The 57,104-nt window shown below is 47.5% G+C and carries 66 protein-coding genes and 2 other annotated features (2 of these 68 only partly in view); of the genes, 65 read left to right on the top strand and 1 reads right to left on the bottom strand.

What is annotated here, in order from left to right:
- From clpC to ABR335_RS16435, 63 genes are all read left to right on the top strand, one after another.
- Positions 1–2,396, top strand: partial view of an ATP-dependent protease ATP-binding subunit ClpC gene (gene clpC / locus ABR335_RS16745; protein ID WP_014096528.1) — the 3' portion only. 55 nt of this gene lie to the left of the window's left edge; only the last 2,396 of its 2,451 coding nucleotides appear in the window; its start codon lies beyond the left edge, outside the window; it ends in the stop codon at positions 2,394–2,396.
- A gap of 232 nt (positions 2,397–2,628) precedes the next feature.
- Positions 2,629–3,999, top strand: coding sequence for a DNA repair protein RadA (radA, locus tag ABR335_RS16740; protein ID WP_014096526.1), 1,371 nt, complete (start codon positions 2,629–2,631; stop codon positions 3,997–3,999).
- A gap of 346 nt (positions 4,000–4,345) precedes the next feature.
- On the top strand, positions 4,346–5,431 hold the full coding sequence (locus ABR335_RS16735; RefSeq protein ID WP_014096525.1) for a PIN/TRAM domain-containing protein: 1,086 nt from the start codon (positions 4,346–4,348) through the stop codon (positions 5,429–5,431).
- 66 nt (positions 5,432–5,497) lie between these two features.
- Positions 5,498–6,178 carry a 2-C-methyl-D-erythritol 4-phosphate cytidylyltransferase gene (gene ispD, locus ABR335_RS16730; protein ID WP_014096524.1) on the top strand — a complete coding sequence of 227 codons (681 nt, stop codon included), beginning with the start codon at positions 5,498–5,500 and terminating at the stop codon, positions 6,176–6,178.
- A gap of 2 nt (positions 6,179–6,180) precedes the next feature.
- Positions 6,181–6,657 carry a 2-C-methyl-D-erythritol 2,4-cyclodiphosphate synthase gene (ispF, locus tag ABR335_RS16725; RefSeq protein WP_014096523.1) on the top strand — a complete coding sequence of 159 codons (477 nt, stop codon included), beginning with the start codon at positions 6,181–6,183 and terminating at the stop codon, positions 6,655–6,657.
- A gap of 552 nt (positions 6,658–7,209) precedes the next feature.
- A complete protein-coding gene (gene gltX, locus ABR335_RS16720) occupies positions 7,210–8,670 on the top strand; it encodes a glutamate--tRNA ligase (protein WP_061086775.1) in 1,461 nt (486 codons plus the stop codon).
- 44 nt (positions 8,671–8,714) lie between these two features.
- Positions 8,715–8,943, top strand: a binding site (T-box leader).
- A 128-nt stretch (positions 8,944–9,071) separates the two neighbouring features.
- On the top strand, positions 9,072–9,740 hold the full coding sequence (gene cysE / locus ABR335_RS16715; RefSeq protein WP_035182969.1) for a serine O-acetyltransferase: 669 nt from the start codon (positions 9,072–9,074) through the stop codon (positions 9,738–9,740).
- The gene (cysS, locus tag ABR335_RS16710; protein ID WP_104851068.1) at positions 9,721–11,118 is read left to right on the top strand and encodes a cysteine--tRNA ligase; all 1,398 of its coding nucleotides are present in this window, start codon (positions 9,721–9,723) and stop codon (positions 11,116–11,118) included. Before cysE ends, cysS begins: the two co-directional genes overlap by 20 nt.
- Positions 11,115–11,528 carry a Mini-ribonuclease 3 gene (locus tag ABR335_RS16705; protein WP_026684124.1) on the top strand — a complete coding sequence of 138 codons (414 nt, stop codon included), beginning with the start codon at positions 11,115–11,117 and terminating at the stop codon, positions 11,526–11,528. Before cysS ends, ABR335_RS16705 begins: the two co-directional genes overlap by 4 nt.
- Complete coding sequence (gene rlmB / locus ABR335_RS16700) at positions 11,528–12,271, top strand: 23S rRNA (guanosine(2251)-2'-O)-methyltransferase RlmB (protein ID WP_026684123.1); 744 nt, start codon at positions 11,528–11,530, stop codon at positions 12,269–12,271. Before ABR335_RS16705 ends, rlmB begins: the two co-directional genes overlap by 1 nt.
- A gap of 1 nt (position 12,272) precedes the next feature.
- Entirely contained in the window at positions 12,273–12,782 is a 510-nt protein-coding gene (locus tag ABR335_RS16695; RefSeq protein WP_026684122.1) for an NYN domain-containing protein, read from the top strand.
- Positions 12,783–12,893: 111 nt separating this feature from the next.
- The gene (gene sigH / locus ABR335_RS16690; RefSeq protein WP_043052606.1) at positions 12,894–13,499 is read left to right on the top strand and encodes an RNA polymerase sporulation sigma factor SigH; all 606 of its coding nucleotides are present in this window, start codon (positions 12,894–12,896) and stop codon (positions 13,497–13,499) included.
- A 308-nt stretch (positions 13,500–13,807) separates the two neighbouring features.
- Entirely contained in the window at positions 13,808–13,954 is a 147-nt protein-coding gene (gene rpmG, locus ABR335_RS16685) for a 50S ribosomal protein L33 (protein WP_017551231.1), read from the top strand.
- A gap of 35 nt (positions 13,955–13,989) precedes the next feature.
- Positions 13,990–14,175 carry a preprotein translocase subunit SecE gene (gene secE, locus ABR335_RS16680; protein ID WP_014096515.1) on the top strand — a complete coding sequence of 62 codons (186 nt, stop codon included), beginning with the start codon at positions 13,990–13,992 and terminating at the stop codon, positions 14,173–14,175.
- A gap of 149 nt (positions 14,176–14,324) precedes the next feature.
- Entirely contained in the window at positions 14,325–14,858 is a 534-nt protein-coding gene (gene nusG / locus ABR335_RS16675; protein WP_014096514.1) for a transcription termination/antitermination protein NusG, read from the top strand.
- 359 nt (positions 14,859–15,217) lie between these two features.
- Positions 15,218–15,643, top strand: coding sequence for a 50S ribosomal protein L11 (gene rplK, locus ABR335_RS16670; protein ID WP_014096513.1), 426 nt, complete (start codon positions 15,218–15,220; stop codon positions 15,641–15,643).
- 107 nt (positions 15,644–15,750) lie between these two features.
- Positions 15,751–16,452, top strand: coding sequence for a 50S ribosomal protein L1 (gene rplA / locus ABR335_RS16665; protein WP_014096512.1), 702 nt, complete (start codon positions 15,751–15,753; stop codon positions 16,450–16,452).
- Positions 16,453–16,498: 46 nt separating this feature from the next.
- Positions 16,499–16,645: a sequence feature (ribosomal protein L10 leader region), on the top strand.
- Between the two features lie 35 nt (positions 16,646–16,680).
- Positions 16,681–17,181 (top strand): 50S ribosomal protein L10, encoded by a 501-nt coding sequence (rplJ, locus tag ABR335_RS16660; protein WP_014096510.1) that lies wholly within the window; start codon positions 16,681–16,683, stop codon positions 17,179–17,181.
- A gap of 48 nt (positions 17,182–17,229) precedes the next feature.
- A complete protein-coding gene (rplL, locus tag ABR335_RS16655) occupies positions 17,230–17,595 on the top strand; it encodes a 50S ribosomal protein L7/L12 (protein WP_014096509.1) in 366 nt (121 codons plus the stop codon).
- Between the two features lie 88 nt (positions 17,596–17,683).
- Positions 17,684–18,286 (top strand): class I SAM-dependent methyltransferase, encoded by a 603-nt coding sequence (locus tag ABR335_RS16650; protein WP_014096508.1) that lies wholly within the window; start codon positions 17,684–17,686, stop codon positions 18,284–18,286.
- 236 nt (positions 18,287–18,522) lie between these two features.
- Positions 18,523–22,083: a DNA-directed RNA polymerase subunit beta gene (gene rpoB / locus ABR335_RS16645; protein ID WP_014096507.1), complete on the top strand. Its 3,561-nt coding sequence runs from the start codon at positions 18,523–18,525 to the stop codon at positions 22,081–22,083.
- Between the two features lie 132 nt (positions 22,084–22,215).
- Complete coding sequence (gene rpoC / locus ABR335_RS16640) at positions 22,216–25,809, top strand: DNA-directed RNA polymerase subunit beta' (protein WP_035182958.1); 3,594 nt, start codon at positions 22,216–22,218, stop codon at positions 25,807–25,809.
- Between the two features lie 158 nt (positions 25,810–25,967).
- Positions 25,968–26,216, top strand: coding sequence for a 50S ribosomal protein L7ae-like protein (locus ABR335_RS16635; protein ID WP_014096505.1), 249 nt, complete (start codon positions 25,968–25,970; stop codon positions 26,214–26,216).
- Positions 26,217–26,312: 96 nt separating this feature from the next.
- A complete protein-coding gene (gene rpsL / locus ABR335_RS16630) occupies positions 26,313–26,732 on the top strand; it encodes a 30S ribosomal protein S12 (RefSeq protein WP_014096504.1) in 420 nt (139 codons plus the stop codon).
- 36 nt (positions 26,733–26,768) lie between these two features.
- On the top strand, positions 26,769–27,239 hold the full coding sequence (gene rpsG, locus ABR335_RS16625) for a 30S ribosomal protein S7 (RefSeq protein WP_013858074.1): 471 nt from the start codon (positions 26,769–26,771) through the stop codon (positions 27,237–27,239).
- A gap of 49 nt (positions 27,240–27,288) precedes the next feature.
- Positions 27,289–29,367, top strand: a complete 2,079-nt coding sequence (gene fusA / locus ABR335_RS16620; RefSeq protein WP_014096503.1) for an elongation factor G — start codon at positions 27,289–27,291, stop codon at positions 29,365–29,367.
- Between the two features lie 124 nt (positions 29,368–29,491).
- Positions 29,492–30,679, top strand: a complete 1,188-nt coding sequence (gene tuf / locus ABR335_RS16615) for an elongation factor Tu (protein ID WP_014096502.1) — start codon at positions 29,492–29,494, stop codon at positions 30,677–30,679.
- Positions 30,680–30,999: 320 nt separating this feature from the next.
- On the top strand, positions 31,000–31,308 hold the full coding sequence (gene rpsJ / locus ABR335_RS16610) for a 30S ribosomal protein S10 (RefSeq protein ID WP_013858078.1): 309 nt from the start codon (positions 31,000–31,002) through the stop codon (positions 31,306–31,308).
- Between the two features lie 37 nt (positions 31,309–31,345).
- Positions 31,346–31,975, top strand: a complete 630-nt coding sequence (gene rplC / locus ABR335_RS16605; RefSeq protein WP_104851071.1) for a 50S ribosomal protein L3 — start codon at positions 31,346–31,348, stop codon at positions 31,973–31,975.
- Positions 31,976–31,999: 24 nt separating this feature from the next.
- Positions 32,000–32,623, top strand: coding sequence for a 50S ribosomal protein L4 (gene rplD / locus ABR335_RS16600; RefSeq protein ID WP_014096499.1), 624 nt, complete (start codon positions 32,000–32,002; stop codon positions 32,621–32,623).
- Positions 32,623–32,907: a 50S ribosomal protein L23 gene (gene rplW, locus ABR335_RS16595; protein ID WP_104851073.1), complete on the top strand. Its 285-nt coding sequence runs from the start codon at positions 32,623–32,625 to the stop codon at positions 32,905–32,907. The genes rplD and rplW overlap by 1 nt, the downstream gene beginning before the upstream one ends.
- A gap of 35 nt (positions 32,908–32,942) precedes the next feature.
- A complete protein-coding gene (rplB, locus tag ABR335_RS16590; RefSeq protein WP_014096497.1) occupies positions 32,943–33,773 on the top strand; it encodes a 50S ribosomal protein L2 in 831 nt (276 codons plus the stop codon).
- A gap of 60 nt (positions 33,774–33,833) precedes the next feature.
- Positions 33,834–34,112 (top strand): 30S ribosomal protein S19, encoded by a 279-nt coding sequence (rpsS, locus tag ABR335_RS16585; RefSeq protein WP_013858083.1) that lies wholly within the window; start codon positions 33,834–33,836, stop codon positions 34,110–34,112.
- Between the two features lie 17 nt (positions 34,113–34,129).
- Positions 34,130–34,471, top strand: coding sequence for a 50S ribosomal protein L22 (gene rplV / locus ABR335_RS16580; protein WP_071452228.1), 342 nt, complete (start codon positions 34,130–34,132; stop codon positions 34,469–34,471).
- A gap of 3 nt (positions 34,472–34,474) precedes the next feature.
- Positions 34,475–35,131 carry a 30S ribosomal protein S3 gene (gene rpsC / locus ABR335_RS16575; protein ID WP_026104594.1) on the top strand — a complete coding sequence of 219 codons (657 nt, stop codon included), beginning with the start codon at positions 34,475–34,477 and terminating at the stop codon, positions 35,129–35,131.
- 2 nt (positions 35,132–35,133) lie between these two features.
- Positions 35,134–35,568 (top strand): 50S ribosomal protein L16, encoded by a 435-nt coding sequence (rplP, locus tag ABR335_RS16570; protein ID WP_013858086.1) that lies wholly within the window; start codon positions 35,134–35,136, stop codon positions 35,566–35,568.
- Complete coding sequence (gene rpmC / locus ABR335_RS16565) at positions 35,558–35,761, top strand: 50S ribosomal protein L29 (protein ID WP_013858087.1); 204 nt, start codon at positions 35,558–35,560, stop codon at positions 35,759–35,761. Before rplP ends, rpmC begins: the two co-directional genes overlap by 11 nt.
- Positions 35,762–35,781: 20 nt before the next feature.
- Positions 35,782–36,045 (top strand): 30S ribosomal protein S17, encoded by a 264-nt coding sequence (gene rpsQ / locus ABR335_RS16560; protein WP_013858088.1) that lies wholly within the window; start codon positions 35,782–35,784, stop codon positions 36,043–36,045.
- Between the two features lie 47 nt (positions 36,046–36,092).
- On the top strand, positions 36,093–36,461 hold the full coding sequence (rplN, locus tag ABR335_RS16555) for a 50S ribosomal protein L14 (protein ID WP_013858089.1): 369 nt from the start codon (positions 36,093–36,095) through the stop codon (positions 36,459–36,461).
- A 38-nt stretch (positions 36,462–36,499) separates the two neighbouring features.
- Positions 36,500–36,850, top strand: coding sequence for a 50S ribosomal protein L24 (gene rplX / locus ABR335_RS16550; RefSeq protein ID WP_014096496.1), 351 nt, complete (start codon positions 36,500–36,502; stop codon positions 36,848–36,850).
- 5 nt (positions 36,851–36,855) lie between these two features.
- Complete coding sequence (rplE, locus tag ABR335_RS16545; protein WP_014096495.1) at positions 36,856–37,395, top strand: 50S ribosomal protein L5; 540 nt, start codon at positions 36,856–36,858, stop codon at positions 37,393–37,395.
- A gap of 28 nt (positions 37,396–37,423) precedes the next feature.
- Positions 37,424–37,609 carry a type Z 30S ribosomal protein S14 gene (locus ABR335_RS16540; RefSeq protein WP_014096494.1) on the top strand — a complete coding sequence of 62 codons (186 nt, stop codon included), beginning with the start codon at positions 37,424–37,426 and terminating at the stop codon, positions 37,607–37,609.
- Positions 37,610–37,638: 29 nt separating this feature from the next.
- The gene (rpsH, locus tag ABR335_RS16535) at positions 37,639–38,037 is read left to right on the top strand and encodes a 30S ribosomal protein S8 (protein ID WP_013858092.1); all 399 of its coding nucleotides are present in this window, start codon (positions 37,639–37,641) and stop codon (positions 38,035–38,037) included.
- Positions 38,038–38,066: 29 nt separating this feature from the next.
- Positions 38,067–38,603, top strand: a complete 537-nt coding sequence (gene rplF, locus ABR335_RS16530) for a 50S ribosomal protein L6 (protein ID WP_014096493.1) — start codon at positions 38,067–38,069, stop codon at positions 38,601–38,603.
- A 31-nt stretch (positions 38,604–38,634) separates the two neighbouring features.
- Positions 38,635–38,997, top strand: coding sequence for a 50S ribosomal protein L18 (rplR, locus tag ABR335_RS16525; RefSeq protein WP_014096492.1), 363 nt, complete (start codon positions 38,635–38,637; stop codon positions 38,995–38,997).
- Between the two features lie 23 nt (positions 38,998–39,020).
- A complete protein-coding gene (gene rpsE / locus ABR335_RS16520; RefSeq protein ID WP_014096491.1) occupies positions 39,021–39,521 on the top strand; it encodes a 30S ribosomal protein S5 in 501 nt (166 codons plus the stop codon).
- A gap of 13 nt (positions 39,522–39,534) precedes the next feature.
- Positions 39,535–39,714, top strand: coding sequence for a 50S ribosomal protein L30 (gene rpmD, locus ABR335_RS16515; RefSeq protein WP_014096490.1), 180 nt, complete (start codon positions 39,535–39,537; stop codon positions 39,712–39,714).
- A 30-nt stretch (positions 39,715–39,744) separates the two neighbouring features.
- Positions 39,745–40,185: a 50S ribosomal protein L15 gene (gene rplO / locus ABR335_RS16510; RefSeq protein ID WP_013858097.1), complete on the top strand. Its 441-nt coding sequence runs from the start codon at positions 39,745–39,747 to the stop codon at positions 40,183–40,185.
- A complete protein-coding gene (secY, locus tag ABR335_RS16505) occupies positions 40,185–41,477 on the top strand; it encodes a preprotein translocase subunit SecY (RefSeq protein ID WP_014096489.1) in 1,293 nt (430 codons plus the stop codon). Before rplO ends, secY begins: the two co-directional genes overlap by 1 nt.
- Before the next feature lie 49 nt (positions 41,478–41,526).
- The gene (locus tag ABR335_RS16500) at positions 41,527–42,177 is read left to right on the top strand and encodes an adenylate kinase (protein WP_014096488.1); all 651 of its coding nucleotides are present in this window, start codon (positions 41,527–41,529) and stop codon (positions 42,175–42,177) included.
- 567 nt (positions 42,178–42,744) lie between these two features.
- A complete protein-coding gene (gene infA / locus ABR335_RS16495) occupies positions 42,745–42,963 on the top strand; it encodes a translation initiation factor IF-1 (RefSeq protein WP_013858101.1) in 219 nt (72 codons plus the stop codon).
- Positions 42,964–43,065: 102 nt separating this feature from the next.
- Positions 43,066–43,179, top strand: coding sequence for a 50S ribosomal protein L36 (gene rpmJ / locus ABR335_RS16490; protein ID WP_003156543.1), 114 nt, complete (start codon positions 43,066–43,068; stop codon positions 43,177–43,179).
- A gap of 21 nt (positions 43,180–43,200) precedes the next feature.
- Positions 43,201–43,566 (top strand): 30S ribosomal protein S13, encoded by a 366-nt coding sequence (rpsM, locus tag ABR335_RS16485; protein WP_013858102.1) that lies wholly within the window; start codon positions 43,201–43,203, stop codon positions 43,564–43,566.
- A 21-nt stretch (positions 43,567–43,587) separates the two neighbouring features.
- Positions 43,588–43,977: a 30S ribosomal protein S11 gene (gene rpsK, locus ABR335_RS16480; protein ID WP_013858103.1), complete on the top strand. Its 390-nt coding sequence runs from the start codon at positions 43,588–43,590 to the stop codon at positions 43,975–43,977.
- A gap of 182 nt (positions 43,978–44,159) precedes the next feature.
- On the top strand, positions 44,160–45,104 hold the full coding sequence (locus ABR335_RS16475) for a DNA-directed RNA polymerase subunit alpha (RefSeq protein WP_014096487.1): 945 nt from the start codon (positions 44,160–44,162) through the stop codon (positions 45,102–45,104).
- A gap of 48 nt (positions 45,105–45,152) precedes the next feature.
- Entirely contained in the window at positions 45,153–45,569 is a 417-nt protein-coding gene (gene rplQ / locus ABR335_RS16470) for a 50S ribosomal protein L17 (protein ID WP_014096486.1), read from the top strand.
- 531 nt (positions 45,570–46,100) lie between these two features.
- Positions 46,101–46,949, top strand: coding sequence for an energy-coupling factor ABC transporter ATP-binding protein (locus tag ABR335_RS16465; RefSeq protein WP_014096484.1), 849 nt, complete (start codon positions 46,101–46,103; stop codon positions 46,947–46,949).
- The gene (locus ABR335_RS16460; protein WP_014096483.1) at positions 46,925–47,794 is read left to right on the top strand and encodes an energy-coupling factor ABC transporter ATP-binding protein; all 870 of its coding nucleotides are present in this window, start codon (positions 46,925–46,927) and stop codon (positions 47,792–47,794) included. Before ABR335_RS16465 ends, ABR335_RS16460 begins: the two co-directional genes overlap by 25 nt.
- Positions 47,791–48,600, top strand: coding sequence for an energy-coupling factor transporter transmembrane component T family protein (locus ABR335_RS16455; protein ID WP_014096482.1), 810 nt, complete (start codon positions 47,791–47,793; stop codon positions 48,598–48,600). The genes ABR335_RS16460 and ABR335_RS16455 overlap by 4 nt, the downstream gene beginning before the upstream one ends.
- Entirely contained in the window at positions 48,597–49,334 is a 738-nt protein-coding gene (gene truA, locus ABR335_RS16450; protein ID WP_014096481.1) for a tRNA pseudouridine(38-40) synthase TruA, read from the top strand. The genes ABR335_RS16455 and truA overlap by 4 nt, the downstream gene beginning before the upstream one ends.
- A gap of 200 nt (positions 49,335–49,534) precedes the next feature.
- A complete protein-coding gene (gene rplM / locus ABR335_RS16445) occupies positions 49,535–49,972 on the top strand; it encodes a 50S ribosomal protein L13 (RefSeq protein ID WP_014096480.1) in 438 nt (145 codons plus the stop codon).
- A gap of 21 nt (positions 49,973–49,993) precedes the next feature.
- Complete coding sequence (rpsI, locus tag ABR335_RS16440) at positions 49,994–50,386, top strand: 30S ribosomal protein S9 (protein WP_013858111.1); 393 nt, start codon at positions 49,994–49,996, stop codon at positions 50,384–50,386.
- A gap of 281 nt (positions 50,387–50,667) precedes the next feature.
- Positions 50,668–52,725: a catalase gene (locus tag ABR335_RS16435; protein ID WP_350346389.1), complete on the top strand. Its 2,058-nt coding sequence runs from the start codon at positions 50,668–50,670 to the stop codon at positions 52,723–52,725.
- Between the two features lie 173 nt (positions 52,726–52,898).
- Here the strand turns inward: ABR335_RS16435 and ABR335_RS16430 are convergent, their stop codons facing one another.
- Positions 52,899–54,851, bottom strand: a complete 1,953-nt coding sequence (locus ABR335_RS16430) for an alkaline phosphatase family protein (RefSeq protein WP_014096478.1) — start codon at positions 54,849–54,851, stop codon at positions 52,899–52,901.
- Positions 54,852–55,463: 612 nt separating this feature from the next.
- On the opposite strand from ABR335_RS16430, the gene sat reads away from it, so the two are divergent.
- Both sat and cysC read left to right on the top strand, forming a co-directional pair.
- Positions 55,464–56,618: a sulfate adenylyltransferase gene (gene sat, locus ABR335_RS16425; RefSeq protein ID WP_014096476.1), complete on the top strand. Its 1,155-nt coding sequence runs from the start codon at positions 55,464–55,466 to the stop codon at positions 56,616–56,618.
- A gap of 33 nt (positions 56,619–56,651) precedes the next feature.
- Positions 56,652–57,104 carry the 5' portion of an adenylyl-sulfate kinase gene (gene cysC, locus ABR335_RS16420; RefSeq protein WP_014096475.1) on the top strand. The gene runs 153 nt beyond the window's last position, so only the first 453 of its 606 coding nucleotides appear in the window; the start codon lies at positions 56,652–56,654; its stop codon lies off the right edge, out of view.

The following is a 57,104-nucleotide window of genomic DNA, read 5'->3' as shown; positions in this document are numbered from 1 at the left end:
AAGAAGCAATCCGCCTGAAACATAACAATATCGGAACGGAACATATTTTGCTCGGACTTGTCCGCGAAGGGGAAGGCATCGCGGCAAAAGCGCTGTACGGCCTGGGTTTAAGCGCCGAAAAAATCCAGGAAGAAGTGGAAACCCTGATCGGGAACGGCCAGGAAATTTCCCAAACGATCCACTACACGCCAAGGGCCAAAAAAGTGATTGAACTGTCAATGGATGAAGCGAGAAAACTCGGGCACTCCTATGTTGGAACGGAACATATCCTCCTCGGGCTGATCCGTGAAGGTGAAGGCGTGGCGGCACGCGTGCTGACAAATCTCGGCGTTAGCTTAAATAAAGCAAGGCAACAGGTGCTCCAATTATTGGGCAACAGTGAAGCGTCCGTACAGGGCGGTTCGGCGGCCAGCGTCAGCACACCGACACTGGACAGTCTGGCCCGCGATTTAACAGCGATCGCACGGGAAGATTCCCTTGATCCTGTAATCGGGCGCAGCAAAGAAATTCAACGCGTCATTGAAGTACTGAGCCGGAGGACAAAAAACAACCCTGTCCTTATCGGGGAACCGGGCGTTGGGAAAACGGCCATTGCAGAAGGCCTTGCCCAGCAAATTGTGCATAATGAAGTGCCGGAAACGCTGCGTGACAAACGGGTTATGACGCTTGATATGGGTACGGTTGTGGCCGGTACAAAATACCGTGGCGAATTTGAAGACCGCCTGAAAAAAGTCATGGATGAAATCCGCCAGGCCGGTAATATCATTCTTTTCATCGATGAATTGCATACCTTAATTGGGGCCGGCGGTGCGGAAGGAGCCATTGATGCTTCCAATATTTTAAAACCGTCGCTTGCCCGCGGCGAACTGCAGTGCATCGGGGCAACAACACTGGATGAATACCGGAAATATATTGAAAAAGATGCTGCACTGGAAAGAAGGTTCCAGCCGATCCAGGTCGATGAGCCGACGATTGATGAGTCGATCCAGATTTTAAAAGGGCTGCGCGATCGCTATGAAGCACACCATCGCGTCTCGATTACCGATGAGGCGATCGAAGCCGCTGTAAAACTTTCGGACCGCTATATCGCAGACCGGTTCCTGCCGGATAAAGCGATTGACTTAATCGATGAAGCCGGATCGAAAGTGCGTCTTCGTTCCTTTACAACGCCGCCGAATTTGAAAGAACTGGAATTGAAACTGGAAGAGGTACGCAAGGAAAAAGATGCGGCCGTCCAGAGCCAGGAATTTGAAAAAGCGGCTGCGTTAAGGGATACCGAACAGAAACTGCGCGAACAGCTGGAGGAAACGAAGAAAAACTGGAAGGCAAAACAAGGACAGGAAAACAGTGAAGTCACAGTCGATGATATTGCGCTTGTTGTTTCGAGCTGGACGGGAGTTCCGGTGACGAAACTGGCACAAACCGAAACGGAAAGGCTTCTGCACCTTGAAGAGATCCTTCACTCCCGAGTGATCGGGCAGGAAGAAGCGGTACTTGCAGTGGCGAAAGCAGTCCGCCGTGCACGGGCAGGGTTAAAAGATCCGAAACGCCCGATCGGTTCCTTCATTTTCCTCGGGCCGACAGGGGTCGGAAAAACAGAACTGGCGCGGGCGCTTGCGGAAGCGATGTTCGGCGATGAGGATGCCATGATCCGGATCGACATGTCCGAATACATGGAGAAACATTCGACTTCCCGCCTCGTAGGTTCGCCGCCTGGATATGTCGGTTTTGAAGAAGGCGGGCAGCTGACGGAAAAGGTACGGAGAAAACCGTATTCGGTTGTGCTGCTTGATGAAATTGAAAAAGCGCACCCGGATGTGTTCAACATTTTGCTCCAGGTACTGGATGACGGCCGGCTGACCGATTCCAAGGGCCGCACGGTTGATTTTAGCAATACGATTGTCATCATGACATCGAATGTCGGCGCAGATGCTTTAAAACGCAACAAGAGCGTCGGCTTCACCATTCAGGATACCGTCGAGGCCGATTATAAAGACATGAAGGACAAAGTGCTCGAGGAACTGAAAAAAGCGTTCCGGCCTGAGTTTTTGAACCGTGTTGATGAAACCATTGTGTTCCATTCGCTCGAGAAGAAACAGTTGAACGAAATTGTCACGTTGATGGCGAAAGAATTGTCGGACCGGTTAAAAGAGCATCATATCGAACTTGTGCTGACGGATGCCGCAAAAGAAAAAGTGGCGGAAAAAGGCTACGATCCGGAATACGGCGCGCGGCCGCTGCGCAGATCGATTCAGAAAAACATCGAAGACCGCCTTTCGGAAGAAATGCTGAAAGGCAATATAAAAGAAGGGCAAAAGGTATTGGTCGATGTAAAAGACGGCGAATTTACTTTTGCCAGTGTGGCAGAGTCGGAAGCTGTATCGTCCAATTCTTAATGCCGAAAGCAGGAAAGGGTACAATGGTTTTGGCGATTGTACCCTTTTTTTCACATATATAAAATTTCGCGCCAAAATCAATGGCGATTAGGATAACATTGCTTCTGGCAACACATAAAGAAGGAGTACTGTTTCGTTCAACCTATGTGGCGGTTTCTTATACGATTTTAATTCAATTTCAAGATACTTTGTATACACTTATACACATAGATATGAGGGAAAGGGGTTTAAGATGGCAAAAAAAACCGTAAAGTTTGTTTGCCAGAACTGCGGCTACGAGTCGCCAAAATGGATGGGAAAGTGCCCGCAATGCAGCCAGTGGAACCAGATGGTGGAGGAAGCGGAGACGCCAAAACGGAGGGGCTTTTTTTTACATCCGGAGCCTGGAAATGAAACCAAAGCGGCACCTATTACGTCTATAGAGTCTAAAGAAGAAAAAAGGACAAAGGTGGATTTTGGAGAGCTGAACCGTGTCCTCGGCGGCGGCATTGTTGCCGGATCACTTGTTTTGATCGGCGGGGATCCCGGGATCGGCAAATCAACGCTGCTTTTGCAAGTGTCATCACAACTGGCAAAGCACGGGTTAAATGTACTGTATATTTCCGGGGAGGAATCGGCGAAACAGACGAAGTTAAGGGCGGACCGGTTAAACATCCATACCGACCATCTTTATGTGCTGCCGGAAACGGACCTTTCCGTGATCCAGCAGGCGATAGATGAACTGAATCCCGGCTTTGTGGTCATTGATTCCATCCAGACGATTTACCATCCGGAAATCCAGTCTGCGCCGGGCAGTGTGTCGCAAGTGAGGGAAACGACTGCACAGCTGATGCGGACGGCAAAAACAAAAAACGTGGCCATCTTTATTGTCGGCCACGTGACAAAAGAAGGCTCCATTGCCGGCCCACGTGTGCTTGAACATATGGTGGATACGGTCCTGTATTTTGAAGGTGAACGCCATAACGCCTACCGGATATTAAGGGCGGTCAAAAACCGCTTTGGTTCGACGAATGAAATTGCGATTTTGGAAATGAAAGAATCCGGTTTGGAAGAAGTCCAGAACCCTTCCGAAATTTTTCTGGAAGAACGGACAAAAGGTGCAGCCGGTTCTACCGTGGTGGCTTCCATTGAGGGGACGCGCCCGGTCCTTGTCGAGATCCAGGCGCTGTTGGCCCCGACGTTTTTCAATATGCCGCGGCGGATGGCATCCGGGATTGACTATAACCGTGTCACGCTGATTATGGCGGTGCTTGAAAAACGGGCCGGTCTTTTGATTCAGAACCAGGATGCTTATTTAAAAGTCGCCGGCGGCCTGAAAGTGGATGAACCGGCAGTGGATTTGGCAGTTGCTGTCAGCGTGGCATCCAGTTTTCGCGACAAGCCGACAAATGCGGATGACTGCATTATCGGAGAGGTCGGGCTGACGGGGGAAGTCAGGCGGGTGTCCAGGATTGAGCAGCGCGTCCAGGAAGCGGCAAAACTTGGTTTCCGGCGGGCGATCATCCCGAAAAATAATATGGGCGGGTGGACGCCGCCAAAAGAGATTCAAGTGATCGGCGTCTCCACAATCCAGGAAGCTTTGGAAGCGGCACTCGGCGGATGAGAAAGGGAACAAATTTCCGTGCCTTCTATGTGTTCTTTGGATCAGTGCGTGAGGGTACCGGAGGAAGCGGAAGGCACTGGGAAGTGAAGGAAAGCGTGGAAAAAAACGGAACCCACTTGATAAGCAAATAACTGCCGCAAATCTGCGTTTACAGGATCCGTTATGATGTAAAGACAGAAAAGACAGCGGCTGGCAGGATACAAATTTTAAAAGAAAGCAGGGGATGTGCATGAAGCCTGAAAATGCCCGGAGAAAACCGCGGCGATTAACTGGCTCGGTAGGGAAAAATACGAAGGCAAACGTTTTAAACCCTATTTTTTGTTTATAATGTATAAAGGAGGTGAACATGTTGTTAAGACGGCTTATACAAATTTGTTTGGTACTGATTGGCGGCACGCTCGGTGTTTTCCTGCTGCCTGATTTTTACAAGCTTGTGAAAGTGGATTATGTGTTAATCAACAACCCGTATGTTTCAGCGCTGTTGGGGGCTATTATCTTTTATCTTATTACTTTCTGGTCCATTCATTATATCGTTGATTTTGTCGATTGGTTTGAGGATTCACTGGTAAAAGTCCCGATGACGGAAATTTTTTCCGGCACCTTTGGCCTTGTGCTCGGCCTGATTATTGCTTATCTGGCAAGCATTCCGGTGCGGGGAATTCCGATTGTCAATACAATTGTGTCGATTACACTTACAGTATTGCTCGGTTATATCGGATTTCAGGTCGGTTTTAAGAAAAGAGAGGAAATTTTCAATTTGTTTTTCAACCGGCAGCATAGACGGAAAGGCGGGACAGAGCAAGAAGGGCATCCGCAGCCTGGAAAACAGGTGAAGATTCTTGATACAAGCGTTGTCATCGACGGACGGATTGCGGATATTTGCCAGACCGGTTTTCTTGACGGGCCGATTGTGATTCCGCTCTTTGTGCTTGAAGAATTGCAGCATATTGCCGATTCTTCGGATGCTTTGAAAAGAAACCGGGGCCGGCGTGGGCTTGATATCTTGAACCGGATACAGAATGAACTGCCGATCGAAGTGCAAATGTATGAAGGCGATTTTGAAGATATCCAGGAAGTTGACAGCAAGCTCATTAAACTGGCAAAATTGATGAACGGGATTGTCGTGACGAATGATTATAATTTAAATAAAGTATGTGAATTCCAGAAAGTCAAGGTGCTCAATATCAATGACCTTGCCAACGCCGTAAAACCGGTTGTGCTCCCCGGCGAAGAGCTCAATGTGCAACTCATTAAAGACGGGAAAGAGCATCACCAGGGGATTGCCTATTTGGATGACGGCACGATGATTGTTGTCGAAGAAGGCAAAAATTACATTGGCAAACGCATTGATGTGCTCGTGACAAGCGTCCTGCAGACTTCGGCGGGCCGGATGATTTTTGCCAAGCCGAAACTGCTTGAAAAAGCGTTATAATGCAGCCTGGAACACCCGCGGCGCCGGACGCGGGAAGTTCATACAGGATGCCGGGGGAGATTGGATTTGACAGATTATGAGGTGATTATACCGGCAGCCGGATCGGGGAAGCGGATGGGCGCAGGGTTCAACAAATTATTTCTTGAACTGAACAAGCGCCCGGTCATTGCGGTTACAGCAGAAGTTTTTTTGGCCGATCCGTCCTGCAAAAAGTTGATACTTCCCGTGCAGCCGCATGATAGGGAAGAGATGAAGCGTATTTTGCCCCGCTCGGAAAAAATAGTATTTGCCCGCGGCGGTTCTGAACGGCAATATAGCGTACGGAACGGGCTGGAACTTGCCGGAAGCTGCAGTGTCATTCTTGTGCATGACGGTGCAAGGCCGTTTATCAGCGCCGGATCCATTGCAGCGCTGGCGGCAATGGCCGGGGAAAAAGGGGCGGCGATAGCGGCTGTTCCGGTAAAAGACACGATCAAAAGAGCAAAAGACCAGATTGTAACCGAGACGATTGAGCGGAGCAGCTTGTGGCAGATCCAAACGCCACAAGCTTTTCGCACGTCTGTCTTGAAAAAAGCGCATGAAGCGGCGGAACGGGACGGCTTTCTCGGAACGGATGAAGCCTCACTGGTCGAACGGATCGGCCATCCTGTACATATTGTGCCGGGAAGTTATGATAATATTAAAATTACGACACCGGAAGATCTTTATTTCGCAGAAGCGATTTTAAAAAAGCAGGGGGGAGGATGAAGATGTTCAGGATCGGACAAGGCTTTGACGTGCACCGGTTCGGGGAGGGACGTCCCTTGATGATCGGGGGAGTTGAAATTCCATATGAAAAAGGTTTGCTCGGCCACTCCGACGCGGATGTGTTGCTTCATGCCGTAGCGGATGCCTGTCTCGGGGCCATTGGGGAAGGGGATATCGGCCGGCATTTTCCGGATACAGATGCGGCATTTAAAGATGCGGATTCTGCGGCGCTTTTGGCGCATGTTTTTCAGCTTGTGAAACAAAAAGGATACAAGCTCGGCAATCTTGATTGCACGATTATTGCCCAAAAGCCGAAAATGGCGCCCTATATCGGGAAAATGCGGGAAACGATCGCGCGCATTTTGGAAGCGGAGATCGGGCAGGTCAATGTCAAGGCGACCACGACGGAAAAACTCGGCTTTGCCGGGCGCGAAGAGGGCATTGCGGCGCAGGCGGCGGTACTGCTGGAGCAGGCTTAACCGGCGTGGCTGCAAGGGTGCTGAAACAACGGGCAGTTTAAGGCACGTACTGCCTGCTGGACATTTTAACGGTGTATGGCAACAGAAGTTTCGTCAAAAATGGTGCAACGGAGCCGGGCAGCTGTTAACGGAAACCTTTCTTTTGCTGGAACAAACATAACCGGTGTATCGCTGCAAAATCGGGACAAGCCGTGCGGTTTAGGACCCGCACTGCTGCTGGAACCATTTTAACCGGTGTATGGCCTGGAGATGTTTTGCCGAAAATGGTGTAATGGAGCAGTGCGCCCGGTTATCGGAAACCCGTCTTTTGCTGGAACAAGCATAGCCTGGCGGGGGCACTCGTGGTACAGTGGCAATTCCATTATCCCGTCTTTTGCTGGAACAAGCATAATAGCAGATATTTTACCTGCAAGATGTGCGATGGCATCCATCCGCCGGTTCACGTCAATCCATCTTTCGTCCGCCGAACCGGACACACCACCGGTTTACGGCTTTTTCAGACGGTGATACAATAAAACAAGACAAAAAGCGACAGTTTAAAGGAGAATCGACATGGCAAACGAAATCAGAGTACGGTACGCTCCGAGCCCGACCGGTTTTTTGCATATCGGGAATGCCCGTACCGCATTATTCAATTATTTATTTGCACGCAGCAAGGGTGGAAAGTTCATTATCCGGATTGAAGATACTGACCAGAAGCGGAATGTGGAAGGCGGTGTGGAAAGCCAGCTGAAATATTTGAAATGGCTCGGCATCGACTGGGACGAAAGCATTGATGTCGGCGGCGAATACGGCCCTTACCGCCAGTCGGAACGCCTTGATATCTATAAAAAATATTATGAAGACCTGCTTGACCGTGGGCTGGCTTATAAATGCTATTGTACGGAAGAAGAACTGGAAGCAGAACGCGAAGCCCAGCTTGCACGCGGGGAAATGCCGCGTTATTCCGGGAAATGCCGCCATCTGACAGAAGAAGACAGGAAACGGCTTGAAGCGGAAGGGCGGAAACCGAGCCTCCGTTTCCATGTTCCGGAAGGCAAAGTGTATACGTTCAACGATATCGTAAAAGGCGAAGTGTCTTTTGAATCGGACGGGATCGGCGACTTTGTCATCGTTAAAAAAGACGGCATGCCGACTTACAATTTTGCGGTTACGATCGATGATCATTTAATGAAAATTTCCCACGTGCTCCGGGGGGACGACCATATTTCCAACACGCCGAAACAGCTGATGATTTATGAAGCATTCGGGTTTGAACCGCCGGTATTCGGCCATATGACGCTGATTGTCAATGAACACCGGAAAAAATTGAGCAAACGCGACGGTAGCATTATCCAGTTTATTGAGCAGTATGCGGAACTCGGTTATTTGCCGGAAGCACTATTTAATTTTATTGCCATGCTCGGCTGGTCACCGAAGGGCGAGGAAGAAATTTTTTCGCGGGAAGAATTTATCCAAATTTTTGACCCGGAACGGCTGTCGAAATCGCCCGCTTTGTTTGACCGCCAAAAACTGGCATGGATGAACAACCAGTATATGAAAAAGCTCGATTTGGATAAAGTTGTGGAGCTTGCGTTGCCGCATCTTGTAAAAGCAGGGCTCGTTCCGGAAAACCGGACACCTGAAGAAGAACAATGGGTGCGCAAACTCATCTCTCTCTATCAGGAACAAATGAGCTACGGCGCGGAAATTGTCGAATTGTCGAAACCGCTCTTCTTTACGGATGAAATCACATATGACGAAGAAGCAAAGGAGATTTTGTCGGGAGAGCACGTTCCGGAAGTGCTCCGTGCATTCCTTGAAGAACTGGACAGAATCGAACCATTTGAAGCAGGCGAAATCAAAAAAGCGATCAAAGCAGTGCAAAAAGCAACCGGACAAAAGGGGAAAAAGCTGTTTATGCCGATCCGTGTTGCCGTTAGCGGCCAGACACACGGCCCGGAACTGCAAAGCCTGATCGAACTGCTCGGCAGGGAAAAAGTAAAGAAACGCCTTGAAAGAATCACGGGTTAACATTTTTTCGAAAATAGGATATGATATGGTTAAAATAGATGTATGAAAAAGCGTTGAGAAGGAGAAGTAGGAAGAGGACGCTTCAAAGAGAGAACCATCGCCGGCTGAAAGTGGTTTAAGCCCCTCCTTTTCTGAAATGCACCTTCGAGCCTGTATCTGAACGCGTTTGCCAGTAGGATGCAGCGGGGCCGCCCGTTAACAGGGAAAGTTGGGCAGCGGGCAAGGCCTGCCGCCAAACAGAGTGGAACCGCGCGATCAAGAAGCGTCTCTGTCCGTTGCAGAGGCGCTTCTTTTTTAAATTGCAGGTCCGATGACAAATCCGGCTGATGGAAATGCAAAGCGGAAGAAATTTTATAAACGGACGGGGAATGGGAAAAAAACAAGCGAAAGGGGAGTAGCACATGTTTAAGCGGTTGAAGGAAGACATTGAAGTGGTTTTTGATCAGGATCCGGCAGCACGGACGTATTTTGAAGTGATCTTGACTTACTCCGGTCTTCATGCCATCTGGGCACACCGGATTGCGCACTTTTTTTATAAAAAGAAAATGTTTTTTATCGCCCGGGTGATTTCGCAGCTCAGCCGCTTCTTTACCGGAATTGAAATCCACCCCGGTGCACAAATCGGCAGGCGGTTTTTCATCGACCACGGCATGGGGGTTGTGATCGGGGAAACGTGCGAAATCGGCGATAACGTGACGGTTTACCAAGGCGTTACGCTCGGCGGCACCGGGAAGGAAAAGGGCAAGCGCCATCCGACAATTAAAGACAATGCGTTAATCGCAAGCGGAGCGAAAGTTTTAGGTTCGATTACGATTGGGGAAAATGCAAAAATAGGGGCAGGTTCTGTCGTATTAAAGGATGTCCCCCCCAATTCGACAGTGGTCGGCATTCCTGGCAGGGTCGTCGTCCAGGACGGCGTCAAAATCAAAAAAGATTTAAAACATAATGAGCTGCCTGACCCTGTTGCGGACCGCCTGAACAGCATGCAGCAGGAAATCGATGCTTTGCGGTCGGAAGTGGAACAACTGAGAAAGGAAGGGGCAAGAATGTATGAGCATTCAGATATATAATACATTAACAAGAAAGAAGGAGCCGTTTATCCCGCTTGAAGAGGGGAAAGTGAAAATGTATGTATGCGGCCCAACTGTCTATAACTATATCCATATCGGAAATGCACGGCCAGCGATCGTGTTTGACACGGTCCGGCGCTATTTGGCGTTTCGGGGTTATGATGTAAACTATGTGTCGAATTTCACCGACGTGGACGATAAACTCATTAAAGCCGCGAAAGAACTTGGAGAAGAAGTGCCGGCTTTAAGCGACCGGTTTATCAAGTCTTATTTTGAAGATATTGATGCGCTCGGTTGCTGCCATGCAGACGCCCATCCGCGTGTGACGGAAAATATGGATGCGATTATCGCGTTTATTGAAAAATTAATTGAAAAAGGCCATGCCTATGAATCAGGCGGTGATGTTTACTACCATACGAGAAGTTTTCCGGACTACGGTAAATTGTCTCATCAATCGATTGACGAATTGAAATCAGGTGCGAGAATTGAAGTAGGGGAAAAGAAAGAAGACGCCCTTGATTTTGCCCTTTGGAAAGCGGCAAAAGAGGGGGAAATTTCGTGGGACAGTCCGTGGGGGAAAGGCCGGCCGGGATGGCATATTGAATGCTCGGCAATGGCGAAGAAATACCTTGGCGATACGATCGACATCCACGCGGGCGGGCAGGACCTGACTTTTCCACATCACGAAAACGAAATTGCCCAGTCGGAAGCGTTGACAGATAAACCATTTGCCCGTTACTGGATGCATAACGGCTATATCAATATTGATAACGAGAAAATGTCGAAGTCGCTCGGAAACATTGTGCTTGTCCATGACATCATCGAGCGGCACGATCCACAAGTTTTGCGCTTTTTCATGCTGTCGGTGCATTACCGCCATCCGATCAACTACAGCGAGGAACTGCTTGCCAATGCGAAGGCAGGGCTTGAACGGATCAAAACGTCGTACCAAAATGTAAAGCACCGGCTTGAATCCAGTGCAAATCTGGCAGAAGATGATGAAAAATGGCTGGAACAGGTCCGTTCGCTCCATCGCCAGTTTATCGAGGCAATGGATGATGATTTCAATACGGCAAACGGTATTTCTGTTTTGTTCGAACTGTCGAAGCAGGCCAATTATTACTTGCGGGGAAAAAATACGACAGAAACTGTTCTCCGGGCATTTATGAAAGAGTTTGAAACGATTTCCGGCGTTCTCGGCCTGAAGCTCGAGGAAGAAGTGCTTTTGGACGAAGAAATTGAAGCGCTGATTGAAAAACGGAATGAAGCAAGAAAGGCACGCAATTTCCAACTGGCTGACGAAATCCGTGACAAGTTGAAAAGCATGAATATCATTCTTGAAGATACGCCTCAAGGGGTGAGATGGAGACGCTTATGACGGTCACCCTTGATCCGAAACAACTGAACAGCCTCGCGCTTGCTTATATGGGAGATGCGGTATATGAAGAATATATCCGGCACCATGTCCTTTTGCAGGGAAAAACGAAGCCGAACCGCCTTCACCGGGAAGCGATCCGCTTTGTTTCCGCGAAGGCGCAGGCTCAAGTTTTAAAACAGATGATGAACGAAGATCTTTTAACGGAAGAAGAAACCGCTGTTGTCCGGCGTGGCAGAAATGCAAAATCGGGCACGGTTCCGAAAAATACGGATGTCCAGACATACCGGCACAGCACTGCATTTGAAGCGCTGATCGGCTATCACTATTTATCCGGCAGCCGGGAGCGGATGGAGGCGCTGATTGAAAAAGCAATAGGCATTGTCGAAGACCAGAAAGGAGGGGCGCGCTGATGGACCAGGAATACATTGCTGGCAAAAACCCGGTGCTGGAAGCGTTAAGAGCGGGCCGGGAAATCAACAAAATCTGGGTTGCGGAAGGTTCACAAAAAGGCGCCATGAAGCAGGTGATGGAGCTTGCAAGGGAAAGAAAAGTGACCGTCCAATTTGTCCCGAAAAAAAAGATTGACCAGGTGGCGGACGGGGCGCATCAGGGTGTACTGGCGCTCGTTGCCGCTTACCGGTATGCAGAAACAGGCGATATATTCAAACTTGCCAAAGAGCGGAATGAACACCCGTTTATCCTGATCCTCGATGAATTGGAGGATCCGCATAATCTCGGCTCGATTTTACGGACGGCTGATGCGGTCGGCGCACACGGCGTCATTATCCCGAAAAGGCGCTCGGTCGCATTAACAGCAACGGTGGCGAAAGCTTCAACCGGCGCGATTGAACATATCCCGGTGGCGCGGGTAACAAACCTTTCGCAAACGATTGCCGGCTTAAAGCAGCAAGGGCTGTGGATTGCGGGAACCGATGCTTCCGGGACGACCGATTACCGGCAAATGGATGCCGATCTGCCGCTATGTCTTGTCATCGGCAGTGAAGGGAAGGGGATGAGCAGGATCGTAAAAGAAGCATGCGACTTTCTGATCCGCCTTCCGATGGCAGGGCATGTGACTTCGCTCAACGCGTCCGTTGCTGCCGGCCTGCTCATGTATGAGGTTTACAGGAAGCGCCATCCGCTTGGTGAATAAAATGAATATTTTGCTGGTGGACGGCTATAACATCATTGGCGCCTGGCCGGAACTGCAAAAATTGAAACAAAAAGACCTTGGCGCCGCCAGAGACCGGCTTGTTGAGATCATGGCGGAATACCAGGGCTATACGGATGACAAAGTCATCGTCGTTTTTGATGCTTACGGGGTGAAAGGCCTGGAAAAAAAGTACCGCTATCACAAAGTGGAAGTCATTTTTACAAAAGAAAATGAAACGGCAGATGAACGCATTGAAAAAATGGCCATTAAACTGAACAACATCCGCACGCAGATTTATGTGGCCACATCTGATTTCACTGAGCAGTGGCAAATATTCGGCCAAGGCGCTTTAAGAATTTCAGCACGCGAACTGTTGACCAAAGTGGAAATGATTGAACAAAAGATTAAAAAGAATGTAAAATCAATTCAAGAGGAAAAGCCGGCAACAAGAATACCGTTAAGCCAAGAGGTCATGGAAATTTTCGAAAAATTACGCAGGGGAAAACGATGAGCGGTTGACGATTGAAAATTCTGTACTGTATAATAGCTTTTATCGAATGCTCATGGGGGGATACAGGTGAACCTGAACATTGAGGCAGCATATGAAGAAAGATATGGCACGATGCAGGATGAAGAGTTGGTTGGACGGATACACAACGGCGAAAGTGAAGCGTTGGATTACTTGATCCAAAAATACAGAAATTTTGTCAGGGCAAAAGCGCGTTCTTACTTTATCATCGGGGCCGACCGTGAGGATATTATCCAGGAAGGCATGATCGGGCTGTATAAGGCCATCCGCGACTACAGAGAGGACAAGCTCACGTCTTTCAAGGCTTTTGCTGAATTATGCATCAACCGGCAAATGATTACCGCAATTAAGACTGCCACCCGCCAAAAGCACATACCGCTTAATTCTTATATTTCCCTGGACAAGCCAATTTATGATGAAGAATCTGACCGTACGTTGATGGATGTCATCACCGGCGCGAAAATTTCCAATCCTGAAGAATTGATTTTAATCCGCGAAAAATATGTCCATATAGAAGTGAAAATATCCGAACTGTTGAGCGATCTGGAAAGAAAAGTGCTCGCCCTTTACCTGGACGGGCAGTCCTACCAGGAAATTTCAGAAGAATTAAACCGTCATGTAAAATCAATTGATAACGCTTTACAGCGCGTCAAAAAGAAGCTGGAGCGCCTGTTGGAAATGAGGGAGATGACTTACTGAGAAGGTGTTGTAAGCCGTTTTTCCGCCAGGCTGTTTTTCCCGAATGCAAGTGCAACATTAAGGCGTACAAAAGCACGTCTTTAAATGCCCGGTATTCAATGCTTTCGGGAAAAACCCGGCACATCCCTTCTCCTGCTACTAATTGACACAAGCTTTCTGCCGTGTTATGTTGATTTGTAGGATTTTATGTTTTGATACGATACCGGCGCGGAACCGGCAGCATCCAACAGATTCTCCCGGTTTTTCGGGGATCTTTACAGCGGCGGGTTCCGTTAACGCCGTAAGATCATAAGACAGCTGGTGATGAGATGCAGAAAAAAATGGTACTTGCCTGTTCGGTTTGCGGTTCGCGCAATTACACGACTACAACGGGCAACGGAAAGGCTGAAAGAATGGAATTAAAGAAGTTTTGCAAGCACTGCAACGAACACACCATCCACCGCGGGACAAAATAACAACGAACATGAGCTTACTTGGAGGTCTTAAATACATGTCCATCACAAATTTTTTTCGTAATGTTGCTTCCGAAATGCGAAAAGTCAGCTGGCCTGGGCGCAAAGAGCTGGTCAAATACACGATTACAGTCCTTGTAACAGTTGCCTTCCTGACATTGTTCTTTATTGTCATCGATCTCGGTATTTCCGCAGTGATCCGGTGGGCTGAAAACTCATTGTAAAAGGATCATTTTTCACTTGAATATCCAATGATAAAACATGGTATAATGGGAGTATCATAAGCAACGACTCAAACCCGGTTAGCGGGTTTTTTCATTTGCCCAAAAAATCAAAAGACCAACAGGGAGGGACGGACATCAAGTCCTATTAAATGGAAAAAAACTGGTATGTTGTCCATACGTATTCAGGCTATGAAAATAAAGTCAAAACCAATTTGGAAAAACGTGTAGAATCAATGGGGATGCAGGATAAAATTTTCCGGGTAGTGGTGCCGGAAGAAGAAGAACTTGAAGTGAAGAATGAGAAGAAAAAAGTGGTGAAACGAAAAGTTTTCCCGGGCTATGTCCTGGTGGAAATGGTGATGACGGATGATTCCTGGTATGTCGTCCGGAACACGCCGGGTGTCACCGGTTTTGTCGGGTCGTCGGGAGGCGGTTCCAAGCCGACGCCGCTTTTGCCTGAAGAAATTAATACCATCTTGAAACGGATGGGCATGGAAGAAAAACGGGCCGATGTGGACTTTGAAATCGGCGAGACGGTTACGGTAAAAGAAGGGCCGTTTGCAAACTTTGCCGGCAAGATTGTGGAAATGGACCGTGACAAAGGCAGGGCAAAAGTCATGGTCAATATGTTCGGTCGGGATACACCGGTAGAGCTCGTTTTTGAACAAATTGATAAAATATAACGGGATAAAACTTGAAATCGATATGCTGAGATGTTAATATGTTATAAGTCAGTATGTTCTTTGCGGATGGCCCGCTGACCGGGATCCCACAAAGAACAGACACAATGCAATCACATGATCTTATGATACACTCGTGACGCGGGTCATGAGATGAAATGGCTTCGGATATGGCTTGTCTTTTTAGCTTGTCCATTGTCCGGCTAACCGCAAGAACTTGCGGGGATAGCCTGCGAAGATAACGGAGCATGTTTCGTTATCTGCAGGAAGCTCGCGGCTTTAGCCGTGAGGGGTTCAATCAAACAGATGAGTGGGAGGGCTTAGCCCTGTTACCACATCACGGACTTAAGGAGGTGTGTCTCGTGGCTAAAAAAGTAGTAAAAATTGTTAAATTGCAGATTCCTGCCGGTAAAGCAAACCCTGCACCGCCTGTTGGTCCTGCATTGGGTCAGGCCGGCGTCAATATTATGGGATTTTGTAAAGAATTTAACGCTCGTACTGCAGATCAGGCAGGCTTGATTATACCTGTTGAAATCACGGTGTTTGAAGACCGTTCATTTACATTCATCACAAAAACCCCGCCAGCTGCAGTTTTGCTGAAAAAAGCAGCCGGCATTGAATCCGGTTCTGGTGAGCCAAACCGTACAAAAGTGGCAACTGTGAAGCGTGACAAAGTGCGTGAAATCGCAGAAACAAAAATGCCTGACTTAAATGCGGCAAGTGTTGAAGCGGCAATGCGTATGGTGGAAGGCACGGCGCGCAGCATGGGGATTACGATCGAAGACTGATTCATGCAGTACTAGTTCTGTCCAACGGGGTTGCGATGCGATACTGGCTCGCAACCTTTTTCGTGGGAGGTTATTCCGTTAAAACCACATTCGAGGAGGAAATACAAATGGCGAAAAAAGGAAAAAAATATGTTGACGCTTTGAAACTCGTTGACCGTTCCAAAGCTTATTCGGCTCAGGAAGCCATTGAACTGGTGAAAAAAACAAGTTTTACAAAATTTGATGCAACAGTTGAAGTTGCATTCCGCCTCGGCGTTGATCCGAAAAAAGCGGACCAGCAAATCCGCGGTGCCGTCGTGCTTCCAAACGGAACAGGGAAAACCCAGCGCGTGCTTGTTTTTGCAAAAGGCGAAAAAGCAAAAGAAGCGGAAGCAGCTGGTGCAGATTATGTCGGCGATACAGACTACATCAACAAAATCCAGCAGGGCTGGTTTGATTTTGATGTCATCGTGGCAACGCCGGATATGATGGGCGAAGTTGGGAAACTCGGACGCATCCTTGGGCCGAGAGGGTTAATGCCGAACCCGAAAACCGGCACGGTAACATTTGATGTGACAAAAGCGGTTCAGGACATTAAAGCCGGTAAAGTCGAATATCGTGTCGATAAAGCGGGCAATGTCCATGCTCCGATCGGGAAAGCCTCTTTTGAAACAGAAAAGCTGGTTGAAAACCTGGCAACATTGTTTGACACATTGATGAAAGCAAAACCGTCAGCTGCAAAAGGCACTTACATGAAGAATGTTTCTGTCACATCAACCATGGGGCCTGGCATCAAAGTAGACCCGTCTTCTTTTGTGGCAGCAAAATAATCATTTGACATGTTGCATATCAGCTGATATAATAAAGAACGGCTTTGAAAAGTAAACATTTGTACCGTAGACAGCAGGTGCCGAAGGGCTTAATTTCCTGCCGAGGTAATGCGTATAAATCCGGGGGTGCCTTAGGCCCTCCGCATGCATGAAACCTCCATGTCTCGGGATATGGAGGTTTTGTTTTGGTATAAATGTTCATCAAGAATATCTGTAGGAGGTGTCAAGATGGGCAGTGTAATTGAACAAAAGAAACAACTGGTGGAAGAAATCACCGATAAATTCAAATCAAGTACAGCTGTTGTGGTTGTCGATTACCGCGGCTTAAACGTGGCTGAAGTAACTGAACTGCGTAAACAGCTGCGCGAAGCAGGCGTTGAATTCAAAGTGTACAAAAACACGATGACGCGCCGTGCTGTAGAAGCAGCCGGGTTGGATGGATTAAACAGCGTGATGACCGGCCCGAATGCGATCGCATTCAGTACGGAAGACGTGGTTGCACCTGCGAGAATCCTGAATGATTTCGCAAAAGACCACGAAGCTTTGGAAATCAAAGCGGGTGTCATTGAAGGCAATGTTGCAACCGTTGATGAAATCAAAGCACTCGCAACGCTTCCTTCACGCGAAGGCCTGCTTTCCATGCTTCTCAGCGTACTGCAGGCGCCGATCCGCAACTTTGCTCTTGCTGCAAAAGCAGTCGCAGATCAAAAAGAAGAACAAAGCGCATAAGTTTTACGGAATATACTTTGAAAAAATATCTTGTAGGAGGATATGAAAATGACGAAAGAAGAAATCATCTCTGCTGTCAAAGAAATGACAGTGCTTGAATTGAACGATCTTGTGAAAGCCATTGAAGAAGAATTTGGCGTAACCGCTGCTGCACCGGTTGCTGTTGCTGGCGGCGCTGCAGGCGGAGAAGCTGCTGCAGAAAAAACGGAATTTGATGTTGTGCTGACTGAAGTAGGCGCACAAAAAATCAAAGTCATCAAAGTTGTCCGCGAAATCACAGGCCTTGGCCTTAAAGAAGCAAAAGAACTCGTTGATAATGCTCCAAAACCGCTTAAAGAAGGCGTATCGAAAGAAGAAGCCGAAGAACTTAAAGCGAAACTTGAAGAAGTTGGAGCCGGCGTAGAAGTGAAGTAAGACTCTTTTTAAAGCAAAAGCCCGCATTTGGCGGGCTTTTTTCAACATCTCTTCTTCCTGAATCCTCCAAGAAAGAGTGGGACTTTTCATGGCTGAACATTACTACTCGCAAAACCCTGAAGCAAAGCATCAACCGATAGATTTCACCTTTACATTGAGAGGCCATACCTTTCATTTTCAAACAGACCAAGGGGTTTTTTCAAAAAAAGAAGTCGACTTCGGCTCCCGCGTTTTGCTTGATCTGGTGACCATGCCTGAAACGGAAGGGCCGGTCCTTGATATGGGTTGCGGTTACGGACCGATCGGCCTTGCACTTGCAACATCTTTTCCCGGCCGCCATGTGCATATGGTGGATATTAATACAAGAGCGGTCGAGCTGGCGGAGAAAAATGCTGCCCGGAACCATATTTCAAATGTTTCCATATACGAAAGCAATCTTTTTGAAAATGTGAAAAGCGGCCCGTTTGCCCTGATTGCTACGAATCCCCCGATCCGCGCCGGAAAGCAGATCGTGCACCGGATTTTTGAAGAAAGCTACCAATATCTCGCAAAAAACGGGGAACTTTGGGTGGTCATCCGGAAAAAGCAGGGCGCCCCTTCTGCCAGGAAAAAATTAGAAAGCATATTTGATGAAGTGGATTGTGTTGGAAAAGAAAAAGGATATTTTGTTTTTAAAGCCAAAAAAATTTGACTCCCGATTTCATATATGTTAAAATCATAAAATGCCAATAGATTAAGGTTCTTTATGCAATTTAAGCTATATTTGTCAAGTATATATTTTGGATGAATTGGAAAATACTTATAAAATCATAAGCTCGTCATGCGATATGTGGTTTTTTCATAAAAAACCCTTTTTCTTTTTGCCTTAGCTTTATTGTTGTTTGACGAAAGATGCAAACAAAACGCTTGATTTGAGGGGTGAATCAGTTGTCACATCAACTAGTTCAGTATGGACGGCACCGCCAGCGCAGAAGTTACGCGCGCATCAAAGAAATTTTAGAGCTGCCAAACCTTATCGAAATTCAAACCGCATCTTACCAATGGTTCCTTGACGAAGGTTTGCGTGAAATGTTCCAGGACATCTCTCCAATCGAGGATTTTGCCGGAAACCTGTCGCTGGAGTTTATTGACTACAGCCTCGGCGAACCGAAATATTCCATCGACGAATGCAAAGAGCGCGATGTAACATACGCTGCTCCGCTTCGTGTAAAGGTGCGCCTTGTCAATAAGGAAACAGGTGAAGTAAAAGACCAGGACGTGTTCATGGGCGATTTCCCGTTAATGACCGAAACGGGGACTTTCATCATTAATGGCGCAGAACGTGTTATTGTATCCCAGCTTGTCCGTTCCCCTAGTGTTTATTTTAACAGCAAAATGGACAAAAACGGGAAATACGGCTACACCGCAACGGTCATTCCGAACCGCGGCGCCTGGCTTGAATATGAAACAGATGCGAAAGATGTGGCCTACGTCCGCATCGACCGCACAAGAAAGCTGCCGATCACGGTTCTCCTCAGGGCGCTCGGTTTCGGCTCTGACCAGGAAATTATTGATCTGATCGGTGATAATGAGTACTTAAGAAATACGCTTGAAAAAGATAATACTGAAAGCACGGAAAAAGCGCTTCTTGAAATATATGAACGCCTCCGTCCGGGCGAACCCCCGACCGTTGAAAATGCAAAAAGCCTGCTGATTTCGCGTTTCTTTGATCCAAAACGCTATGATCTGGCCAATGTCGGTCGTTACAAAATGAATAAAAAGCTTCACCTGAAATTCCGGCTGTTCGGGCAACGGCTGGCTGAATCAATCGCAGACCCTGAAACCGGCGAAATCATTGCGGAGGAAGGAACCGTTTTAGACCGGCGTACGCTTGATAAAATTGTGCCTTTTCTCGAAAAAGGCCTGAAGTTTGAAACGTACAGCCAGACTGGCGGCGTTGTTGATGATGATGTTACTTTGCAGTCCATCAAAATTTATGCCCCGATTGACGATAACGAAAAAGTCATCAATGTAATCGGAAATGCTTATGTTGATGAAAGCATTAAACATATTACACCTGCGGATATTGTGGCTTCCATTAGCTACTTCTTTAATTTGCTGCATGGCGTCGGCAATACGGATGATATCGACCACCTCGGTAACCGCCGTTTACGGTCTGTCGGCGAATTGCTGCAAAACCAGTTCCGTATCGGTCTTTCCCGGATGGAACGCGTTGTTCGTGAAAGAATGTCGATCCAGGACATTAACACCATTACGCCGCAGCAGCTGATCAATATCCGTCCGGTCATTGCGGCCATTAAAGAATTTTTCGGCAGTTCGCAGCTGTCCCAGTTCATGGACCAGACAAACCCGCTTGCGGAACTGACCCATAAACGCCGGCTGTCGGCACTCGGCCCGGGCGGTTTGACCCGTGAGCGCGCCGGGATGGAAGTGCGTGACGTGCACTATTCCCACTACGGCCGCATGTGCCCGATTGAAACGCCTGAAGGCCCGAACATCGGCTTGATTAACTCTTTATCAACCTATGCAAAAGTGAACCGTTTTGGCTTTATTGAAACGCCTTACCGCAGGGTTGATCCGGATACAGGGCGTGTTACGGAGCATATTGATTATTTAACGGCTGATGAAGAAGACAATTATGTCGTCGCACAGGCGAACGCACAGCTGGATGAAAACGGCTTTTTCGTTGACGATGAAGTATATGCGCGTTTCCGCGGTGAAAACATTGTTGTCAAAACAGACCGCGTTGATTATATGGACGTTTCGCCGAAGCAGGTTGTATCGGCTGCAACGGCATGTATTCCGTTCCTTGAAAACGACGACTCGAACCGTGCCCTGATGGGTGCAAACATGCAGCGCCAGGCTGTTCCGCTTATGAACCCGCAAGCGCCGATTGTCGGCACCGGGATGGAATATGTCAATGCGAAGGACTCCGGCGCAGCACTTATCTGCAAACATGACGGTATTGTCGAACATGTGGAAGCCAGGGAAATCTGGGTGCGCCGCGTCATCGATGTCGATGGCCAGGAAGTAAAAGGCGACCTTGACAAATACCGCCTGCAAAAATTCAAACGTTCCAACAATGGCATGTGCATTAACCAGCGCCCGATTGTGAAAAAAGGCGACCGTGTGGTAAAAGGCGAAATTTTAGCGGATGGCCAGTCAATGGACCACGGCGAACTTGCCCTTGGCCAGAACGTGCTCGTTGCTTTTATGACATGGGAAGGCTATAACTATGAAGATGCCATTATTATGAGCGAAAAACTTGTAAAAGAAGATGTGTATACTTCTATCCATATTGAAGAATACGAATCTGAAGCGCGCGATACAAAACTCGGGCCGGAAGAAATGACCCGTGACATCCCGAACGTCGGGGAAGATGCTTTGAAAAACCTTGACGAACGTGGGATTGTCCGGATCGGTGCCGAAGTAAAAGACGGCGATTTGCTTGTCGGAAAAGTCACCCCGAAAGGCGTTACGGAACTGACAGCGGAAGAACGGCTGCTCCACGCGATTTTCGGTGAAAAAGCGCGCGAAGTCAGGGATACATCGCTTCGCGTTCCGCACGGCGGCGGCGGCATCGTGCTCGACGTCAAAGTGTTTACACGTGAAGCCGGGGATGAACTCCCGCCTGGCGTGAACCAGCTTGTCCGCGTCTATATTGTACAGAAACGGAAAATCCACCAGGGCGACAAAATGGCCGGGCGCCACGGGAACAAAGGGGTTATCTCCCGGATTCTTCCGGAAGAAGATATGCCTTTCCTCCCGGATGGTACACCTGTCCAGATCATGTTGAACCCGCTCGGCGTGCCTTCCCGGATGAATATCGGCCAGGTGCTTGAACTTCACCTTGGCATGGCGGCCAAAAAACTTGGCCTCCACGTGGCGACGCCTGTATTCGACGGCGCGCGCGAAGAAGATGTATGGGAAACGATTGAAGAAGCCGGCATGGCACGCGATGCAAAAACGGTTCTTTATGACGGCCGCACCGGTGAGCCTTTCGACAACCGTGTGTCTGTCGGGATTATGTATATGATCAAGCTCGCCCACATGGTTGATGATAAACTGCATGCCCGCTCAACAGGCCCTTACTCGCTTGTCACCCAGCAGCCGCTCGGCGGTAAAGCGCAGTTCGGCGGCCAACGGTTTGGCGAAATGGAAGTATGGGCGCTTGAAGCCTATGGCGCAGCCTATACGCTCCAGGAAATCCTGACCGTTAAATCGGACGATGTTGTCGGACGTGTGAAAACTTATGAAGCGATCGTCAAAGGGGAAAACGTCCCTGAACCGGGTGTCCCGGAATCGTTCAAAGTGCTGATTAAAGAACTTCAAAGTTTGGGACTTGACGTGAAGATTCTTTCCGGCGACGACGAGGAAATTGAAATGCGTGATCTCGAAGACGACGATGACCTGAATCAGGCCGATACGCTGAATATTGCGCCTGAGACAAAAGAAGAACCGGAAGGAATCGGGGCATCCAAAGACTAATCGTTTATGTTGCTGGGAACAAACAGAGGCTTTTGCCCGGATTGTATGCCTTCGTACAATCCGGCTTCTGTTTCTGTTTCTTCTGCGTGTGTTTTAAGGTATGAACCTAAAGACGAAAGGGAGGCTGGCCCCTTGCTGGATGTAAATAATTTTGAGTACATGAAAATCGGTCTTGCTTCACCGGATAAAATCCGATCCTGGTCGTACGGTGAAGTCAAAAAACCGGAAACAATCAACTATCGGACGTTAAAACCTGAAAAAGACGGGCTTTTTTGTGAACGGATTTTCGGACCGACGAAAGACTGGGAATGCCATTGCGGAAAATATAAACGCGTCCGTTACAAAGGCGTGGTTTGTGACCGCTGCGGCGTGGAAGTAACAAGATCAAAAGTGCGCCGGGAAAGAATGGGACATATTGAACTTGCCGCCCCTGTTTCGCATATTTGGTACTTCAAAGGGATTCCAAGCCGCATGGGCCTTGTCCTTGACATGTCCCCGCGTGCCCTGGAAGAAGTCATTTACTTCGCATCTTACGTTGTCACGGAAGCAGGCGACACTTCTTTGGAAAAGAAACAGCTTCTTTCCGAAAAAGAATACCGTGCTTACCGTGAAAAATACGGCAATAAATTCCAGGCAGGCATGGGTGCGGAAGCCATTAAAAAGTTGCTCCAGGATGTAGATGTCAACAAAGAATGCGAAATGCTGAAAGAAGAGCTGAAAGTTGCCCAGGGGCAGCGCCGTACACGCGCCATCAAACGCCTTGAAGTACTGGAAGCTTTCCGTAATTCCGGCAATAAACCGGAATGGATGGTGCTGGACGTTCTCCCGGTCATTCCGCCTGAACTGCGGCCAATGGTACAACTGGAAGGCGGCCGCTTTGCGACATCCGACTTAAATGATCTGTACCGCCGTGTGATCAACCGGAATAACCGCCTGAAACGCCTGCTTGATCTTGGCGCGCCAAGCATCATTGTCCAAAATGAAAAACGGATGCTGCAGGAAGCCGTTGATGCTCTGATTGACAACGGCCGCCGTGGACGTCCGGTAACCGGCCCGGGGAACCGCCCGTTAAAATCGCTTTCCCATATGCTGAAAGGGAAACAGGGTCGTTTCCGTCAAAACCTGCTCGGGAAACGGGTTGACTATTCCGGCCGTTCCGTTATTGTTGTCGGCCCGAACCTGAAAATGTATCAATGCGGCCTGCCGCGCGAAATGGCGATCGAACTGTTCAAGCCGTTCGTAATGAAAGAACTGGTTGAAAAAGGCCTCGCCCATAATATTAAAAGTGCAAAACGGAAAATTGAACGTTTGCAGCCTGAAATTTGGGATGTCCTTGAAGAAGTCATTAAAGAACACCCTGTCCTGTTGAACCGTGCGCCTACTTTGCACAGGCTCGGGATCCAGGCGTTTGAACCGACGCTTGTGGAAGGCCGTGCGATCCGTCTTCATCCGCTCGTATGTACGGCTTACAACGCGGACTTTGACGGCGACCAAATGGCGGTTCACGTTCCGTTATCCGCCGAAGCACAGGCGGAAGCACGCATGCTGATGCTTGCCGCACAAAATATTTTGAACCCGAAAGACGGGAAACCGGTTGTTACCCCGTCCCAGGACATGGTACTTGGCAACTACTACTTAACGCTTGAACGTGAAGATGCAGTCGGTGAAGGATCTGTCTTCAAAGATGTAAACGAAGTGTACACGGCTTATTACAACGGCTACGTGCATTTCCATACGAGAATTGCCATTTATGCCGGATCGCTGAACAATCCGACGTTTACGGAAGAGCAAAACAAGAAGCTGCTGATTACCACCGTCGGGAAAGTGATCTTCAATGAAATTTTGCCGGAGAGCTTCCCGTATATTAATGAACCGACGACAACAAATCTTGAAGAAAAAACGCCGGATAAATACTTTGTTGATCCTTCGATTGACGTAAAAGCGCATATTAAAGAACAGCCGTTAATCCGCCCGTTTGTAAAGGGCTTCCTTGGCAGCATCATTGCCGAGGTGTTCAAACGGTTCAAGATTACGGAAACATCCAAGATGCTCGACCGCTTAAAAGATCTTGGCTTCCATTATTCGACCAAAGCCGGTATTACCGTTGGCGTTGCGGATATCGTCGTTTTAGGCGAGAAAGAAAAAATTCTTTCGGATGCCCAGAAAAAAGTCGATACAGTCATGAAACAGTTCCGCCGCGGTTTAATTACAGAAGACGAACGCTATGATCGTGTTATTTCGATCTGGAGCGGGGCTAAAGATACGATCCAGGGCAAACTGATGGAATCGCTCGATAAACGGAACCCGATTTTTATGATGAGTGACTCGGGGGCCCGGGGTAACGCGTCGAACTTTACACAGCTTGCCGGTATGCGCGGTTTGATGGCCAACCCGGCCGGCCGGATTATTGAATTGCCGATTAAATCGAGCTTCCGTGAAGGCTTAACTGTGCAAGAGTACTTTATTTCGACACACGGTGCCCGTAAAGGCCTTGCTGATACAGCCCTTAAGACGGCAGACTCGGGTTATCTGACACGCCGGCTTGTTGATGTGGCGCAGGATGTTATCATTCGTGAAGACGACTGTGGCACAGACCGCGGGCTTTTGATCAGTGCGTTGAAAGAAGGAAATGAAATCATTGAATCGCTTGAAGAACGGTTAACCGGCCGTTATTCAAGAAAAACGATCAAGCATCCCGAAACAGGCAAAGTCATCATTGAGGAAAACGGCTTTATTACTGAAGATATCGCGAAAGAAATTGTCGATGCCGGCTATGAAAAAGTCTGGATCCGTTCGGCCTTCACTTGCAACACCCGCCATGGTGTATGTAAAAAATGCTACGGCCGCAACCTTGCCACCGGCCAAGAAGTGGAAGTCGGCGAAGCAGTCGGGATTATTGCCGCCCAATCGATCGGCGAACCTGGTACACAGCTGACGATGCGTACATTCCATACAGGCGGTGTTGCCGGGGATGACATTACACAAGGTCTTCCGCGTATTCAGGAATTGTTTGAAGCTCGGAACCCGAAAGGCCAGGCTGTTATTTCCGAAGTGGAAGGTGTTGTCACTTCCATCAGCGAAGGGCGCGACCGTCAATATGAAATTGTCATTCAGGGCGCTGTCGAAACGCGCACTTATACAGCCCCTTATACTTCCCGCTTGAAAGTGGCGGTAGATGACCACGTCGTGCGCGGGCAGGAACTGACGGAAGGTTCCATTGACCCGAAAGACCTGTTGCGTGTCACGGACGTCACAACCGTGCAGGAATACTTGCTCCGTGAAGTACAGAAAGTTTACCGGATGCAAGGGGTGGAAATTGGCGACAAACATATTGAAGTGATGGTCCGCCAAATGCTGAGAAAAGTAAGGGTGCTCGATGCCGGCGATACGGATGTCCTGCCGGGAACATTGCTTGATATCCATCAGTTCGGTGAAGCGAATGAAAAGGCGCTCAAGGAAGGCAACCGCCCTGCAACAGGCCGTCCTGTTCTGCTCGGGATTACAAAAGCTTCCCTGGAAACCGATTCGTTCTTATCGGCAGCCTCCTTCCAGGAAACGACCCGCGTGTTAACCGATGCGGCGATCAAAGGGAAACGCGATGAACTGCTCGGCTTGAAAGAAAACGTCATTATCGGGAAACTTGTTCCTGCAGGGACGGGCATGACCCGCTACCGCAAAACGGTTCCTGAACTGGTGAAAAAGGAAGAAGAAGTGCCGGCTGAATAATCGGCGGCAGCACCGGCAAAAACCGGTGCTGCACCTTTTTCTGTTTTTTAGCAAAAAACCATGGCCTTTTTTACACAGGATGTTGACTTTGGATTTTCAAAGTGATAATATATTCAAGGTGCTCCTATGAATACCTGTATACTTTGGAGGATATTGCGATGTCTTATGAAAAAGTAAATCAGGCGAAAAGAATTGTTGTAGGGACAAAACAAACAGCGAAAGCGATAAAGTCCGGAAATGTGGATGAACTGCTCGTTGCCAGAGATGCTGATCCGAATATTACGGGCAAAGTCATTTCCGTTGCCGAACAATTCAATGTGCCGGTTACGTATGCCGAGTCGAAAAAACAACTTGGAAAAGTGTGCGGCATTGAAGTCGGAGCTGCAGCTGTTGCACTTATTTATTAAACACTTTTTGCGGGAGAAACCGCAAAAATTTGTTTTTGCCATTAAATGAACCACCTGGATGTGTGGACTTAAATTGTTCGAAGGGAGGAAAAACAGATGCCTACTATTAACCAATTGGTGCGCAAACCTCGTAAATCAAAAATCGAGAAATCTAAGTCACCTGCGCTGAATAAAGGCTATAACAGTTTCAAAAAAATCAATACCGATCTTTCTTCACCCCAAAAACGCGGTGTATGTACGCGTGTTGGGACGATGACGCCGAAGAAACCGAACTCGGCGCTTCGTAAATATGCCCGTGTCCGTTTAACAAACGGGATTGAAGTAACGGCTTATATCCCTGGTATCGGCCATAACCTGCAGGAACACAGCGTTGTTTTAATCCGCGGTGGACGTGTAAAAGACCTGCCTGGTGTACGTTACCACATCGTGCGCGGCGCACTTGACACTGCCGGTGTTGACAACCGGAAACAAGGCCGTTCCAAATACGGGACGAAAAAACCGAAAGAAAAGAAATAATAAGAACGATAACCATACTTGAAAGGAGGATCATTTATGCCACGTAAAGGACCTGTCGCAAAACGCGACGTATTACCGGATCCGATTTACAATTCGAAACTGGTCACACGTTTAATCAACAAAATGATGATCGACGGCAAGAGAGGGAAAGCCCAGACGATCCTGTATTCTTCCTTTGATATTATTCGTGAACGCACTGGCAAAGATCCAATGGAAGTTTTTGACCAGGCATTAAAAAACATTATGCCTGTACTTGAAGTAAGAGCTCGCCGTGTCGGCGGTGCAAACTATCAGGTGCCGGTTGAGGTGCGCCCGGAACGCCGGACAACTTTAGGGCTTCGCTGGCTGGTCAATTATGCCCGCCTCCGCGGAGAAAAAACAATGGAAGAACGACTGGCGAACGAAATCATGGATGCGGCCAACAATACAGGCGCTGCCGTGAAAAAACGCGAAGATACGCATAAAATGGCGGAAGCAAACAGAGCGTTCGCGCATTATCGCTGGTAATATTCCGATACTCCTACATTACACCTATTAAGGAAGGAGAAAGTACGAGATGCCAAGAGAGTTCTCCTTAGAAAAGACTCGTAACATCGGTATCATGGCGCATATCGATGCCGGTAAAACTACAACAACCGAGCGCATCCTTTATTATACCGGCCGTATTCATAAAATCGGCGAAACGCATGAAGGTGCGTCTCAAATGGACTGGATGGAGCAGGAACAGGAGCGCGGGATTACGATTACTTCCGCTGCTACTACAGCACAATGGAATGACCACCGCATCAACATCATTGACACCCCGGGACACGTGGACTTTACCGTTGAAGTTGAACGCTCCCTTCGTGTCCTTGACGGTGCGGTTGCTGTCCTCGATGCCCAGTCCGGCGTTGAGCCTCAGACCGAAACCGTTTGGCGCCAGGCAACGACTTACGGTGTACCACGGATTGTATTCGTCAATAAGATGGATAAAATCGGGGCTGATTTCTTATATTCTGTCAGCACCCTGCATGATCGTCTGCAGGCAAATGCGCATCCGGTCCAATTGCCGATCGGTGCCGAAGACAACTTTGTAGGGATCATTGACCTTATTGAAATGAACGCTACTTTCTACGGTGATGATCTCGGCACGAAAATTGAAGTACGCGAAATCCCGGATGAGTACCGTGACCAGGCGGAAGAATATCATGAAAAACTGCTTGAAGCAGTTGCTGAAGTTGATGAAGATATTATGGAAAAATATCTTGGCGGAGAAGAGATTTCAAAAGAAGAACTGAAAGCTGCGATCCGCAAAGCAACCTGTAATGTTGAATTCTTCCCGGTACTGTGCGGCTCGGCATTTAAAAACAAAGGTGTCCAATTAATGTTGGATGCGGTTGTTGACTATTTGCCTGCGCCGACGGATGTTCCTTCCATCAAGGGGACGCTTCCGGATACAGGGGAAGAAGTATTCAGGCATTCCAGCGATGATGAGCCATTTGCGGCTTTGGCCTTCAAAGTCATGACAGACCCGTTCGTTGGTAAACTGACATTCTTCCGTGTTTATTCAGGTACATTAAGCGCCGGTTCTTATGTCAAAAACTCGACAAAGGATAAACGCGAACGCATCGGGCGTATTTTGCAGATGCACGCAAACCACCGGAAAGAAATTGACAAGGTTTATGCCGGAGATATTGCTGCTGCTGTCGGTTTAAAAGACACGACAACAGGCGACACGCTTTGCGACGAAAACAATCCGGTAATCCTTGAATCGATGGAATTTCCAGAACCGGTTATCCAGCTGTCGGTTGAACCAAAGTCGAAGGCCGACCAGGATAAAATGACGACTGCGCTGCAAAAACTGCAGGAAGAAGACCCGACTTTCCGTGCCCATACGGATCCGGAAACAGGACAAACGATCATCGAAGGAATGGGTGAGCTTCACCTCGATATCATCGTCGACCGGATGAAACGCGAATTTAAAGTCGAAGCCAATATCGGTGCGCCACAAGTTGCATATCGTGAAACATTCCGCAAATCGGCACAAGTCCAAGGTAAGTTCGTACGCCAGTCTGGTGGCCGCGGGCAATACGGGGATGTGTGGATTGAATTTTCACCAAACGAAGAAGGAAAAGGCTTTGAGTTTGAAAATGCGATTGTCGGCGGTGTCGTTCCGCGTGAATACATTCCGGCGATTCAAGCCGGGCTCGAAGATGCCATGCAGCGCGGTGTAATTGCCGGTTATCCGCTCGTTGACATTAAGGCAAAACTATATGACGGTTCTTACCACGATGTTGACTCGAGTGAAATGGCGTTTAAAGTGGCTGCTTCCCTTGCATTAAGGAATGCAGCATCCAAATGTGATCCGGTCCTGCTTGAACCTGTGATGAAAGTGGAAATCGTCATTCCGGAAGAATATCTCGGCGATATCATGGGACAAGTTACAGCCCGCCGCGGTCGTGTAGAAGGAATGGAAGCACGCGGAAATGCCCAGGTTGTCCGTGCCATGGTTCCGTTGTCCGAAATGTTCGGTTACGCAACAGCACTTCGTTCCAGCACGCAAGGACGCGGTGTCTTCACTATGACATTTGATCATTATGAAGAAGTGCCGAAGTCCATTGCGGAAGAGATCATCAAAAAAAATAAAGGCGAATAATTGATTTCTTGCCTTCAATGAAGTATAACTTTACTAGATTGGTTCAAAGCGCTTTAAAGCTGTCCTTTCAGCTTTAAAGCATCCATATACTTACTCAATCCAAAATATTAAGGAGGATTTCCTGATGGCTAAACAAAAATTTGACCGTTCTAAAGAACACTGTAACATTGGAACAATCGGTCACGTTGACCATGGTAAAACGACTTTGACTGCTGCAATTACTGCTGTTCTTGCAAAACAAGGTAAAGCAGAAGCAAGGGCATATGACCAAATTGACGGTGCTCCGGAAGAACGCGAACGTGGTATTACCATCAACACTGCACACGTTGAATATGAAACAGAAAAACGCCACTACGCACACGTTGACTGCCCTGGACACGCTGACTATGTGAAAAACATGATCACGGGTGCTGCACAAATGGACGGTGCGATTCTGGTTGTATCCGCTGCTGACGGCCCAATGCCGCAAACGCGTGAACACATCCTGTTGTCCCGCCAAGTTGGTGTGCCTTACATTGTTGTATTCCTGAACAAATGCGACATGGTGGACGACGAAGAATTGCTTGAACTTGTTGAAATGGAAGTTCGTGACCTTCTTTCCGAATACGACTTCCCTGGCGATGAAGTGCCGGTTATCAAAGGTTCTGCTTTGAAAGCTCTTGAAGGCGACCCTGAATACGAAGCAAAAATCCTTGAATTGATGGATGCTGTTGACGAATACATCCCGACTCCGCAACGTGACACAGACAAACCGTTCATGATGCCGGTGGAAGACGTATTCTCCATCACCGGTCGTGGTACCGTTGCAACCGGCCGTGTAGAACGCGGTCAATTGAAAGTCGGCGATGTTGTTGAAATCATCGGTTTGAACGACGAACCAAAACAAACAACGGTTACCGGCGTTGAAATGTTCCGCAAACTGCTCGACTATGCTGAAGCAGGCGACAACATCGGTGCACTTCTCCGCGGGATTGCACGTGAAGAAGTCCAACGTGGTCAAGTTTTGGCGAAACCGGGTTCTATTACACCGCATACAAAATTTAAAGCACAAGTTTACGTATTAACGAAAGAAGAAGGCGGACGTCACACTCCTTTCTTCTCTAACTACCGTCCGCAATTCTACTTCCGTACAACGGATGTTACCGGCATTATTACGCTGCCTGAAGGCGTTGAAATGGTTATGCCTGGTGATAACGTTGAAATGAGCGTTGAATTGATTGCCCCTATCGCGATCGAAGAAGGAACAAAATTCTCGATCCGTGAAGGCGGCCGTACAGTTGGCGCCGGTTCTGTTTCCGCTATCGAAGCTTAATCGGTTATTAAAAAAAGCCCGGCCAGGTTATCCCGGCCGGGCTTTTTCAATGCTTACGCGTCCGGGTTGCAGCAATATTTTCCAAAACTTGATGTTGCGCCACAAGGCCTGTATAATAAAAAAAGTTGCTGAAATCAGCAGTATATCAAAGTTTATGTTGCATTACACCCGGTTTTTGTGTATAATTTTTTATGTTGGTCTTTGACTGCGATGAAGTGGGAGGTTGCTGGCACACCCGGCCGCTTTGCCATGGCGCGTGGGCCAGGAAAATTTCCATGGAGAATGTCTATTAACAAATAGGCGAAAAAGGAGGGAAAATAATGGCAAAACAAAAAATTCGCATTCGCTTAAAAGCATACGATCACAGAATTCTGGATCAGTCTGCAGAGAAAATTGTAGAAACAGCAAAAAGATCAGGTGCAAACGTCTCCGGACCGATTCCGCTTCCGACTGAGAAATCCGTTTACACCATTCTGCGTGCTGTCCACAAGTACAAAGATTCTCGTGAACAATTTGAAATGCGTACACACAAACGTTTGATTGATATCGTAAATCCAACCCCGCAAACGGTTGATTCACTGATGCGGTTGGATCTGCCATCCGGCGTTGACATTGAAATTAAACTTTAATGATAAAACATGACATATTTAACAGGAGGTGTGACTGATGACCAAAGGAATCTTAGGAAGAAAAATCGGTATGACCCAAGTTTTTGCCGAGAACGGCGATCTTATTCCGGTCACTGTAATTGAAGCAACACCAAACGTTGTGCTGCAAAAGAAAACAGTTGAAACGGACGGCTATGAAGCGATCCAGCTCGGATTTGCAGACAAACCGGAACGCCTGGCAAACAAACCGGAAAAAGGGCATGTTTCGAAAGCCAATACGGCACCTAAGCGCTTCATCCGCGAATTCAGCGGCGTAAACACAAGTGATTTTGAAGTTGGTCAAGAAGTCAAAGTAGATATTTTTGCAGAAGGTGACATTGTAGATGTTACCGGTGTTACAAAAGGAAAAGGATTCCAAGGCGTCATTAAACGCCACGGACAACACCGCGGTCCTATGGCTCACGGTTCGCGTTACCACCGCCGCCCCGGTTCAATGGGTCCGATTGCGCCAAACCGCGTCTTCAAACAAAAGGCACTCCCTGGACGCATGGGAGGAGAACGGGTTACCGTTCAAAATCTGCAAATCGTCAAAGTGGATGCAGAACGCAATCTGCTTTTGATTAAAGGTAACGTTCCTGGTCCGAGAAAAGCTTTGGTTACAGTTAAAGCAGCTGTAAAAGCAAAATAATTGTAAAGAAAGGAGGAAACAGGAATGCCAAAAGTAGCTCTATACAACCAAAACGGTTCCCAAGTCGGTGAAGTGGAATTAAACGACGCTGTATTCGGCATCGAACCGAATGAACATGTTTTATTTGAAGCGATCATCATGCAGAGGGCATCGCTCCGCCAAGGTACTCACAAAGTAAAAGGCCGTTCTGAAGTACGCGGCGGCGGACGTAAACCATGGCGGCAAAAAGGTACAGGACGCGCACGCCAAGGATCGATTCGTGCCCCGCAATGGCGCGGAGGCGGTACGGTTTTCGGGCCTGTTCCACGCAGCTACAGCTACAAACTGCCGAAAAAAGTACGCCGTCTTGCGATTAAATCCGCTCTATCGTCAAAAGTACGGGAAAACAATATTTTGGTTCTGGACGCATTAAATTTTGATGCGCCAAAAACAAAAGATTTTATTGCTGTCCTGAAAAATTTGTCCGTGGATAAAAAAGCACTTGTTGTCACAGACGGATTGAACGAAAATGTGGTATTGTCTGCACGCAACATTCCGGGTATTACGGTTGTTGAAGCAACAGGCGTAAATGTTTTGGATGTTGTAAACCATGATCAATTGATCATGACAAAATCCGCTGTTGAAAAAGTAGGGGAGGTGCTTGGTTAATGGATGCACGTGATGTTTTGAAGCGCCCCGTGATTACTGAACGTTCAATGGAATTGACGGCAGATAAGAAATATACATTTGAAGTAGATGTCAAAGCGAATAAAACAGAAATCAAAGATGCTGTAGAAGAAATTTTCGGCGTCAAAGTTGCGAAAGTGAATGTTGCGAACTATAAAGGCAAGTTCAAACGCATGGGCCGTTATACCGGCTATACAAACAAGCGCCGCAAAGCAGTTGTTACGTTAACACCTGACAGCAAAGAAATTGAAATCTTTGAGGTCTAAATACGATCCATCAAACTTGAAGAGGAGGGAAAAAAATGGCGATCAAAAAATACAAACCAACCTCTAACGGGCGTCGCGGCATGACGGCTTTGGATTTTGCGGAGATTACGACGGATAAACCTGAAAAATCACTGCTTGCTCCGCTTTCGAAAAAAGCAGGCCGCAACAACCAGGGGAAATTAACTGTTCGTCATCAGGGCGGTGGCCATAAGCGCCAGTACCGGATTATCGACTTCAAACGCGATAAAGATGGTATACCAGGGCGCGTTGCCACAATCGAGTATGACCCGAACCGCTCATCTAATATTGCTTTGATTCACTATGCAGACGGTGAAAAACGGTACATTCTTGCACCAAAAAATCTAACTGTTGGCATGGAAATTATGTCCGGACCGGATGCAGATATTAAAGTCGGAAATGCACTTCCGCTTTCTGACATTCCTGTTGGTACGGTCATCCATAATATTGAATTGAAACCGGGCAAAGGTGGCCAATTGATCCGTTCTGCCGGTACTTCTGCACAAGTGCTTGGTAAAGAAGGCAAATATGTGCTTGTCCGCCTGAATTCCGGTGAAGTGCGCATGATTCTTGCAACTTGCCGCGCAACGGTCGGTCAGGTTGGCAACGAACAGCATGAACTGGTCAACATCGGTAAAGCAGGCCGCAAGCGCTGGATGGGTGTACGCCCGACTGTCCGCGGATCTGTTATGAACCCGAATGATCACCCGCACGGTGGTGGTGAAGGTAAAGCACCAATCGGACGCAAATCACCGATGTCACCATGGGGTAAACCGACACTTGGTTACAAAACGCGCAAGAAGAAAAACACTTCAGATAAATTTATTGTACGGCGCCGTAAAAAATAATACTGTTGAACTACGGTTCGCAGCCTGAACCGTAGCTCTAATCAGGAAGGAGGACTATTCATGGGTCGCAGTCTGAAAAAAGGGCCTTTCGTTGACGATCACTTAATGGTGAAAGTGGAAAAATTGAACGAGTCCAACAAGAAGCAAGTGATCAAAACGTGGTCACGCCGTTCGACGATTTTCCCTGCATTTGTCGGCCACACAATCGCTGTGTATGACGGCCGTAAACATGTTCCGGTATACATCACGGAAGATATGGTCGGCCATAAGCTCGGTGAGTTTGCTCCGACACGCACATTCAAAGGTCACGCCGGTGACGATAAGAAGACAAGACGCTAACGGGAGGAGGTATTCCAATGCAAGCAAAAGCTGTCGCGAAAACAGTCCGTATTGCTCCTCGTAAGGCACGCCTGGTAATTGATTTAATTCGAGGAAAGCAAGTAGGAGAAGCGCTTTCGATTTTGAAATTTACGCCTAAAGCTGTTTCGCCGGTTATTGAAAAAGTACTCAACTCTGCGATTGCGAACGCAGAACACAACTACGATATGGACGCAAATGACCTTGTTGTGGAAAAGGCTTATGTCGATGAAGGGCCTACATTGAAACGTTTCCGGCCGCGTGCAATGGGACGCGCAAGCCAGATCAACAAACGCACGAGCCATATTACGATTGTAGTATCAGATCAAAAGGAGGGATAATTGGTGGGTCAAAAAGTAAATCCTATCGGTTTGCGAATCGGAGTGATTCGTGACTGGGAATCGAAATGGTACGCAGAAAAAGATTACGCCGATCTATTGCACGAAGACATTAAAATTCGTGAATATATCGCAAAGCGCCTTGCGGATGCTTCTGTTTCTGGCGTGGAAATTGAACGTGCTGCAAACCGTGTCAACATTACAATCCGTACGGCAAAACCGGGCATGGTGATCGGTAAAGGCGGTTCGGAAGTAGAAGCATTGCGTAAAGCGCTGAATGCTTTAACAGGAAAAAGAGTCCACATTAACATTGTCGAAGTTAAAAAAGCAGATATTGATGCAAAACTTGTTGCGGAAAACATTGCCCGCCAGCTGGAAAACCGCGTTTCTTTCCGCCGTGCGCAAAAGCAGGCGATTCAACGCGCCATGCGTGCCGGTGCAAAAGGAATCCGGACGCAGGTTTCAGGACGTTTGGGCGGTGCGGATATTGCCCGTGCAGAACATTACAGCGAAGGTACAGTTCCGCTTCATACGCTTCGTGCGGATATTGACTATGCACATGCTGAAGCAGATACAACTTACGGAAAACTGGGCGTAAAAGTTTGGATTTACCGTGGGGAAATCCTTCCTGCTAAGAAAAAAACCGAGGAAGGGGGAAACTGATCATGTTGATGCCTAAACGTGTAAAATACCGCCGTGAACACCGCGGAAAAATGCGCGGCCGTGCAAAAGGCGGCACTGAAGTTGCATTTGGCGAATATGGTTTGCAGGCTTTGGAAGCTTCCTGGATTACAAACCGCCAAATCGAAGCTGCCCGTATTGCGATGACACGTTATATGAAACGTGGCGGTAAAGTATGGATAAAAATTTTCCCTCATAAACCATATACAGCAAAACCGCTTGAAGTCCGGATGGGTTCCGGTAAAGGTGCGCCTGAGGGCTGGGTGGCTGTTGTGAAACCGGGCAAGATTTTGTTTGAAATTGCCGGTGTTCCTGAAGAAGTTGCACGCGAAGCTTTACGCCTTGCGTCCCACAAGCTGCCGATTAAATGCAAGTTCGTAAAACGTGAAGAAATTGGTGGTGAATCTAATGAAAGCTAAAGAAATTCGTGACTTAACCACTGCCGAAATTGAACAAAAAGTAAAGTCGCTGAAGGAAGAGCTGTTCAACCTTCGCTTCCAGCTTGCGACTGGACAATTAGAGAACACTGCCCGCATTCGTGAAGTTCGTAAATCGATTGCCCGCATGAAAACCGTCATTCGTGAAAGAGAAATTGGAATTAACAACCGATAATGGGAGGAGGTTCGCGATACATGAGTGAACGCAACCAACGCAAAGTATACACCGGCCGTGTCGTATCCGACAAAATGGATAAAACCGTTACTGTTCTTGTAGAAACTTACAAAAAACATTCTCTGTACGGCAAACGCGTAAAATACTCGAAAAAATTCAAGGCACATGATGAAAATAACGAAGCCAAAGTCGGCGATATCGTAAGAATCATGGAAACACGCCCGTTATCTGCTACAAAACGTTTCCGCCTGGTGGAAATCGTTGAAAAAGCAGTCATTATCTAATTTGTATCAGTTCGGATACGGTTGATTCCGAAGGGAGGTAAACGAGGATGATCCAACAAGAAACCCGTTTAAAAGTAGCTGACAACTCAGGTGCACGTGAAGTTTTAACGATTAAAGTATTAGGCGGATCCGGCCGAAAAACTGCGAATATCGGAGATGTCATCGTTGCTACGGTAAAACAAGCAACACCTGGAGGCGTTGTTAAAAAAGGCGATGTGGTGAAAGCTGTTGTGGTCCGTACAAAGAGCGGAGTGCGCCGCAGCGATGGTTCTTATATCCGTTTCGATGAAAATGCATGCGTCATTATCCGTGACGACAAGAGCCCTCGCGGCACGCGTATTTTCGGGCCGGTTGCACGCGAACTGCGCAACAACAATTTCATGAAAATCGTATCACTGGCTCCGGAAGTACTTTAATCGATATAGTTTGTGACAATCAAGGAGGTGCGATTGTAATGCATGTCAAAAAAGGTGACAAGGTAATGGTGATCTCCGGCAAAGATAAAGGCAAGACCGGGACGATCCTTGCGGTATATCCGAAAAAAAACCGTGTGATTGTGGAAGGCGTGAACGTTGTCAAAAAACACGCAAAACCTTCCCAGGCAAACCCTCAGGGCGGTATTCTCGACATGGAAGCGCCCATTCACGTGTCAAATGTGATGCCGATTGACCCGAAAACAAATGAGCCGACACGTGTCGGATATGAAATAAGGAACGACAAAAAAGTGCGTGTAGCAAAAAAATCCGGTGAAGTTTTAAGCGTGCTTAAGGAAATTAAGAAAAAGCCTGAAGAAGAAGGGAGGTAAGCGACATGAACCGCCTAAAAGAAAAATACGAAAAAGAAGTTATTCCTGCTTTAACAAGCAAGTTTCAATATACATCCGTTATGCAAGTGCCTAAAGTTGAAAAGATCGTGATCAACATGGGTGTTGGTGATGCTGTTCAAAACGCAAAAATGCTCGACAATGCAGTAGAAGAATTAACATTGATTTCCGGCCAAAGACCGGTTGTGACAAGAGCGAAAAAATCGATCGCAGGTTTCCGCCTTCGTGAAGGGATGCCAATTGGCGCAAAAGTAACGCTTCGCGGCGAGCGCATGTACGAATTTCTCGATAAACTGATTTCAGTTTCGCTTCCGCGTGTGCGCGATTTCCACGGCGTATCGAAAAAATCGTTTGACGGCCGCGGAAACTACACACTCGGCATTAAAGAGCAACTGATCTTCCCTGAAATTGATTACGACAAAGTCAGCAAAGTGCGCGGGATGGACATCGTCATTGTCACCACTGCGAACACGGACGAAGAATCACGTGAACTGTTAGGCCTGCTCGGCATGCCATTCCAAAAATAAAGCGGACGCTAAAAAGGGAGGCGAAAACGTGGCTAAAAAATCAATGATTGCGAAACAAAAACGTGAACCGAAGTATAAAGTTCAGGCTTATACGCGGTGCGAACGATGCGGCCGGCCGCATTCCGTCATTCGCAAATTTAAACTTTGCCGTATTTGTTTCCGCGAACTTGCATATAAAGGTCAAATTCCTGGCGTGAAAAAAGCCAGCTGGTAAAACCCGAATTTGGGAAGGAGGTAAAAGAAATGGTCATGACTGATCCGATTGCAGATTTGCTTACGCGTATCCGTAATGCAAATACAGTGCGTCATGAAAAATTGGAAGTCCCGGCTTCCAAGATTAAGAGAGAGATCGCCGAGATTTTAAAACGTGAAGGTTTCGTGCGTGATGTTGAATATATCGAGGATAACAAACAAGGGATTATCCGGATCTTCCTGAAATACGGCGCAAACAACGAACGCGTCATTACAGGGATCAAGCGTATCAGCAAACCGGGCCTGCGCGTATACGCAAAAGCAGGTGAAGTGCCGAAAGTGCTGAACGGGCTTGGCATCGCAATTGTTTCTACTTCTCAAGGCGTTTTAACCGACAAAGAAGCACGGAAAAACAATGTCGGCGGAGAAATTTTAGCATACGTTTGGTAATCATTTGACGTTGAACGGAGGTGTAAATTATGTCACGTATAGGAAAAAAACCGGTTGAAATTCCATCCGGCGTTACGGTAACCATTAACGGAGATACAGTTACGGTTAAAGGGCCTAAAGGCGAGCTGATCCGCAGCTTCAACCCTGATATTAACATTACCGTAGAAGACAATATCATTCACGTAACACGCCCTTCAGACAGCAAAAACCACCGCGCTTTGCACGGAACGACCCGCGCACTGCTCGCAAACATGGTGGAAGGGGTGTCGAAAGGCTTTGAAAAATCTTTGGAACTGGTCGGGGTTGGATACCGCGCCCAAAAACAAGGCAAAAAACTCGTATTGAACGTCGGCTACTCCCATCCTGTTGAATTTGAACCGGAAGAAGGCCTGGAAGTCGAAGTGCCTTCCAATACAAAAATTGTTGTAAAAGGCGTAAGCAAAGAACGTGTCGGCGCATTTGCCGCCAACATTCGCGACGTCCGCCCGCCTGAACCTTATAAAGGCAAAGGGATTCGTTATGAAGGCGAATATGTACGCAGAAAAGAAGGTAAAACCGGTAAATAATGCCGCCTAGGATGAGAAAGGAGTGAATTCGATGATCACGAAGCCGGATAAAAATCAAGTACGCAAAAAAAGGCATGCACGCGTCCGCGCAAAATTAAGCGGAACGGCTGAACGTCCGCGCCTGAATATCTATCGTTCCAACAAAAATATTTATGCCCAATTGATTGATGATGCAAATGGCGTCACACTGGCCAGCGCTTCCACGCTCGATAAAGAGTTGAGCCTTGAGTCAACCGGCAATGCGGAAGCTGCACAAAAGGTGGGCGAATTGATTGCAAAGCGCGCAATGGAAAAAGGCATCAAAGAAGTTGTTTTCGACCGCGGCGGATACCTCTATCATGGCCGTGTCAAAGCGCTTGCCGATGCAGCCCGTGAGAACGGATTACAATTTTAATCAAAAAGGAGGGGAAATTTTACATGCTACGTATTGACCCAAACAAACTTGAGTTAGAAGAACGTGTTGTTACGATTAACCGCGTTGCCAAAGTGGTAAAAGGGGGACGCCGTTTCCGCTTTTCCGCACTTGTCGTTGTTGGCGACCGGAACGGACATGTCGGATTTGGAACCGGAAAAGCGCAGGAAGTGCCGGATGCGATCCGCAAAGCTGTTGAAGATGCGAAGAAAAATCTTGTTGAGGTACCGATTTCGGGCACAACGATTCCGCACGAAGTTGTCGGCCACTTCGGTGCAGGCAAAATCTTGCTGAAACCGGGTTCCCCTGGTACCGGTGTTATCGCCGGCGGCCCTGTCCGTGCGATCCTTGAACTTGCGGGTATTGCGGATATTACGTCCAAGTCGCTTGGTTCAAACACACCGATTAACATGATCCGTGCTACAATGGACGGCATTAAACAATTGAAGCGTGCGGATGAAGTTGCGAAACTGCGCAATAAATCTGTCGAAGAATTATTAGGTTAAGGAGGGAACGCTCATGGCAAAATTGAAAATCACCCTCACCCGCAGTGTCATCGGCCGCCCGCAGGATCAGCGCGAAACGGTAAAAGCGCTCGGCCTGCGCAAAGTCAACCAGACTGTTGAGAAAGAAGACAATGCTGCAATTCGCGGCATGATCAATAAAGTGTCCCATCTTGTTTCCGTATCGGAACAATAATTTTCGATTTTAAGATAAGGAGGTGCAACCATGAAACTTCATGAATTAAAACCTGCAGAAGGATCCCGTAAAAAACGCAACCGTGTCGGTCGTGGTATTGGTTCCGGCAACGGAAAAACAGCCGGCAAAGGGCACAAAGGTCAAAACGCTCGTTCCGGCGGCGGTGTACGCCTCGGTTTTGAAGGCGGTCAAACCCCGTTGTTCCGCCGTTTGCCAAAACGTGGTTTTACGAACATTAACCGTAAAGAGTATGCCATTGTGAACCTTGACGTTTTAAACCGTTTTGAAGACGGCACGGAAGTAACGCCTGCCCTTTTATTGGAAACAGGTGTCATCAGCAAGGAAAAATCGGGTGTAAAAGTGCTTGCAAACGGCAAACTTGAGAAAAAATTGACCGTAAAAGCACATAAATTCTCCTCTGCTGCCAAAGAAGCCATAGAAGCTGCCGGCGGTACAGCCGAGGTGATTTAATGTTCAAGACAATCGCCAATTTTATGCGTGTGGGTGAGATAAGAAATAAAATTATTTTCACCCTCCTCATGCTGGTCGTATTCCGCATAGGAGCCTTTATTCCTGTTCCTTATGTGGATGCTTCCGTTTTGGATGCCTCCACCCAAAACGGTTTAGTTGGTTTTCTAAACACTTTTGGGGGCGGTGCGCTGAAGAACTTTTCCATTTTTGCAATGGGCATTATGCCATATATCACATCTTCCATTATCGTGCAGCTTTTGCAAATGGATGTTGTGCCGAAGTTTGCCGAGTGGGCAAAACAGGGTGAAGTGGGGCGTCGTAAGCTGAATGAGTTTACACGCTATTTTACGGTTATCCTGGCTTTGATTGAAGGCTTCGGCATGTCATATGGCTTTAATAATTTGGCGCAAGGGGCACTGATTACGAAGTCCGGTTTCTGGACGTATTTGATCATCGCACTTACGCTGACAGCCGGCACCACATTTTTAATGTGGCTTGGCGAACAAATTACGGCCAAAGGTGTAGGAAACGGGATTTCCATTTTGATTATGGCCGGCATTATTGCCGGGATTCCGACAGCCATCAACCAGATTTACGCGCAGCAAATTGAAAATGCCGGTTCCCAGCTGTTTTTGAAGATTGTTTTGCTGGCTTTTCTTGCATTGATTATTCTGGCCATTGTGGTCGGAGTCATCTATTTCCAGCAGGCATCGAGAAAGATACCGGTCCAGTATGCCCAGCACATTTCCGGCAGGGCAACAACCGGCAGGCAGTCAACGCATTTGCCTTTAAAGGTCAATGCTGCCGGGGTCATTCCGGTTATCTTTGCGATTTCGTTCATTATTGCGCCGCAGACGATCGCTTCGTTTTTCGGTTCCAGCAGTGTGGCAAGCACCATCCAGTATATTTTTGATTATACAAAACCGGTCGGAGCTTTGATTTATGTGGCGTTGATTATCGCTTTCTCGTACTTTTACGCATTCGTACAAGTCAATCCGGAGCAGCTTGCCGACAATTTAAAGAAACAAGGCGGCTATATTCCGGGGATCCGCCCGGGCAAAAACACACAGCAATATGTCACTTCGGTTTTATACCGGCTGACATTTGTCGGTTCGATCTTTCTTGCTGTGATTGCCATTCTGCCTGTCATTTTCACGAATGTCATCGGGCTCCCGGCTTCCGCCAGAATCGGCGGCACAAGCCTGCTCGTTGTGATCGGGGTTGCGCTTGAAACGATGCTGCAACTGGAAGCACAGCTTGTTAAACGCCATTACAGAGGCTTTATCAAATAAAAATGGTTTCGTTTTTTTGAGACCATGTCAGGAATAAGGGGGCTGTACGATGAATCTAGTGTTAATGGGCCTTCCCGGAGCCGGTAAAGGGACTCAAGCCGAAAAAATCATTGATAAGTATGCCATTCCTCACATTTCCACCGGAGACATGTTCCGGGCGGCAATAAAGGAAGAAACGGAGCTGGGGCTTAAAGCCAAGTCCTTTATGGACAAAGGCGAACTGGTCCCTGACGAAGTAACGATCGGGATCGTGCGCGAACGGTTAAGCAAGGATGACTGCAAAAATGGCTTCCTGCTTGACGGTTTCCCGCGGACGGTTGCCCAGGCAGAAGCTTTGGAAAATATTTTAAGCAGCCTTGGCAAACAGCTTGACTATGTCATCAATATTGAGGTGGACCGGGAGATTCTGACAGAGCGGCTGACCGGCCGGAGAATCTGTGAACATTGCGGTGCGACTTACCATCTCGTGTTTAATCCGCCAAAAACGGAGGGCGTTTGCGACAAATGCGGCGGCCCGCTGTACCAACGGGCGGACGACAACGCAGAAACTGTCGGGAACCGGCTCGATGTCAATATGAAACAAACCCGGCCGCTACTGGACTTTTATGAGGAAAAAGGCTATTTGCGGAATGTAAACGGCCAGCAGGATATTCATCAAGTTTTTGCGGATATCGATCAATTGCTGAGCCAACTGGGTTAAACGTGAACGACTTGGTGAATTCATGAGAGCCGCAATCACGTTGGATGGAAACCACCTTTGGAAGTTTTAACCGGCCGGCTTTTCGGCCATGTCCTGACGGTAAAAAACTTTTCAAGTTTGATGCAATTTCCGCTTAAAAAGGTTATAATGGTTTTCGTGGCATTTTCACCGCTGGATATTTCACGGGTGAAATGACGGCTCTGTTTTATTGGCGATTTGCTTCATCCGTTAACTTGTAATCAATAGATGAGGAAGGCGGCTTCCGTTGTCAGGATTGCCAGTAAGCGTCATTCGAACGTCTCTCATGCAATTCAATTCTGTGCAAATGGCTTTCGTTCGTTCACATGTATGCCGGACATGGGATTGGTCAAGACTGACATGAAAGAACCATGTAACCTTGGGAACGTTTATCAGCTCTTGCCGGCCCCTCGGATCAGCCGGTTTACGTGAATATGCAGCAGGCCGACCGCTTCCTGAAGAGGGAGTTTTGGCGAGCCTGATCGTTTTAAGGTTTTGGAAAAGTATCATTGCCAGGTCCTAAATGTTAGGAGGAGGGAGAAAAGTTCGATGGCGAAAGATGACGTTATTGAAGTTGAGGGCATTGTGAGCGAAACTTTGCCGAATGCCATGTTTAAGGTAGAATTAGAAAATGGTCACACTGTTCTTGCACATGTGTCGGGAAAAATCCGGATGAACTTTATCCGCATTTTGCCGGGTGATAAAGTAACAGTTGAACTGTCTCCGTATGATTTGACCCGCGGTAGAATTACGTACCGCTTTAAATAATGTAGATACACGGCTTTTTCGGTGAAACGGAAAGTCTGCCTGGGGAATCTGTTTGGAAAAAAGGTACCGGGCTTGTACTCCGTATATTAAGGAGGGTAAACCATGAAAGTTAGACCATCTGTGAAGCCGATCTGCGAAAAATGCAAGGTTATCCGCAGAAAAGGCAAAGTAATGGTAATCTGTGAAAATCCGAAACACAAACAAAAACAAGGATAAATTTGAAGGAGGTGCACCTGTATGGCTCGTATTGCCGGTGTTGACATTCCACGTGATAAACGTGTTGTTATTTCTTTAACATACATTTACGGAATTGGTAAATCAACTGCACAAAAAATTCTTGCTGAGGCCGGAATTTCTGAAGATACACGCGTCCGCGACTTAACAGAGGATGAAGTAAACAAAATTCGTGACATCGTGGACAGGCTGAAAGTAGAAGGAGACCTTCGCCGTGAAGTTTCTCTGAACATTAAACGCCTGATGGAAATCGGATCTTACAGAGGTCTCCGCCACCGCCGCGGTCTTCCTGTTCGCGGGCAAAACACAAAAAACAATGCCCGTACACGCAAAGGCCCGCGTAAAACGGTTGCCGGTAAGAAGAAATAATAAGCAAAGGAGGTTGTTCATATGGCACGCAGAACAAATACGCGTAAACGCCGCGTAAGAAAGAATATTGAATCAGGAGTCGCTCATATTCGTTCCACTTTTAACAATACAATCGTTACGATCACGGATGTGCATGGGAATGCTGTTGCATGGTCCAGTGCCGGTGCGCTCGGTTTCAAAGGTTCCCGTAAATCAACGCCGTTTGCTGCACAAATGGCTGCTGAAACAGCCGCGAAAGCATCGATGGAACATGGGATGAAGTCTTTGGAAGTAACTGTAAAAGGACCTGGTGCAGGCCGTGAAGCCGCCATCCGTGCCCTGCAGGCTGCCGGGCTTGAAGTTACAGCCATTAAAGACGTAACACCTGTGCCGCATAATGGTTGCCGCCCGCCAAAACGTCGCCGTGTCTGATTTTTTTTGTATAGATTTTGTATCCTTGTCAATAATGGGATATGATGCATAATCTGCAAAAAAAATGATTTGAATGATCCAGTTGTTATGCATAATAGGGAATTTTGCATGGGGAATTTCGAATAGGGCTCTTTCTGGGGTGCTATACGGGGTTTCGACGTTTTGAAGGAGGGTTAATTTGAATGATCGAAATTGAAAAGCCAAAAATTGAAACGGTTGAGGTCAGCGATGACGCTACTTATGGCAAGTTCGTCATAGAACCGCTTGAGCGTGGATATGGTACTACTTTGGGTAACTCCTTACGTCGTATCCTATTATCCTCACTCCCGGGTGCCGCTGTCACTTCCATCCAAATCGATGGCGTGATGCACGAATTCTCGACAGTTGAAGGCGTTGTTGAAGATGTGACCAGCATTATTTTGAACCTCAAAAAGCTGGCATTAAAAATCTATTCCGATGAGGAAAAAACGCTTGAGATTGATGTTCAGGGAGAAGGCGCTGTGACAGCAGCCGATATTACGCATGACAGCGATGTGGAGATTTTAAATCCGGATCTCTATATTGCGACGGTTGCCGAAAACGGGCATTTGCGTATGCGCATGACCGCCAACCAAGGCCGCGGCTATGTTCCTGCTGATCAAAATAAGCGGGAAGACCATCCAATTGGTGTCATTCCAATAGATTCTATTTATACCCCGGTTCAACGCGTGAACTACCAGGTCGAAAATACCCGGGTAGGGCAAATCAGCAATTATGATAAGCTCTCACTGGATGTCACGACTGACGGGAGCATCGGCCCGAAAGAAGCAATTGCTTTGGGCGCCAAAATTTTAACCGAGCATTTGAACATCTTCGTCGGACTGACAGATGAAGCACAAAATGCGGAAATTATGGTGGAAAAAGAAGAAGACCAGAAAGAAAAAGTGCTTGAAATGACAATTGAGGAACTTGATCTTTCAGTCCGTTCTTATAACTGCCTGAAACGTGCCGGCATCAATACCGTTCAGGAACTGGCCAATAAAACGGAAGAAGATATGATGAAAGTCCGGAATCTTGGCCGCAAGTCCCTTGAAGAAGTCAAAGCAAAGCTCGAAGATTTGGGCTTAGGTTTGCGTAAAGACGACTGAGCCGGTTAGAAGGCAAAGCGATTAATCCAACATAAGGGAGGGAACTTCATGCCTTACAGAAAGTTAGGACGCACAAGCGCCCAACGTAAAGCATTACTGCGCGATTTGGCAACAGACCTTATCATTAATGAACGTATCGAAACAACTGAAGCACGCGCAAAAGAATTACGCTCAGTTGTTGAAAAATTAGTTACGCTTGGAAAACGCGGTGATCTTCATGCCCGTCGCCAGGCTGCTGCATTTGTACGCCATGAAACAGCTGACGAAGAAACAAAACAGGATGCTGTTCAAAAATTATTCTCGGTCATTGCAGAACGTTACGCGGATCGCCGGGGCGGCTACACCCGCATCTTGAAAGTAGGCCCGCGCCGCGGAGATGGTGCACCGGTTGCCATTATTGAATTCGTTGAAAAAGAAAAGCAAGATCAGAATCAAGAGCAAGATCAAGAGCAAGTAAACGAATGATTTTCTTGAGGGCTGGACAGTTGAAAGGTTCTTAACTGCTTCTTTGCCCTTTTTCTATCTTTTTTCGGTTTGTAATCGCAGACTTTGCAGCGCTGGGATGGTCTGTACTTGCGAAACCCTTTCGTTTATGTGTGATGCAATAAACTGTGAGTGTTACGATGGGCGCATTTTGTGCCCGTCTAGCTCTTGCACCCCTTTTTATTTCTGTGCGCCGGATTGTTAACGTCTACACTGAAGAGGGGTGCAGGCTTTTTTATTATGGGGATATTTTACCCGCCAAACTGCACGACAATACGGTAAAATATAAATACAAGCAAACGGGCGAAACATTGGTTATCATCGTTCGGAAGAGAAGCCGTTTGTAAACGGGCTGTTGCTGACGCGTGGCGAGGCGCATAAAGGCTGGGTAAACACCCAAGCAACTTTGCGGTGCCGCCATCAGGATGGAAATGAAGTTGAAGAGAATAGCGAAGGATTGCTTAGCATGTTTTAACCGTGCTAAAAAGCAGGTTACAGAGGAGGAATCCGGCATTGGCAGACAGCACGAACGTGATCATTGACATCGACCAGGTTTCCTTCCGTTACCCGGAACAGGAAACGTATGCACTAACAAATATTTCTTTTCAAGTTTATAAAGGCGAGTGGCTGGCCATTGTCGGGCATAACGGATCCGGAAAGTCTACGCTGGCGAGGCTCTTAAACGGCTTGCAGTTTCCCGGAAAGGGCACGATAACGGTTTCCGGCCTCAAGTTGTCGGATGAAAATGTCTGGGAGATCAGAAGGCGCGTCGGCATGGTGTTTCAAAATCCCGACAACCAGTTTGTCGGTACAACCGTTCAGGATGATGTCGCATTCGGGCTGGAAAATCACGGTGTGCCGCGTGAGGAAATGGTGAAACGCGTCCATGATGCCTTAAAGCGGGTGCGGATGTCGGACTTTCTGGACCGCGAACCGCACCATTTATCAGGCGGGCAAAAACAACGGGTGGCGATCGCCGGGATCATCGCGCTAAAGCCGGAAGTGATCATTTTGGATGAAGCCACGTCCATGCTCGATCCGGTCGGCCGCAAAGAAGTGCTGGAGACGATTCGACAGCTGAAACAAGAAGCAGGGCTGACCGTCATTTCGATTACCCATGATCTTGAAGAAGCTGCCCAGGCGGAACGGATGATCGTGATGAACCGCGGCGAGGTCTACCGGGAAGGCACACCGCGTGACATTTTTCAAATGGATGAGACATTGACTGCGCTTGGCCTTGATATTCCGTTCCCGGTCAAAATGGCAAAAGCGCTAAAAGCAAGGGGCTTGGACTTACCGGAAATTTATTTAACAGATGAAGAATTGGTGGATGCACTATGGACATTGCATTTGAACAAGTAGAATACCGGTATCAGCCGAATACGCCGTTTGAAAGGCTTGCACTCTATGACATTTCCCTCGCCATCCCGTCCGGCCGCTATATCGCCGTGATCGGGCATACCGGCTCAGGTAAATCGACGCTGCTGCAGCATTTGAATGCCCTGCTTCAGCCGACAAAAGGAAAAGTAACAATCGGCAGCCGGGTGATTGAAGCCGGAAAAAAGGAAAAAAACTTGAAGGCGATCCGGCAAAAAGTCGGGATTGTGTTCCAGTTTCCTGAACACCAGCTGTTTGAAGAAACGGTGGAAAAAGACATCTGTTTCGGCCCGAAGAATTTCGGCGTTCCGGAAAAAGAAGCGAAACAGCGGGCGAGGGAGCTCATCCGGCTTGTCGGGCTTTCAGAAGAGATTCTTGCAAAATCGCCGTTTGACCTGTCAGGCGGGCAAATGCGGCGAGTTGCCATCGCTGGTGTGCTTGCGATGGAACCGGACGTGCTTGTGCTGGACGAGCCGACTGCCGGGCTTGATCCGCGCGGGCGCCACGAGATGATGGGCATGTTTTACGAATTGCACCAGAAGAAGCATTTAACGACTGTGCTTGTTACCCACAGCATGGAAGATGCCGCCCTATATGCCGATGAACTCGTCATTTTGCATCAGGGGAAATTGATGAAAAAAGGCGCACCCCGTGACATCTTTTCCGATCCTGGATTGCTTGAAAAATGGGGATTAAGCGTGCCGGAGATTGTCCGCTTCCAGACGATGCTCGAGGAAAAAACCGGTATGAAGTTCAATAAGACATGCCTGACAGTGGAAGAACTTGCGGAAGCATTGCAATCGGTTTTGAAACGGGGTGGGCGCGTATGATGGAAAAAATGATTTTCGGGCGCTATATTCCGGGCGATTCCGTCATTCACCGGATGGATCCACGTTCAAAATTGATTTTTGTATTTGTCTTTATTTGTATTGTATTTTTGGCCAATAATGCGGTCACCTACGGGATTCTGGTAATCTTTACCTTGCTTGTGATGCTGGTTTCAAGAGTTCCTGTCCGCTTTTTTATTAAAGGGTTATTGCCGATTTTATGGCTGGTCATTTTTACTTTTTTTCTGCAGCTATTTTTCAATCGCGAGGGCAGCCTTGTTTTCCATTATGCATTTATTCATATTTATAGTGAAGGGATCCGGCAGGGTGTGTTTATTTCGCTCAGGTTTATGCTGCTGATCTTTTTAACATCGCTTTTGACGCTGACGACAACGCCGATTTCGCTGACAGACGGGATTGAAATGCTGCTTGCGCCGCTCCGGAAAGTAAAATTTCCGGTCCATGAACTGGCATTAATGATGTCCATTTCCCTGCGGTTTATTCCGACATTAATGGACGAGACGGAAAAAATCATGAAGGCGCAGATGGCCCGGGGTGTCGATTTTTCCGGCGGGAGTATAAAAGACCGGGTGAAAGCCATTATTCCTCTATTAATTCCGCTGTTTGTCAGTTCGTTCAAACGTGCGGAAGAGCTGGCAACGGCAATGGAGGCCCGGGGTTACCAGGGCGGGGAGGGGCGGACGAAATACCGCCTGCTCGTCTGGCGTACGGCTGATACGCTGTCCATTTGTGCGCTGGCCGTCGTTATTGTCCTGCTCGTGCTGTTCCGTGACGGGGGGATTTTATGAAGCGCGTAAAATGTACGGTCAGTTACGATGGTTCCCGATTCGCGGGGTACCAGGTCCAGCCGGGGCAGCGGACGGTCCAGCAGGAAATTGAAAAGGCGCTGGCCACTCTTCATAAAGGCCGCCACGTGAAAACGGCGGCTTCCGGAAGGACGGATGCCGGCGTGCACGCGATGGGGCAGGTGATCCATTTCGATACGGATCTTTCTATTCCGGAAACAAGCTGGCCGGCCGCTTTAAACAGCCTGCTTCCAGGCGATATTTCGGTCTCGAAAGCGGCATATGCGGACCCTGCTTTTCACGCCCGCTACTCGGTAAAAGAGAAGGAATACCGCTACCGGATCTATTTTTCTCATGTCCGCAGTCCGTTTAAGCACCGTTACGCGTTAAGGGTCTGGTATTCGCTTGATATCGAGGCGATGGAAGCAGCAGCTGAGACCGTGCTCGGCACCCATGATTTTACGAGTTTTTGTTCAGCGAAAACAGAGGTGGAAGACAAGATTCGTACGTTAAAAGAGATTCGGTTTTTGCAGCAGGACGATGAATTGGTGATCTGTTTTAAAGGAAACGGTTTTTTATACAATATGGTACGGATCTTAACCGGCACTTTGCTTGAAATCGGAAGTGGCAAACGCGACCCCGGTGAAATGCGCGAAATCCTTGAAAAACGGAACCGGATTTATGCGGGCAAAACTGCGCCGCCGGAAGGGTTGTATTTATGGAAAGTATCTTATTGACGGAGCATGAATCCGCATGATCAAAAGAAGATAAAAACAACCGGGCCAGGCGTAACATTCGCTTGACATTCTTGCCCCAAAACGATAATATAACCTATGGTATTGTTTTTTTAACTCCACGATAAGCCCCGGAAACTTATTGTGATAATGACAATAGATCATGACTGTGTTTTTGTGAATATTTTTTAGGAGGGTAACTCATGCGTACGACTTATATGGCAAAAGCAAACGACGTTGAACGTAAATGGTACGTAGTGGATGCTGAAGGCAAGACCCTTGGGCGCCTCGCTTCTGAAGTGGCATCCATTTTACGCGGCAAACATAAACCAACTTTCACACCGCACGTGGATACGGGCGATCATGTGATCATCCTGAATGCTTCTAAAGTAGAATTGACAGGCAAAAAACTGGAAGACAAAATTTACTACCGCCACAGCCAGTTTGCAGGCGGTTTGAAACAACGTACAGCAGGCGAAATGCGAACGAAATATCCGGAAAAAATGCTGGAACTGGCTATTAAAGGCATGCTTCCGAAAGGTTCTCTTGGACGCCAAATGTTTAAAAAATTACATGTGTATGCTGGTACAGAGCATCCGCATGAAGCACAAAAACCGGAAGTTTACGAACTTCGCGGATAATTTTAAAAGGAGGGCATTATTTTGGCACAAGTACAATACGCCGGAACTGGACGCCGCAAAAGTTCTGTTGCACGTGTCCGCTTAGTTCCTGGAAATGGCAATATTACGGTGAACGGGCGTGATGTAAAAGATTACATTCCGTTCGAAGCTTTAGTTGAAGTGATTAAACAACCATTGAATATAACAGAAACAAACGGCAGCTACGATGTTCTCGTAAACGTAAGAGGCGGCGGTTTCACAGGCCAAGCTGGCGCAATCCGCCACGGTATTGCCCGCGCATTGCTGCAGGCTGATCCTGAATACCGTGCAGTGTTAAAACGCGCAGGCCTTCTGACACGTGACGCCCGTATGAAAGAACGGAAGAAATACGGTCTCAAAGGCGCTCGTCGTGCACCTCAGTTCTCGAAACGTTAAATTATTGGCATTTCAAAGGCTCTCTTCACTTATGTGGGGAGGGTCTTTTTTATGTCCAAAAAAACCCGTGACCACATGTGACGCAGCAAATGCAAGAAGACTGTTATAACAATAAACTTCCGTACCGAAAAGATTCGAGAGGAGATAGTTCATATCTTAGATATTCAAGCAATACTGGGACAAGTTGCTCCTTGTAGATTGAAAAGGGTGATCCGGCATAATTTACCGGATTGCAACGTATGAATATATTAGTTTGAAGTTTATTTGTGAAGGGTGATCACATGGATGAAGCAACAAACGACAGGAAGAAAGTGAGCGTGAATAGAAAGGATGAGCAACTAGAACAGTTCCGTGTTAACAATGTAGGTAAGAAACTTACAACCAATGAGTCGGTAAAGATTTCAAATGATGAACAGACTTTAAAAGCTGGAGTCCGCGGCCCTACATTAATGGAGGACTTTTATTTTTTTGAAAAACAGATGCATTTTGACCATGAACGGATACCGGAAAGAGTTGTTCAAGCAAGAGGTTTCGGGGCACATGGGGAATTTGAATTGTATAAGTCAATGAAACAATATACAAAAGCTTGCTTTCTACAGAAACCCGGGGAAAAGACACCCGTATTTGTTAGATTTTCCAACATGCAAGGAAATAAAGGGTCAAGTGATACGACATTGGGTCCACGCGGCTTTTCAACTAAGTTTTATACAACAGAAGGGAATTACGATTTATTAGCGCTCTCATTCCCTGTATTCATTCTTAACGATGCCTTTAAGTTAGCGGATGCGATACATGCGCTTAATCCGGAGCCACATAATGATATCCCACAAGCCTCACCCGCTCATGATAATTTTTGGGATTTTGTTGCCAATAATCAAGCTTCTGCTCATTTCATTATGTGGGCAATGTCTGATCGAACCGCTCCCAGAAGTTGGCGAATGATGCAAGGGTTCAGTATTAATACCTTTCGATTTGTAAACGATGATGGAAAAGCTACTTTTGTAAGATTTCAATGGAAGCCTGTCCTTGGCGTTCATTCATTACTAATCGATGAAGCGCAAATTATTGGTGGGGTGGACCCCGACTTCCATCGAAGAGACCTGTGGGAGTCCATTGAGCTTGGAGCTTACCCTGTATTTGAATTAGGTGTACAAATGATTGATGAGGATGATGAATTTAAGTATGGTTTCGATATTTTAGACCCTACCAAATTATGGCCGGAAGAAATGGTTCCCGTAGAAATTATCGGGAAAATGACATTAAATAAAAATGTTGATAATTTCTTTGCGGAGGTAGAACAGGTAGCGTTTAATCCAGCAAATGTGATCCCGGGAATAGATTTTTCCAATGATCCGGTTTTACAAGGCAGATTATTTGCTTATCGTGATACACAAATGCACCGACTTGGCGGGCCAAACTTCAATGAAATACCGATCAATCGTCCCATCTGCCCGGTTCACAATAACCAGCAAGGCGGGTATATGCAACAAAAAATCAATGTTGGAAAAATAAACTATCATAAAAATTCCTTAGCGCATAATACTCCTGCCACTTCCAGTCCGGCAGAAGGCGGGTATGTGCATTACAAGGAGAAGGTAGAGGGGCACAAGATTAAAGCGGAAAGCAAATCGTTTAAAGATTACTTTTCGCAGGCCAGACTGGTTTGGAATAGTATGTCGTCTGTTGAGAAGCAGCATATTACACAAGCATTTTGCTTTCAGCTCGGAAACGTGAAAAGCCAATCAGTTCGCCAGCAAGTCGTTGATATGTTTGCCAATGTTGATGAAGGTTTGGCAACCACTATTGCTGAATATGTTGGTGTGAATCGTCCGAGCGGGGTGCAAGTTCCAGTTACAGCAAGTTCCCCGGCTCTTAGCATGATGAATACGCCAAAATATCCATATTCGCTTAAAGTGGGCGTTCTAATCGGCAATCATTTTAATGGGAAAGAGGTAAAAACTGTCATTGGTCTCTTGCGGAAATATGGTGTTTTTATCGACTTTGTTGGCGAAAAGTTTGGAACGGTGACAGGGACAGATGGCACGAGATTCAAAGTGAATAAAACATTTCTAACAACAAATCCCAACCTGTTTGATTCACTCTATATCGTTGGCGGAAGTTCCGGAAATGAAACAAGGTTCAGTCAGCATATCATGCGTTTTGTAAGTGAAGCATACAAACATTATAAACCGATTGGTGTTGCAACAACTGCACATACTTATATGAAAGCAACAGAGAAGAATAACTTACTCGGGGTCGTTTTTGCCGCAAATAATCCTTACTTCGGTGAGGAGTTTGTCGCTGCTATCGCTCAGCAACGTTTTTGGAATAGAAAATAATATAGTTATTTATATGGGGGCACGCTCGTTCTAGCCTCTCCTGAATAATAATTGAGCATATAAATATTTTGTAAAGATGATAAAATTGATAATCCTTCGACTACATTTTAAACATCAACCATAAAAAAACAGCAAAGCCGCCGCAAGCAGCGGCTTTGCCCTCTCTCCCGCCATTATGGCACCAGTTCTTTTATTTCTTTCCCGTCCACAAAGAAAGGCGCAGGCACGTTCATCATCCGGTAAAGCGTCGGGGCAATGTCGATTAAAGAAAGCCGGCGCGATACCTTTTTATGCGGAATGTCCTTTCCGTATGCAAGCAGAACCGGGCGCAGATCACTCCTTTCCGGGTTGCCACCGTGGTTTCTAAGTTCGGACGGGGCATGGAAAGAGGAAGAGATGTCCGAATCCATCATGTAACCTCTCGCTGCGACAAGCGTCACATCACCGGCATGCGGGTGGTGAAACCACTCACTTTTTTTGCTTTGCGCTTTGATCACGGACTCGTACGGCCGGGCCGGGTCATTTTTTACCGTATCATACAGGGACGATATGGTTTCTTTTGTAGTGGACCAGCTGCTATGCCCGTTTGTTATGCCTTGCCACCAGTCCGAAAGATAGAAACCCGCCAGTTTGGATTTTGAAGCAAGGATGCGTGGATCGCGGACAGACGAAAAGATTTTTGCCACCTCCTGCTGCACATTCCCGTAATCTTGTTTAGAAACAATTCCGCCTTTCTCACTTCCTTTCAAATTGATGTAGACATGGGCCATCGTGCCGGAAGCAACTGCATACGCTTTTGTCCGGTTCAAATCAATTTCTCCGTTTTTCTTTAAAACAAGCAGACCGTGTTTTTTAAGCTCGTAATTCGGAGAGAGCCCAGTGTGCATCGGTTCCATGCCGTGGTCTGACACAACAAACAATTTGTCATTTTCCCCGAGTGACTGCAATGTTTTTCCAACTGTATGGTCGGCCAATTGATACGCCCAACGGACCCGGGCCGCATATGTTTTTGCTTTTTTATCGGAATAGCCGGGCTGGCGCGGGTCTGTTGACAAATAGGCATGTTCTTCATGGTCGATTTGCGGCTCATAAAACATGAGCAGATCCGGTTTATAGCGATCCTTAATGAATAAGGAGACATTTTGCACCCATTGGGCAAAGCGGGTGGAGATGTCTTCATATTCTGTCCGGGTAATCCAGCCTTTTTTGAAGGCAGCCAAGTCTTCATCCACAGGGAAAAATCCGAACAGGCTGTTTATCGTTTTGGCAAAATCCCCCGGTCCCTTGATTGCGGCAGATGTGACCGCTGTCCGGTACATTTCCGCTTTCGACAGGGTGCGGTCGGTTTTTTTCATCTTGAACCAGAAGCCGGCCGGTTGATGATTTTCATTTAACGTGAAACTGCCCCATTGATTGACACCCACTCGCGCATCTTTATCTTCAATCGTTTTGTTGTCCGAAAAATAGAAAAGGTCATACGCATCATGGTGAAGAGCGGCAGCCAGCACATGAATGGTCCGGTTCTTTGCTCCCTTAAGTTTTAACCGGTAAACGGCTTCTTTTAGCGGTTTCCGGCTTTTCGGGGCATTGTTCCATCCTTTGGCGGGACGGAATGTAAGATGGACAAGGTCACTTTTTGCAAAAGTATCCTTGTAATAGATGGCGTAATCGGCATGCGCCTTTGAAACTTCCGGGTTGGAGCCGGGAAAGCAGATCGTCGCCGTCACTTTTCCGTGTTTCCGTCCTTCAGACCAGATGGCCGGAACGTCCAACGCAGACCAGAAGGCATCCTCTGTGTCCGTCAGTTTAAAATTTTTATTGTGAAATGCATTGCTGACCAGGCCGGTTTTTTCCGGTTTGGCCCCTGTTGCAATGGAAGCATGGGAGGCGGCGGTGAGGGACGGATAAACCGCTGTAATGTCTTTGGCATCAAATCCATGCTTCATAATTTTGTTTAAATGCGGCAGTTCCTTTTTATGTTCGTGGACATAATCGTTTTTCATGCCGTCAAAAGACACGACAACAATGGTCCCTTTTTCAGATGCAGCCAGGGGTCGGCCCGGAACAAGCGCACAAAGGAGGGCGGCCGGCAGGATGTACTGAAGCAAACGGCTGAATCGTTTCATGGACCTTCCTTCCTTCCTTTCTTATATGTACTGTCAGCATTCTATTTTCCCTTGATGGCTGCAGGTAAACAAAGCGCGGAAACAGGGAAGCTAAGGCACTGGCTAACTTGTTCATCATTTTTTAAGCATCTTCATAATGGAATTGCGATCTCCGCCAGCGGCAACTTAGGACCCATTCTCCATCCGAACTTACGGATTAAAGCGGATCATTTTTTCACACGAAGAACGGTTTGATCATACACTTGATTGTCACTTTAAATTGCCGGCACCTTTCATTTGCCATAGCTGGAAGACGAAACGAAGCTGAGGCAGAAAATCAATCTTTTCTTCCCCCGGCACTGCAAACAAGCCTTGACGATTTGATGCAGCGTGTAGACATCACGGAGATACTTGCTTGCCCTTGAAGGAAGTCTTTCAGTCCAGGGCATATCATGAGCGGTCGAGAAGCTATACCAGGATTATTTAAATGATTACGGCGAGCTGTACCGTGATCCGCCAAGATCTGCAAAAAAATAAATGCAAAAATAATCTGTTTAATGCTAAAATAAATATTACGGAAGTATTCCAATTGTTTTTATAGGAAAAATGCAAACGAGTGGAGGAAATTGGAACATGGCTTTTTCAACGAGCATCCCGCACGGCGGTATATTGGTAAACCGGGAAAACCACAGTGCGGAAGCTTTAAAACAGGCAGAACAATTACCGGCATTAACCGTTTCCGACTGGAGCATCTCCGACCTGGAACTGATCGGTATCGGCGGCTTCAGCCCGCTGACCGGGTTTATGGGGAAGCAGGATTATGAAACGGTTGTGGAAAATATGCGGCTTTCAAACGGCCTTATCTGGAGTATTCCGATCACGCTTCCCGTAACAGAAGAGGAAGCGGAAAGGTTTGAAACCGGCGAAACGCTCGCATTAAAAGGTGCAGACGGCGTGATCTACGGCACGCTCACACTGGAAGAAAAGTATACAGTGGACAAAGAACGGGAAGCAAGGCTCGTGTACGGGACAACCGACCCGGCGCACCCCGGCGTTAAACGCTTATATGAAAACGGGGATGTGTATCTTGCAGGGCCGGTTACGCTTTTAAACCGCCCGAATCATGACGAGTTTGCCGCTTATTATAAAGATCCGAAAGAAACAAGGGCATTGTTCGCATCCCTCGGCTGGAAAACGATTGTCGGCTTCCAGACGCGCAACCCGGTCCACCGCGCCCATGAATACATTCAGAAAAGCGCGCTTGAAATCGTTGACGGGCTGCTTTTAAACCCGCTTGTCGGCGAGACAAAAAGCGATGATATTCCGGCGGATATCCGGATGGAAAGTTACGAAGTGATTTTGAAACATTATTATCCAAAAGATCGTGTGCGCCTTGTTATTTACCCTGCCGCCATGCGCTATGCAGGCCCGCGGGAAGCAATCCTGCATGCGCTCGTCCGTAAAAATTACGGCTGCACCCATTTCATTGTCGGCCGGGACCATGCCGGTGTCGGCGATTATTATGGGACGTATGAAGCACAGGAACTGATCAGCACTGTGGAGCAGGAACTGGGCATCACCATTTTAAAATTTGAGCATGCGTTTTACTGCACGAAATGCGGCAATATGGCCACAACGAAAACCTGTCCGCACGGAAAAGAAGACCATATTCATTTGAGCGGGACAAAAGTGCGCGAAATGCTGCGCGTCGGCCAAAAACCGCCGAAAGAATTTTCCCGGCCGGAAGTGGCAGAAGTGCTGATCAAAGGGATGAAAGTGCACAATTAAACGTCCACAAATCACAAGGAGGGAACCGGCCGCATGGCGAAAGCAACCAATATCACATGGCATGAAACCAAAATTAAAAAGGAAGACCGCCGGAGGTTAAACGGGCACTCCAGCGCAGTCCTCTGGTTTACCGGGTTATCCGGTGCGGGGAAATCCACGCTGTCCGTCGCCGTTGAACAGGAACTCCACAGGCGGGGGATCCGCACGTATATCCTTGATGGCGATAATATCCGCCACGGGTTGAATAAAAATCTCGGGTTTTCCCCGGAAGACCGGAAAGAAAATATCCGCCGCATCGGAGAGGTGTCAAAACTGTTCGTGGATGCCGGCGTAATGGTGCTGACGGCGTTCATTTCACCGTACCGTGCTGACAGGGACATGGTGCGCGAACTGGTCGAAGACAATGAATTCGTAGAGATTTACGTGAATTGCCCGCTGGAAGCATGTGAACAGCGGGACCCGAAAGGCTTATACAAAAAAGCCCGC

It is taken from the genome of Heyndrickxia faecalis, assembly GCF_040267745.1.
GTDB lineage: Bacteria > Bacillota > Bacilli > Bacillales > Bacillaceae_C > Weizmannia > Weizmannia faecalis.
The sequence above is the reverse complement of the archived record's forward strand: the minus strand, read 5'-3'. Positions and strand labels throughout refer to the sequence as shown.

Coding starts and splice junctions, on each gene's coding strand:
- rpsQ (WP_013858088.1), top strand. CDS start 35,782: ATGAGTGAACGCAACCAACGCAAAGTATACACCGGCCGTGTCGTATCC.
- cysE (WP_035182969.1), top strand. CDS start 9,072: ATGTTTAAGCGGTTGAAGGAAGACATTGAAGTGGTTTTTGATCAGGAT.
- rpsJ (WP_013858078.1), top strand. CDS start 31,000: ATGGCAAAACAAAAAATTCGCATTCGCTTAAAAGCATACGATCACAGA.
- rplB (WP_014096497.1), top strand. CDS start 32,943: ATGGCGATCAAAAAATACAAACCAACCTCTAACGGGCGTCGCGGCATG.
- rplA (WP_014096512.1), top strand. CDS start 15,751: ATGGCGAAAAAAGGAAAAAAATATGTTGACGCTTTGAAACTCGTTGAC.
- rpsG (WP_013858074.1), top strand. CDS start 26,769: ATGCCACGTAAAGGACCTGTCGCAAAACGCGACGTATTACCGGATCCG.
- rlmB (WP_026684123.1), top strand. CDS start 11,528: ATGGACCAGGAATACATTGCTGGCAAAAACCCGGTGCTGGAAGCGTTA.
- truA (WP_014096481.1), top strand. CDS start 48,597: ATGAAGCGCGTAAAATGTACGGTCAGTTACGATGGTTCCCGATTCGCG.
- ABR335_RS16455 (WP_014096482.1), top strand. CDS start 47,791: ATGATGGAAAAAATGATTTTCGGGCGCTATATTCCGGGCGATTCCGTC.
- rplD (WP_014096499.1), top strand. CDS start 32,000: ATGCCAAAAGTAGCTCTATACAACCAAAACGGTTCCCAAGTCGGTGAA.
- ABR335_RS16435 (WP_350346389.1), top strand. CDS start 50,668: ATGGATGAAGCAACAAACGACAGGAAGAAAGTGAGCGTGAATAGAAAG.
- ABR335_RS16460 (WP_014096483.1), top strand. CDS start 46,925: ATGGACATTGCATTTGAACAAGTAGAATACCGGTATCAGCCGAATACG.
- rpsS (WP_013858083.1), top strand. CDS start 33,834: ATGGGTCGCAGTCTGAAAAAAGGGCCTTTCGTTGACGATCACTTAATG.
- sat (WP_014096476.1), top strand. CDS start 55,464: ATGGCTTTTTCAACGAGCATCCCGCACGGCGGTATATTGGTAAACCGG.
- fusA (WP_014096503.1), top strand. CDS start 27,289: ATGCCAAGAGAGTTCTCCTTAGAAAAGACTCGTAACATCGGTATCATG.
- rplM (WP_014096480.1), top strand. CDS start 49,535: ATGCGTACGACTTATATGGCAAAAGCAAACGACGTTGAACGTAAATGG.
- rplP (WP_013858086.1), top strand. CDS start 35,134: ATGTTGATGCCTAAACGTGTAAAATACCGCCGTGAACACCGCGGAAAA.
- tuf (WP_014096502.1), top strand. CDS start 29,492: ATGGCTAAACAAAAATTTGACCGTTCTAAAGAACACTGTAACATTGGA.
- rpsK (WP_013858103.1), top strand. CDS start 43,588: ATGGCACGCAGAACAAATACGCGTAAACGCCGCGTAAGAAAGAATATT.
- rplF (WP_014096493.1), top strand. CDS start 38,067: ATGTCACGTATAGGAAAAAAACCGGTTGAAATTCCATCCGGCGTTACG.
- ABR335_RS16705 (WP_026684124.1), top strand. CDS start 11,115: ATGACGGTCACCCTTGATCCGAAACAACTGAACAGCCTCGCGCTTGCT.
- rplC (WP_104851071.1), top strand. CDS start 31,346: ATGACCAAAGGAATCTTAGGAAGAAAAATCGGTATGACCCAAGTTTTT.
- rpsL (WP_014096504.1), top strand. CDS start 26,313: ATGCCTACTATTAACCAATTGGTGCGCAAACCTCGTAAATCAAAAATC.
- rplV (WP_071452228.1), top strand. CDS start 34,130: ATGCAAGCAAAAGCTGTCGCGAAAACAGTCCGTATTGCTCCTCGTAAG.
- infA (WP_013858101.1), top strand. CDS start 42,745: ATGGCGAAAGATGACGTTATTGAAGTTGAGGGCATTGTGAGCGAAACT.
- rpmJ (WP_003156543.1), top strand. CDS start 43,066: ATGAAAGTTAGACCATCTGTGAAGCCGATCTGCGAAAAATGCAAGGTT.
- rplJ (WP_014096510.1), top strand. CDS start 16,681: ATGGGCAGTGTAATTGAACAAAAGAAACAACTGGTGGAAGAAATCACC.
- gltX (WP_061086775.1), top strand. CDS start 7,210: ATGGCAAACGAAATCAGAGTACGGTACGCTCCGAGCCCGACCGGTTTT.
- secE (WP_014096515.1), top strand. CDS start 13,990: ATGTCCATCACAAATTTTTTTCGTAATGTTGCTTCCGAAATGCGAAAA.
- rplR (WP_014096492.1), top strand. CDS start 38,635: ATGATCACGAAGCCGGATAAAAATCAAGTACGCAAAAAAAGGCATGCA.
- rpmG (WP_017551231.1), top strand. CDS start 13,808: ATGCAGAAAAAAATGGTACTTGCCTGTTCGGTTTGCGGTTCGCGCAAT.
- rpmC (WP_013858087.1), top strand. CDS start 35,558: ATGAAAGCTAAAGAAATTCGTGACTTAACCACTGCCGAAATTGAACAA.
- rplX (WP_014096496.1), top strand. CDS start 36,500: ATGCATGTCAAAAAAGGTGACAAGGTAATGGTGATCTCCGGCAAAGAT.
- sigH (WP_043052606.1), top strand. CDS start 12,894: ATGCAGGATGAAGAGTTGGTTGGACGGATACACAACGGCGAAAGTGAA.
- ABR335_RS16430 (WP_014096478.1), bottom strand. CDS start 54,851: ATGAAACGATTCAGCCGTTTGCTTCAGTACATCCTGCCGGCCGCCCTC.
- nusG (WP_014096514.1), top strand. CDS start 14,325: ATGGAAAAAAACTGGTATGTTGTCCATACGTATTCAGGCTATGAAAAT.
- rpmD (WP_014096490.1), top strand. CDS start 39,535: ATGGCAAAATTGAAAATCACCCTCACCCGCAGTGTCATCGGCCGCCCG.
- rplQ (WP_014096486.1), top strand. CDS start 45,153: ATGCCTTACAGAAAGTTAGGACGCACAAGCGCCCAACGTAAAGCATTA.
- rplL (WP_014096509.1), top strand. CDS start 17,230: ATGACGAAAGAAGAAATCATCTCTGCTGTCAAAGAAATGACAGTGCTT.
- ispF (WP_014096523.1), top strand. CDS start 6,181: ATGTTCAGGATCGGACAAGGCTTTGACGTGCACCGGTTCGGGGAGGGA.
- ABR335_RS16500 (WP_014096488.1), top strand. CDS start 41,527: ATGAATCTAGTGTTAATGGGCCTTCCCGGAGCCGGTAAAGGGACTCAA.
- rplO (WP_013858097.1), top strand. CDS start 39,745: ATGAAACTTCATGAATTAAAACCTGCAGAAGGATCCCGTAAAAAACGC.
- ABR335_RS16475 (WP_014096487.1), top strand. CDS start 44,160: ATGATCGAAATTGAAAAGCCAAAAATTGAAACGGTTGAGGTCAGCGAT.
- rplN (WP_013858089.1), top strand. CDS start 36,093: ATGATCCAACAAGAAACCCGTTTAAAAGTAGCTGACAACTCAGGTGCA.
- radA (WP_014096526.1), top strand. CDS start 2,629: ATGGCAAAAAAAACCGTAAAGTTTGTTTGCCAGAACTGCGGCTACGAG.
- ABR335_RS16635 (WP_014096505.1), top strand. CDS start 25,968: ATGTCTTATGAAAAAGTAAATCAGGCGAAAAGAATTGTTGTAGGGACA.
- rpsH (WP_013858092.1), top strand. CDS start 37,639: ATGGTCATGACTGATCCGATTGCAGATTTGCTTACGCGTATCCGTAAT.
- rpsE (WP_014096491.1), top strand. CDS start 39,021: ATGCTACGTATTGACCCAAACAAACTTGAGTTAGAAGAACGTGTTGTT.
- cysS (WP_104851068.1), top strand. CDS start 9,721: ATGAGCATTCAGATATATAATACATTAACAAGAAAGAAGGAGCCGTTT.
- ABR335_RS16695 (WP_026684122.1), top strand. CDS start 12,273: ATGAATATTTTGCTGGTGGACGGCTATAACATCATTGGCGCCTGGCCG.
- rplE (WP_014096495.1), top strand. CDS start 36,856: ATGAACCGCCTAAAAGAAAAATACGAAAAAGAAGTTATTCCTGCTTTA.
- secY (WP_014096489.1), top strand. CDS start 40,185: ATGTTCAAGACAATCGCCAATTTTATGCGTGTGGGTGAGATAAGAAAT.
- rpsM (WP_013858102.1), top strand. CDS start 43,201: ATGGCTCGTATTGCCGGTGTTGACATTCCACGTGATAAACGTGTTGTT.
- ABR335_RS16735 (WP_014096525.1), top strand. CDS start 4,346: ATGTTGTTAAGACGGCTTATACAAATTTGTTTGGTACTGATTGGCGGC.
- rplW (WP_104851073.1), top strand. CDS start 32,623: ATGGATGCACGTGATGTTTTGAAGCGCCCCGTGATTACTGAACGTTCA.
- ABR335_RS16650 (WP_014096508.1), top strand. CDS start 17,684: ATGGCTGAACATTACTACTCGCAAAACCCTGAAGCAAAGCATCAACCG.